Below are 57,671 nucleotides of genomic sequence, written 5' to 3'. Positions count from 1 at the left end.
CTGAACTGATTTTAATGTCCGCTCCAGCATGTTTATCTCAGTACGTTCCAAAAGCAGTATGATGCTAAAGTGAACGTTCTTTTGTAGTACCTCAATCATTTGTCCAATAACCGCTTCTGAGTACTCCTCCTGTTGTCGCCGGAAGAGCTTTCTTCCAGTGTTGTCCCCCGCAACGAAAACAGATCCAACGTAAGGTAGTTCTTCCATTTCTTCCTCTTCTTTTGTGACTACCCCATCTAAAAGCTGGCGTTTAGATGCTTTATTTTTAATTGCTTTTACAAAACCTGCCCAACCGAATTCCTTGAATACCGCGTAAGCTTTCCGAAAGGTCGCCCTGCTCCTGTTTGTATTGAAAAAGGCTTTAAAAACATCTATTATGAAGTTATAAAATTGGTTCATTAATTTCATAAATGAAACCTCCGCCAAGAATCTTCGTGAAACACCCTGTCAGTGTAGCAATTTCTCAAAGCCCAGTGCATACAGACTCACTTTAATCAAGCGGGGGGATTATAGGACGGAGGACGGCTGCGTAACTGTAATTTTATTTGTCTGCAGTCGTATACCCTGCCTGTCGAAAAACCTCCTAAGCGTAGTCCGCCCAGAAACTTAGCCCCGCAAATGGTATGAACAATATCCCCTTGCTCTCCTGAACGATGCGCAACACTGCTTCGATAAAGTCATTTCTATTTTTACCAAAGGACCAAGAGAATCACACAATAAAGCAATCACGCAACAAATCTCGGCAGGCCCGTTACACCAAAAGCTTCAATTTGTAGAGTTTCCGCATGAATTACCACAAGGACTTTCATCAAATCTTTATTGATTGTGACACACAAGTGCAGCAGTTTGCAATACTAATCAGGAGCAGAGCAGTATGCTCATGAGAAGCGGTGTTGCCCTCGAATCATGTTAGTTTTCCGAAAATGCTTCTAGTTACAAAATTACATTTTTTCTTTTAAATACCATAATTTAAAAAAACAATCTTTCATTGGACGCTTAGTAGAAGAAGAGCCCATCCTATGCTAAAATAATACCCGTATCTATTAGCAAAGGAGATAAATACGTGTCGAATCCAGTATACGGGAAAATGGCCGTAGAGTCGAGAATTCGGGAAAAGTTACCTGCGGCGTTATGGTTGTTATTAGTTGGCTTAATTATGTTTTTGGTTTGGGCTCCGTTCCAGGCTGGTGTGTTTAACGGTCTTGTGCTAAATTTTGAGCAGCCGATCTATTGGTCGGTTCTTGTCGGCAGCATCCTGCTGCTGGTGTGGGCTGCGGCTTTCTTCAAAAATATCAAGCTGGAAGACCAACGGGACTGGACAGCCCTGCTTGTACTCTTAATTCCCATAACTTACATTATCGCACTAATTTCGGCGGCAAGCCAGTACTTTGCTTCCAATATGGTGCTGATTCAATCGCTTTATGCCTTTATGTTCATTATGGGGCTTTATTTGCTGCAAAATCACAAGGCCAACCGGATGATTGAGACGACCTTGATTACGGTTGCTTACGTGATTGTGCTGTTCGGCTTATTCAACTGGCTCGGACAGGGAAGAACCGTGTCGGCCATTGTCGGCTGGTTCTCGGGAATTGTCGTTGATGGACAATACACGCAGGCGGTTTGGGTTGACGCAAACGGTCCACGTCTCGCATCTGTTTTCCAATATCCTAATACGTATGCCGCCTTCCTGATGGCCTTCTTCTTCATCGCCGTGTTCGGCATCACCCGCTCTAAAAAGTGGTACGGCCAAGCGATCCACGCATTTATGCTGGTACCGATGGTCCTTTCGATTTTGCTGACGTTATCGCGCGGCGGCCTGGTGTTCTTGCCTGTCGTCTTCGTCGTACTGTTGTTATTCCTGAAGCCGGCCAAACAAATCCTGTGGATTGTTTATTGCGTGCTGGCCGGTGTTGCCACGCTGGTGATCGCTAAACCGGTAACGAACCTCGGGCAGCAATTCCACCTGGGGCAAATCAATGATCCGGCCAAAGGCTGGTTTTATGTACTTGGCGCCTCGCTGGCGCTGGCCGTGATCGCATGGCTGATCCAGCGTTATGCAGCTCCTCGTTTGGAAAGCGGCCTTAGCAGATGGGCGGATAGAAAACTGTCCAGCCTGTGGCTGCCGGTCGTTTCCGTCGTTGTGGTCGGTATCCTGGCTTGGCTGTTCCTGGGCACGAACCTCAAGCATATTTTACCGGGCAACATTGGGGAACGTTTGGAAAATCTTAACCTGCAGCAGCACAGTTTCCTTGAACGGATGACATTCTATAAAGACGCCGTAAAAGTTCTTAAAGATTATCCAATCATCGGTGCAGGCGGCGGCGCATGGGCGTCGATTTTTGAAAAGTATCAAAACAACCCGTACTCCAGCCGTCAAGCGCACAGCTTTGTGATGCAGTATCTGGTCGAGACCGGCCTTTTAGGATTCATTATTTTTGTGGCATTTCTGATCTTTATTTTCTATAAATATATTCGCGGCTACATCAAAGCCGGTGAACAGGAACGTGACTCTTATTTTGCTTATTTCATTCTTGTTTTTTCGATTCTGATTCACAGCTTGATGGATTTCAATATGAGTTTTGTTTTTATCAGCATGCTTGTTTTCCTGGGTCTGGGCGGCATGGCGGCTGTGATGGACAACCGCCCGGTAGCCAAACTCAAGTTGAAGCCAGGCACAATGCGAGGCTTGTATAGCACGGTTATGGTGCTTGCCTCGATCGTGCTGATCTTTGTGTCGATCCGTTATATTGGGGCGAGCCAAGACGTTGTTAAAGCTAAAAACTTGTTCACCACAAGTAATGACTTCCAGGAAATTAAAACACCGCTGGATAAGGCTCTCAGCAAACGTGGAGATCACCCCGATGCGGTATTGTATATGTCCAGCCTTCTTCAAGCCGTGTACAGTCAGACGAAAGATGAGTCTTTTTACAACGAAGAGCTTAATTTACTAACAAATACGCTGAAAAAAGAGCCGTTCGACAAAAATATGTACAAGCAGCTCATGACGCTGTATCAATCCAATAGCGAAAACGATAAGGCATATGCCGTTCTTCGCGATAATGCCGATCGTTACGCCTATGATATGAATTGGTACGAACAGTTGATTGTGCAGTCTTATGAGCTAGGTTACCAAGCGCTTGGTCAACAGGATACTGCCAAGAAGGACGACTACTTCAAAACAGGACTTGCCGCATATCAGCATGTGGTTGCCGGGGTTGAACATTTGAAAACTCTGCCGAAAGGTCAATTGCAAGGAAATCCGTTTGAAATCACGCAACCGATGGTGCTAAACGCCGGTAAAATGCAATATATGCTGAACGATCCGGCAAAAGCTGCGGAGATTTTTAAAGTTGGCATCAAGGATGACTTGAATGATGGTACGAACCGTGAGATCGCCCGCTGGTATTTGGCAGCCTTGCAGAAGAACGGAACCACCGACCAGGCGGTATATGATCGCTTGCTGCAAATGGATCCAAACGAAAAAGGGGAAATTGACAAAATAACTCAGCAAAACTTTTAAAGCATAAAGAAAAACGGTCTCTCACTCAGGAGAGGCCGTTTTTTGATTTGCACTAACGATTTCCGTCATAAAACGAAGTAATTCATCCCGCAATTCCGGATTTTCCAGCGCATAATGGATGGTGGTTTGAATGAAGCCCATCTTCTCGCCCACATCATGCCGGGTTCCTTCGAAGTTATAGGCCAAAATTCGTTCCGTCTCACCGAGGCGCGAGATCGCATCGGTCAACTGGATCTCTCCGTTTACGCCTACTTGTTGTTCTTCAAGAATGCCAAAAATCGCCGGGGTCAAAATGTAACGCCCCATGATCGCCAAATTAGAGGGGGCCTTACCGGTTTCTGGTTTCTCCACCAGTTCATTGGCCAAGTAAACCCGCTCCTGAATCACCGTAGGATTCACAATCCCGTAACGGGACACCTCATTCCAGTCTACCGGCTGCACACCAACTACCGAAGCTTTATGCTCCTCAAACACGTTGATCATTTGTTTTAGGCAAGGTACCTCCGACTCGACGATATCGTCGCCAAGCAGCACGGCAAACGGTTCGTTGCCGATAAATTTCCGTGCGCACCAGATCGCATGTCCCAGGCCTTTTGGTTCCTTTTGCCGGATGTAGTGAATATCCGCCATCTCCGAAGATTTACGTACCTCTTCAAGAAGCTGAAATTTTCCTTTTTCATTTAGATTGTATTCTAGCTCAAATGATGTATCAAAGTGATCTTCGATCGCACGCTTACCCTTCCCCGTTACAATAATAATGTCTTCAATCCCGGAAGCGACCGCTTCCTCCACGATATATTGGATCGTGGGCTTGTCGACGATCGGCAGCATTTCCTTAGGCATGGCCTTGGTCGCCGGCAGAAAACGCGTCCCTAATCCGGCCGCCGGAATAATTGCTTTACGAATTTTCATTAAAATTTCTCCCTAATTGGAAAATAAATTGCAGATGTTGACATTATACCACATACATTGTACAAACATAGATACACGGACCTAGAGACATGCTCCCGATCCGCCCATTTTGTCCATTGTCTCTGATTTAGGTTTTGAATCCCCCCGCTAAAAATTCTCAAATCTAGCTACTCCCTTGAAGAAAAAGGGTTTATTCCGCGGCTCCGGTCCTGCGGAATAAACCCTAGAATAAACCCTTATTTGTGAAATTCGGTTATTTCAACCGGTTACCTGCCCGCCTTTTCCATAATGTTTCTCTCAATTTCATCGGGCGTGGGGTACCGGTCTTCTTTTTTGGAGACGACAATACTGGCCAGCATATTCCCGTATCTCAACGCTTCTTCGAGCGGTTTCTCCTCCAGCACGCTGTAAATGAAGCCGGCATTGAAGCTATCCCCGGCCCCCGTCGTGTCGTAAGCCTTTACAGGAAATCCGGCATGATGCACGGCTCCCGAGCGGGTATAAGCGCTCGCTCCCCGGCTTCCCCGCTTGACAATGATGGTATTGGCGCCTAAAGAAATCAAGTGCTTCGCGGCTTGATCCACCTCGTTCGCCCCGGTTAGATGCAAAATTTCTTCATCGTTGGGCATAAAGTAATCGATGTACGGCAGGAAGGAGATAATCTCCTGCCTGCTCTTTAAACTCCAACCATCGATGGCCGAGTTTGCATCGAAGAAAGTGATTTGACCGGCGGCTTTAGCCCGTTTCAAACAGGTTTGCGCCGCATCGGGACCAAATCCCGGAGCCAGGAAATAACCGTACAACAGCGTCGCACGCGCAAGGTCGAAGTCTTGCTCCCCTTCAACCGAAGCCGCGGTTAAATCGTAGGCGTTCCCTTTATAGGTAACAAAGTAGCGATCCCCGCCCTCTTTGACGATGGATACGGACAGCACCGTCCCTTTTTCGGTCCGGGCAAGCTCATTTTCTATCAATGGCGCTATCTCGTCGTAAATTTTGCTTCCGTAATCGTCTTGGCCCAAAAGGGAGATGACCCGTTGTTTGACGCCGAGCTTGGCCAGCGGGAAAATCGTGTTGGCCAGGCCGCCGGGCCGCAAAATCATCGTGTCGACCATATGTTCTTCGCCAAAGTCCGGCCGCTCTTTCACTTGGGCGAGGATCAGATCTGCGGTGATCACACCTACCAAATTAATCATCGAGGTTATTCCTTCCCTGTAACTTTCGTGATGATTTCAGCTTCCCCAGCGACCAGCCCCCGTTTCGCCGAGAGTTCGATGGCGGCTAACTGGATGACCAGCGAGTAAGGAATGGGGCTCACGTATTCGTGAACGGATGGAATTGCGAACGACATGACGCGTTCATGTCTAAGCTCTTCGTCGGAGACATAAAGCACTTTTGCCCCCAGTTCGGCCATTTCCAGAACATACTTTTTATTAGTTTCGTAAGTTGCTCCTTTAGGATTAAAGAAGATGGCTTGCAAATTCTCTTTAATCAATTCGAATGGACCATGCCGGAATTGCGGAGCCGAAGCGGCCTCGGCAAAAATCCGCGCCGTTTCCTTCAGCGTCAAGGAACCCTGCCGCGCCGTGTAAACCGAAGGCCCCCGGCCCAGCAGAACGAGCGGTTTCTCCGGGCTAATGAAATCGACGATCCGCTTCCGGTACTCCTCTTCTCTATTCAAATGCTCTTCAATGACGTCAGCCGTCCGATAAAGCGAATCCGTCAGATCGTTCCCCGTCATTTTAGAGCCCAATAGCAGCATCAAAGCCGCCGTCGTCGTAAAAGATTTCGAGGAAGCGATAGCTATTTCTTTTCCCGCATGCGTGAGCAGAACCTCCCGGGCCAAACCGGCCAAAGAACCGTCCGGGGAGTTGGTGATGGCCGAGGCCAAGGGGTAGCGCTTGGCCAGTTCCTTGGCCTCGAAGCTCTCCCCGCTCTGCGAAACGATGTAAAGCTGATGCTTGTCCAGGAAAGAATCGGGATAATAGTATAAAAGTTCGGAATTGTCGATAGCCGACGCTTGAATGCCGTGCAGGTTCAAATAAGAGACAAGCAGTTCGGAAGCGGCCAGGGAGCTGCCCATGCCCGTCAACAACAGCGGCTTGTCGCCGGCCGCGCTGACGGAAATATTGTTTCGAATCGTCTCCCGGATCGCCTCCGGTTGTTGTTTAACCTCGTTGAAAAATTGACTCATAATCCTCATCCCTTCTCAGAGCCTTCCGACAGGCCGCTGATGATGTATTTTTGTAAGAACAAAGCCAAAGCAATCGGCGGCAGCGATGCCAGCAATCCGCCGGTAATCTGCATGCCGAAGTCGATCATGCCGCGTTTCGAAAACTCGGAGATCGCCACCGTAATGGTCTTGGCGTCATAAGTCGAAGTGAATATGCTGGCGAACATAAACTCGTCCCAGGCGATCAGCAGCACGAATATTCCGGTGGCCACCAAGCCCGGAAGCGATAGCGGCAGCAAAAACTTGAACAAAATGCCGAGCGGCGATACGCCGTCGATTTGCGCCGATTCTTCCATAGACCTTGGAATCGAACGGAAATACGTCTGCATCATCCAAATGACGTACGGCAGGTTAAAGGCCATATAGATCACGATAAGCGCCGGCTTATGGTTGATCATCCCCATTCGGGCGAAGATCACGTACAGAGGGATCAGCAGCACCACTTCCGGCACCATCCGGAAGCCAAGAATCGAGACCAGCAAGGCGTCCTTGCCGCGAAAACGGAACCTGGCGCAGGCATACGCCGCAAACATCCCGATGAACAGCGTCAGCAGGGTGGAGCTGAGCGCGACGACCACGCTATTTTTCATCGCCGTTAGAAAGGGGGGCAGGCTGCCGTCGCTTGCTTCACCGGAGAACACTCTCGAGTAATTGTCAAAAGTCCATTCCGCAGGCCACAAGTGAAGGGTTTTCGCGTTCAGATCCCCGCTGGAAGAGAAGGTGGCGATCACCAGCAGGAGCAGAGGCAGCGCCGTAAACAGCATGATAAGAGACACGCCGACATATATCCAAAACTTCTGAGCTCTTGTTCTCTCCATAGGTCACTCCGCTTTTTTGTATAGAATTTTGATGTAGATAAAGGCGAATATCAGAATAAAGATCGACATCACAAACGCTATGGACGAGCCGTAACTGAATTTGCCGAACATCATGGAGGACTGATAGGTCAGGAAGGACAGCACTTGCGTTCCCCCGGCCGGGCCGCCCCCGGTCATGATATAAATAATGTCGAATACTTTGAAAGCTTCCATCGTCCGCATGATCAGCGCGACCAATATGGCCGGACTTAAAAGCGGAAGCGTGATGCTGAAAAATCTCCGGAACGCCGAGGCCCCATCGATTTTGCCTGCTTCATAGGCCTCAACCGGGAGGGACTGCATCGCCGCCAATAAAATCAGAGTCACGAAAGCCGTATTTTTCCACACATCGGCGATAACGATGGCATTCATTGCCGAGAAGGAGGAGCCCAAAATATTAAAGTAACCATCCGTAATGCCAAGGGCCGCCAGCAACACGGTGACCGTTCCATGATCCGGGTCATACAGCCATTTCCATAGGACCGCATTGACAATCGTCGGCAAGGCCCAAGGAATCAGCATAAAACCTCTGACAAAACCTCGTCCCGCAAATTTCTCATTCAAAATCAAGGCAAACGCCATGCCAAGAATGAACTCCAAACCTACCGAGGTCACCGTAAAATACATCGTTCGGCCGACGGCCTGCCAAAAGGAAGCGTCGGACAGCACTTTGGCGAAATTCTCAAAACCTACGTAATCCCAAAGTTTCGGATTGTCCAGTTTGTGCACATTTTTGGTCAAGTTAATAAAGCTGATAAAGATCGCGTAGATCAAAGGAAGCAGGGTCACGCCGAGAATAACGAGAAAACTGGGCAGCAAATATCCGAAAGGCCGAAGTTTTTTGATCATTTGATACCTCCACATCCATATGAGACTCCGCAGGTTTGATGGGAAGTCCCGCCGGAGCGGGACCCGTTTAATTGCCGTTGGCCGCAAGCTGTTCCGTCGATGCCGCCAGCTCATCAAGCGCGGTCTTCGCATCCTTTTGACCCGTCAATACCGCCTGGAGAACAATCTGCATGTTTTTGGAGAATTCATTGTAGGAATCCAGCGAAGGGCGGGAAATCACCTGCTCCAGCTGTTTCTCCATATCCTTCAATGCCGTAAAGTTCTGATTGAGATCGGCGTCGCTGTAGAGGTCCTTCCAAATCGGCAGAGAGCCGGCTTCAAGCGATTGCTGCTTTTGAACCTCCTTGCTGCCCAGGTATTCGATGAACTTCCAAGCGGCGTCTTCATGTTCCGATTGCGGAGTAATCGCCAGATACATGGACCCGGTAGCCGCCGTATGCGGGGCTCCCTCGGCCGCCGGAACCATCCCCACCTTCACCTTGCCTTTGACTTTGGAATCGCTGCCGTTCAATTCGCCCCAGTAAAAGGACCATCCGGCAACAAACGCCGTTTTCCCGTTTTTAAAGGCATCCAGCACCTGACGGTCGTTGTAGTTGATCGACGCCTTGTCGATCACTCCGTTTTTCATGGAATCCGCCATGAACGTGAGCGCCTGCACCCCCTTTTCGTCATTGAACGCCGGCTTACCCGCTTCATCCAAGAACTTTCCTCCGAAGGAGCCGAGGAATTCGGCAAAATAAGCAACGAGGCCTTCATTGGCGCTCCATCCCCATGCGCTGGCCGAACCGGGGGTTATTCCTTTCTCCTGCAGAGCTTTCGACATCGCAGTGAACTCGTCCCAAGTCACCGGCGGGTGATCGAAACCGGCCTTCTTTAACAGTTCTTCGTTATAGTAAAAGAACACGACATCGTTAAACATCGGTACGCCATAGATCTCTTCGCCCAGGCTGGCGATTTGCAGGCTCGCCGGCAGGATGCCTTGCTTCATCTCGTCGGTGTAGCGGTCGGTCACCGGAAGAATGAATCCGGCGTTGGCATACTCGGAGGTCCAGATTTCATCGACGTCCACAATGTCGTAAGCCGCGTCGCCGCTGGCGTTAAAGGAGGCCAACTCCTTATCGTGCAACTGATCGTACGCTACATGATCCAGAACGACCTTGATGTCCGGGTTTTTCGCATTGAACTCCTCCACCGCTTTCTCCCGGAAGCCCGCAAAGTCATCGCTCGACAAAACGCGAATCGTTTGAACACCGCCGTCATTGGCGCCGCTTGCCGGTTTTCCGCCGGAACACCCGGCGAGCAGGGACGGAATTAGCACAAGGGACATGATACCGAGTAATGACTTTTTCATGAAATAACCCCCATTGATATGTTAGTTTGTTCTAAGTACAAACAAATTGAAAGCGGCGCGGCTCTTCATTTCAGAGCCTCTTGCTGACTGAACTTGAATTTTTTTAAGACCATAGAAACTACCGCTATATGTGTTCTGGCTTCCTTGAAAGTACGTCGATAAAAGCTTTTTCTTATAGATCCTCCGCATCCTGCAGCTGCTGGAATACGTAAGCGACTGCTCCCAATCCGCCCGCATCCCTGCCCAGGCGGGCCAGCTTAATCTCCGTGCGGATTGGCGTGAGTTCAGACACCTGCTGGCGGATATCCTCAATTACGGCGGACATGGAGCCGGATACGCCCCCGCCGATAATCACTCTCTGCGGATTCAGCAAGCTTGCGATATTCGCGATGGTGATGGACAAATATTGCACAAATTCGTTAATAACGCGAGCCGCCTCAGGCTCTCCCCGGGTGTAGCGAACAAAAAGTTCTTCGGGAGATACCCCGCTTTTCTCCAGAGCGAATGCCGAAATTTGCTGCTCGAACGCTCCCGTCTGTCCGGGACGGTTCCGTCTGTTTTGGGCCAGGTCCTCCCGATCGATAAAACAGTTGATTTCCCCCGCCGAGTAACGATGGCCTTCAATTAATTCGCCGTTGGCGATAATAGCGCCGCCCACCCCGCTTCCAATGGCTATGAAGAACATATTGTCCGTTAACCCCTCGCTGCCCAGCCATCTTTCGCCTAATGCGGCAAAATTGACATCGTTGTTGACATATACCGGAAACGGAAAATAGGTTTTCGCCTTCTCAATCAGATTGATGTTGCCCCAGTTCAAAGCGGGCACGTCGAGGAGAATCCCTTCCCTGCTGTCCACAATCCCCGGAAGCCCGATCCCCATGCCGAGGATACGATCTTTTTCAATCCCGGATTTTTGAATAAACGATTGAACCAGATCCAAAGTCTCTTCTACGGTAGCCGTTGTTTTGCATTCTTCCTTATGCTCGATCTCACCATCAAGGTCGGTCAGTACGATCAGGGTTCGAGTCCGCCCGATATCGACGCCGATGCCGTATCCCGATTTAGGGTTAAAGCCCAGTTCGATTCCCCTGCGGCCCCCATCCTTGGTAGAGTCGCCCAACCCCGTCTCCACAACAAACTTTTTCTTGATCAGCTCATTGACGATGGAGGTGACCGTAGATCGGCTTAAACCTAATTTTTTGGCTATTAAAGCTCTGCTGATTTTTTTCTCGCTGCGGATCATTTCCAGAACCAAATTCCGGTTGATCTTCTTGATCAGATCTAAACTTCCGGTTCGATTGTACAACCTCTCCCCTCCTTCATTCAGTTTCGTCGGAGAACAAACAAACTAAAATTTAAAGTAATTATAACATGTCGAAATTTACTGTCAATAGTGTAAGCGATATCATTTTGAAAATATGTTATGAAAACTGACAATGTTGTTCGAAATGGTATGGAAAAGATCAAAAAAATAGATAAATATAACATATTGTGTGTAACTAAACTAACATCAAATTATGATAACGATTGATCCCTTCATCCCTCTTCGATAACAAAAAACCGCTTCACCGGACAAACGTCCGATCAAGCGGAATCGGGATAACAAGTTCAGGTACAAAACTTCTTCTTTGGCAGCTTCACTTCTTAGTGGAACCACCATTTGCGCCGCGGATGTTGCCGAAGTTCTTCTTCGCTGTAGAGCCGATGGCCGGGTTCGGGAGTATGCAGGAAACGTTCGGTGCCGAATTCGATTTTGCGGTATTCCGACTCTCCGTCGATTTCCAGCCGTCCTTGAATTTGGTGTACGGCGATTTGCATCTCAAGGAATCCTTCAACCATCTTAAGTCACCCTCCTAAATTGATGAGCTTTACTTTGAAAATCATGGCCTTCCGACGTTGTGAGCGATGCTTTGATTTACGCCTTCATTATAGCAAATCAACGATTTTTTTAGCACCGATAAACATTGGTTATCAGGGTCTTCAGCGCCCCAGTTCACAAAACTTCCAAAACTTGTCTTTCCTAGAAAAACGACTGTCTGCACGGGGAGAATTCTGAATTTTTGCGTAAAAAAACGCTCGCCCCTTTAATGGGACGCCCTTGTCCAAGACTTATTCAATGACTTTACAAGCTCAACTTAATAATCAGCGCTTGACAGGGAAGGCCGGTAACCGATCGTGGCAAGAAATATCGGCAGATCAATATCCGCTGTCCGGACGCTTTGCATGATTATCCCCTTTGATCCGGAAGCAGAGAGGAAAATAAGAGAGGAAGATAAATTCAGGAGAAGAAAATAGGTTTGGGAGAAGCAGACATGTTCGAGATCATTAGACAGGTTTGTAAGAAGGAGGTTTATGGAGAAGTGAAGCAGACCTGACGGGACGGGAGGAATGGGGCACGACACCGGAAAAAAAGAGAGGCCCGTGTGATTAGCCCCTCCCCTCCCCCCCCTGAACAAGAGGGATAATCGTGCAAAGCAGCATGCAGGGATACCAGGACACGAAACGCTATAGACAGCCCAGCCGCCTCAGAGCCAAAGTCATAATTTATTTGTCAAGCATTGATCTCGGTTTTGAGCCACTTTACATTGTTTATTTTCGAGTCAGTTAAGCGGGTTATGCTCTAATCAGCAGGTTTTCGATTGGGTTATGGCGTTCATTTCGTGCGGATCCCCAGCTTTTCCTCATAGACCTCGTACAATTCCTGCCAACCGTATTTGAGCGCTTCTTCCCCCACCATCGAGGGCATTTGCTCGCCGGCCAGCGTTCCGGCCAAACCATCCAGGCAAAGATGCCAACCCGCCGCGTAGGAAGGCGCTTGTTTGCGCTCCGCAAACCGATGCCGCAGCACCAGGGTCGTCTTACCTCGGTCAAGGGCGGCCAGTTCCCAGCGCAGAATATCTGCACCCCAGCGGAACACAAGCAGATAGGGAGCGTTAACCTCTAAAACATATCCTTCCATCTCTTCTGCCTCAGGCGTGTTGATATGCTTCAGCCTTACTGGCCCCACCTCGGTCAAATCCTTGTCCGTTGAAAACGGCCCCCACTTCGAGACTTGATCGGCCCGGGTCAGCGCGTCCCAAACTTTTTCCGGCGGATGATTCAATACCCGTTCCAGTACAAGCACCCAGTCCTCCTGCTCTTGCATAAGCTTTGGATTCTCAATCGGCGATCTCATGTTCCGTTTCCTCCTAATCTTTTTTCTGCTGGTCCAAAAAATTCTCCAAGGCATCAACATGCCGATTCCACTTCTTGCGATAGGCTTTCAGCCATTCGTCGATCTCTGCCAGCGGCTCGGCTTCCAGCGAATAGATGTGCTGCTGGGACTTGATCCGGACCTTGACCAGACCGCTTTGGCGCAGCGTCCGCAAATGCTTGGACACCAAGGGCTGCGACAGCCCCAACGCCTGGGCCAGATCCGTTACGTTGGATTCCGACTGGAGCAGCAGGTCCAAAATCCGCCGGCGGGAAGGCTCGGCAATGACGGCAAAGGTATCCGGCAAACTTATCGCCCCCTTCCTTTATCATCAACATAACCCATTAGTTATATAACTTCAAGTTCATATATGGCGAAAAGAAGAATTTTCTGTTGAGAGGAGTATTTTCACGTCAAAAATTGGAATTTTTATATTGATTTTACGTGTCACATAATATATGTTTTATTTGTGTGACACAGAAAGGAGGTGTACAAGCTGAGTCCACGAACAGGTCGGCCAAAAGCGGACAACCCCAAGAATTACATTATTAAGGCGCGGTTCGATGAAGAAACGTACAGAGCCGTGACTGATTATTGTAAAAAACATAATATCACCAGAACCGACGCGATCCGGCTGGGACTGAAACTGCTTTTGTCCGAAGAAAAATAATAGGAAGCGGCGCATCCCTCAAAGAACGACGCCACTTCCCCACAAGGCAACCCCCAAGAAAGGAAAGTTGCATAAATATCCTACCATGTGCAAACTTTCCTTTCAAGGAGGAGGCCTCTTATACCGAAAGGGAGGATAAACATGCCAAGCATTTTGGAAGAGCTTTATGCCGGAAATATTTTACCGGATGAAATGATCGTGCCCAGGAACCCGAAATATCGTCCATTATGCGGACAAACTCTCCGCGGCGATGGAGAAGTGGCGCAAGAAACTGGGCGAAGAGGAATTCCGCAAACTGGAAGCTTTGCTGGATCTTCATGCGGAGGCCAACGCCATGCATAATGAGGCAGCCTTCACGCACGGCTTCAAGCTGGGAGCGGCCATCCTGGCGGAAGTGCTGGCCGGTAAAGAGGAGCTTATCCGCTCAATATAGAAAGTAAGCAATAGCCGATTTTAGGGGCGGTAAGCTTCATGGAATAGCGGCACAAATAGACCGATTCCTTGGCGTGGGCGGTCTATTTGTGCTTATGAAAGGAAAGTATCATGACACATATAAGTTAAGGAGATGATCTCTTATGTCATGATTATTCCTACATGTGCTCAAAGAGAACAATCTTCAATTTTAATGCGGAGAGCCCGGCAAAAAATAATTCAATCCATTGGCCAAGAGGCATATGATAAACGAAGAATAGATGCTGATGAGGAATTTGAACGTATTACTGGTATCAAAGCCCGCTCTTAATGGAGCGGATTTTTTTACGCCCGAAAAATTCAAACAAAAACCACAAATTAATGTTGTTTTATGTTGATTTTCCAACAAATCGTATTTATGATGGAGTCAGATAGCGCAAGACTTGAAAGTTCTATGCACTTATTCAAGTGAACAGTTTCACAAAAAAGGAGGGTTTGGCCATGAGCCAACGTATGATTTTGAACGAAACCTCGTATTTCGGGGCCGGGGCGATTGCCGATATCGTCAATGAAGTGAAGCAGCGCCGTTTTGTTAAGGCATTGGTCGTAACCGACAAGGAGCTTGTGAAGCATAATGTCGTGTCCAAAATAACCGGTCTGCTTGACCTCCACCAGTTGCCTTATTCCGTTTTCGATGAAACGGTAGCGAATCCTACCATTGAAGTCGTGCAACAAGGATTGGCCGCCTTTAAGGCAGCCGGGGCCGATTATATCATCGCGATTGGCGGCGGATCGCCGATGGATACGGCCAAAGCGATCGGCATCATCAGCAACAATCCGGAATACGCCGACGTTCGCAGTTTGGAAGGAGCGGTGGCGACGGCCCACAAATCGGTGCCGATCATCGCCGTTCCGACAACGGCCGGGACAGCGGCGGAGGTCACGATTAACTATGTGATCACGGATACGCAAAACAAACGGAAATTTGTCTGCGTTGATCCCCATGACATTCCCATCGTCGCCATCGTCGACCCGGATATGATGAGCTCCATGCCCAAAGGACTCACCGCCGCCACCGGCATGGACGCTCTAACCCATGCGATCGAAGGATATATTACCAAAGCAGCCTGGGAATTGACCGATGCGCTGCATCTAAAAGCGGTGGAAATCATCGCCCGGTCCCTGCGCGGCGCCGTGAACAATGATCCGCAAGGCCGCGAAGGAATGGCACTGGGGCAGTATATCGCCGGCATGGGCTTTTCTAATGTGGGCCTGGGGTTGGTGCACGGGATGGCTCATCCGTTGGGAGCTTTTTACGATACGCCTCATGGAGTGGCTAATGCTATTTTGCTGCCGTCCATTATGGCATACAACGCCGATTACACCGGGGAAAAATACCGCGACATCGCCAAAGCGATGGGCGTGCCGGGAATCGAACAAATGAGCATCCAGGAAGCTCGCAAAGCTGCGGTTGCCGCAGTTCGCCAGCTGTCGGAGGACGTCGGCATTCCGTCCCGTCTCCGTGAAGCCGGTGTGCGGGAAGAGGACATCCCCGCCCTCGCCCGCTCCGCGTTCGAAGATGTATGTACGGGTGGCAATCCGCGGGAGACAACGGTGGCCGAGATTGAGGAGTTGTATCGGGCGATTTTTTAGGTCGCTAGATCTCACAGGTTAATAAGCAAGGGGAGCTCATAGCCATGGAACGGCTGCAGGATCCCCCTAAAAAATCTTCGTGATCGTGTAAATTTCAGTTTAGTTGTGATACAATAAAAGTACTTTTAAAAGTATTTAAAAGCCTTTATTATTAAGGAGCCGTGCTTGCAGGGCACAGCCCCGGGCAATAGCCGCTTTTAAGGGCGGCAGGCTGTAAGAATGGGCACAAATAGACCGATTCCTTGGCATGGGGCGGTCTATTTGCGTTTATGGAAGGAAAGTATCAGGACAATTAAAGTCGCAAATGAGATCATTAGCGTTAACGCTTGATAAACTTCCACCTGGCATCCCTCCCTTCTATAGAGAGGTAGCCCGACCGCCCTTGCAAGCCTATTCTATTGCTTACTTGGATTATACCATAATTTTGTAAATAGTCAGGCCTCGAAGATCGAAATAATCGGACGATCGTGAGAACTGTGCAATAACAAGGAAACGGAAGTTACAAGAGCAAATCTCTTCTAAATGCCCCTCGTCTGCAGCGAGGTTTTAATGAAAAAAGGGAGCCTAGGGCGGTAAAACCGCAGCAAGCTCCCTTTCATATTTTATTTCACCAGTTGTCCGCGCGTGACGCCTAGCTGGTTGGTAGCTTTTAGCGTTTTCCAGACTTGGGTACCGCTGATTTCACCGCGCAGGGCGCGGTTGTACAGGTCGATGACCTTGTGCACCTGATCCGGGGTTTCCTCTAGGAATTCAACCCGGTAGCGCGGTACGCCAAGCTCAAGGAAATGGTTCAAATACTCCGCGCCGGACTGTTCGATCGCGTTGTACACCGTGTTGCGGCAGCCTTCATCGACCCGGACCGGGTGGGACATGCCAATGCGGTCCTGCAGCGATGCCCGGTGCTGCTCGCACGGACGGCCGCAGTTGGTGTAGTCGGTGCCTTCGCTTAGGAAGGTGCAGTACACGCAATGCTCTGTGTGGAACATCGGCAAATGCTGATGGATGACGACTTCCATGTCGGCCGCCCTACTGACCTGCAGCAGGTCGACCATCTGCTGGATGTTCAAATCATAGGACGGCGTGACGATGTCGCAGCCGGCCTCCAGGAACAGCTCTACCGTTTTGTGATTGGCGATGTTCAGCGAAAAATCGCCGATCAGCCGCGGGTGCACGGCCGACGGATTCTCCATGCGGTGGCGCAGGTAATAGTAAAGCGCCCCGGTGTTGCGCACCAGCACCGCGTCGGGCTGAAGGCGCAGGATGTTGTTGTGGTAGCCGTTTTCGCCCGGCATATGGATGCGCGGCGTGGCCAGCGCAATTTGCTTGCCGGCGGCATGAACGGCTTCGACCGCTGCCGTGAACTGCTTGATAAACTCGAAGTCGGCGTAGACAAAGGAAACGCCGGCTTCGAGCGCAGCCTGCACCTGCGGCAGGCTGCGGCACAGCGCGGTGAGCTGCGCTTCACCGTGCGTATGCGGCGCGCGGCGCGGGCCGGCACCGGCCAGGCCGGCCGCGGCAGGCGGGGCGTCCCCCGCCGCCGCCCGCGTCCACACGGGCGGCTTCGGCCGCTCGGCGGCGAGCAGCTCCACCGCGCGCCGGCGGATGCCGTTCAGCTCTCGAATCGGCAGGATGACGTCGCCATGCAGCTCCGCATCCAGCTGCTCGAGCTGAAACACCGTGCCGCCGAGACGCCCGAACTGCTCTTCGAGCAGCGCTGCGTCCATCGGCCGTTTTTGCGCCACCTCGAGCTCCAGCTCCGAGTCGACGCGCACCATCGTGCCCTTCTGCACATCCGTCCAGAAGGTGGTGAGCAGCCCGCCGGGGCGCCCGACGGCCCGCACATGCACCGGAAACACGCGGTACGGTTTGTCCGTCTCGAACGTTTGGCGCAGCCGTTTGTCGAGCGCCGGATCGCTCGTTTTCCAAATGCGGTCGCCGACATGCACCCGGCGCAAATCCACGTCGTTACGCCCCGGCACAATGTCCACGATCCAGCCCTCGCCGGCCTCGCCCTCCTGCTTCACGCCTTTGCGGCGCAGGTCGTAAACGCGTCCGCCTTCTTCTTTTTTCGTCGGATCTCCGGCATCAAACACGATCCCGTCGCCGCGCTTCAGCGGCGCTTCCAGCTTGCAGACAACGCCGTCGCGCAGCACCTTTTCGACCCGGCCCAGGTATACGCCCCGGCTTTTCGGGAACGTCCCGTCAACCAGCTTTTTATTGTTCGTCCCTTCCAGGAACCCGTGCGTAAAGCCGCGCGAAAAACTCTGCTGCAGCTCGCGGATCTCCTCCTTGGAAGGCTTCGTATCATCCCCGTCAAAATAGCGGTCGATCGCCTTGCGGTATTTGCTTACTACGTTCGCCACGTACTCCGGACTTTTCAGCCGCCCTTCGATTTTAAACGAAGTCACGCCCGCCTCGATCAGCTCCGGCATGATGTCGATCGCCGCCAAATCCTTCGGCGACAGCAGATAGGCCACATCGCCCATCGGTTTCTTTTCCCCGTCGACCATGAGGTCGTACGGCAGCCGGCACGCCTGCGCGCACTCGCCGCGGTTGGCCGAACGCCCGCCCCACATTTCCGACGTCAGGCACTGACCGGAATACGACACGCACAGCGCCCCGTGCACAAACACCTCCATCGGCAGCTTGGCCTGCTCCCCGATCACCTTGATCTGCTTCAGGTTGTTTTCCCGTCCCAAAACGACCCGCTCCATGTTCCACGGCTTGACGAACTCCACCGCCTCCGGCGAAGTAATCGTCATCTGCGTCGATCCGTGAATCGGAAAATCCGGCGATATTTCGCGGATCAGCTTCACCAGCCCGAGGTCCTGCACGATCACCGCGTCCACGCCGCTTTCGATGCACGCCTCCACCAGTTCCCGCGCCTCTTTCAGCTCATCCTCGAACACGAGAATGTTGAACGTCAGAAACCCTTTGACCCCATAGCTGTGCAAAAACGCCATGATCTCCGGCAGTTCGTCCATACGAAAATTGTTCGCCCGCGCCCGGGCATTAAACTTCTCCACGCCAAAAAAAATCGCGTCCGCCCCGTTCGCCACCGCCGCCCGCATGCAGTCCCAGTCACCCGCCGGCGCCAGCAGCTCCACATCCTGCCTCGTCAATCCTGCCTTGCTCATGTATATCCTCCTAAAACCGGCTTAAGCCGGCACAAAGTCTTAAATCTATATCCATACCTGATAAAAGTTCAAAATTTAATCATCCGTCAACCTATATATTCTAGCAGACATTGCCGGCGTACTCTAGCTTTTCCATCCATTCACAAGGAAAAAAGCACTTATTTGATTTCGGGGACCTTCAGGCGTTTTGAAATTAATTTCACCGTCCTGCTGAAGCTGACGCTTAATCAGAGCGGAAAGCTTTTTCCTGGCTTTGGCAGCGCTTCGCGAATCAATTCCGGCAGTTGTTGCAAAATGTACAGTTAGTTATCCGGAAAGGCTGCCACAGCGCTTGATGAAGTGCAAATCCTGCAATTACCTCGTTTTCTTTTTAAGGAAAGGTAATGAAACGGGAATGTAAGTGCATGAAATGCAATTGAAACGAATGTTAGGGCATTTTGATATAAAATTAAGTGTATGATTTGCAATATCGTTATAGTAAAGCCAATCACATATTCAGTTATAATCCCCATTATCCTCCACCCTCGAAAAAAGGCCTCGCCCCTCAGCCAAAAAACCCCCGCTCCCGATAATAACGGGATTACGGAGGTTTTACCATGCTATTTGTTTCGCCGCGCCCGCGACGCTTGAATGATCTCCGCCGCCTGGCGGATGATCTCGTCCAGCGAGGCCTCATCCGTGGCATCGTATTCGTCGATATTCAGCCGCAGCACCGGGCACGCGTCAAACTCCTCGATCCATTTGGCATAGCGCTTATACATCTGCTCCCAATAGGATACGTCGGTTTGGATTTCCATTTCCCGGCCCCGCAGCCGGATCCGCTTCAAAATCGAAGACAGCTCGCCTTCCAAATAGATCAGCACATCCGGATGCGGAAAATACGGCGTCATCACCATCGCCTCAAACAGGCTGCTGTATGTTTCGTAATCGGTTTTGGACATTGTGCCCTGGTCGGCATGCATTTTGGCAAAAATACCGGTGTCCTCGTAAATCGAACGGTCCTGCACAAATCCGCCGCCCGCTTCGAAAATCGCTTTTTGCTCCTTAAAACGTTCGGCCAAAAAATAAATTTGCAGATGAAAGCTCCATCTTTCAAAATCGTGGTAAAACTTCTCCAGATAGGGGTTCTGATCGACCTTCTCCATCGAAGTGCGGAAGCCGAGCCGGGCCGCCAGGGCTGAAGTCAGCGTGGATTTGCCTACGCCTACGGTGCCCGCGACCGTGATCAAAGCGTCTTGGGGAATATGAAAATCATGGCTCATCGTTTACATACGCTCCTTTATCTCGGCAACGATTTGTTCAAAATGCTCCGGATGCTCGACAAAATCCATCGCATTGCCGTCCACCGCGATGACAACCGTTTCAGGTTCATTCGCTTTAATGCGGGCCATCGCCTCATCGTAATCCTCGATTAACCGCTCCAGATAACCGGGATCGATGTCCTGCTCAAAGCTCCGGCCGCGTTTTTTGATTCTTTGCTGCAGGGTCGCCAGATCCGCCCGGATATACACGATCAGGTTAGGCTTCGGCAAATCGTCGGTCAGCAGATGATAAATTTGCCGGTATTTGTCAAGCTGGCCCCCTTTCAGCGTGCGCTGGGCAAAAATCAAATTTTTATAAATATGATAATCGGACACGACCGGCCGGCGGCGGGACACAAACTTCAGCGCCGTATCCTCCAGTTGCTTGTACCGGTTGCACAAAAAGAACATCTCCAGTTGAAAGCTCCAATCCCCGCTGTTCTGGTAAAACTTGTCCAGGAACGGATTTTCCTCCACAATCTCCTTCAGGAGCGGAAAATCAAACCGCTCAGCGAGCATCGCCGCCAGCGTTGTTTTGCCGGCCCCAATCGCGCCTTCCACTGCAATAAACGGACTTGGTTTCATAACTCTAGGGTCCTCCCGCATCTCACTTGCTCGTTAATAGACTAGAACATTGTAGCATAGAACTAGCAAATCCGTGAGCAAAAAAGAACTCCTTCCCCAAAAAACGGAGAAGGAGTCTTCCCAAACTTTCTTAATGCGTAACCATGGAACGAAAATCGCCCCGGCTCGATTGGTCCGCGTGATAGAACACGACGTCCCCGTCCAGCAGCGCAAAGGTCCGTCCGTACGGATCGTCCGCGCTGCGCCTAAACCCTTCCAGCCCGAACCACTGGTTCATTAACGGGGCGTCGATATACTGAAGATGGGGCTTGTCCGTGTTCCCATCCCGCACCGTCTCGATGTTGAAGTTCACGACAATGTATCCATCCTTCAAAAATATCGGCGACTTATCCGTTAGCCCGCCGTGCGTCCGCCCGTATTCGGCCACATTCGTCCCCGCCGCCACCGCGTACAGGTCGGCCGGCAGGCTGTACTCGCCATACCATTTTTGCACCGCGGCATTGGCCCGGGCCGGATCGACGCTGGGCGGCAGATCGGTTTTGGGTCCGATCAGCGTCCGCACGCCTTCCGGCAGCCGCAGCAGGCTGAAACTGCCCACGGCCGTCCGCTGCTTCGTCGTTTTGCGAATAAAGTTCTGCACGAACTGGCTTCGCCCGATCCCGGCCACCTGATTAAACGTATAGTCGTGATCGTATTTGTATAGCGCCGTATCGGTCAACTCCTCGGCCGGCACATTCCGCAGCCGCTCGTTCAAAACGACATAACGCTGCACCTTGTCGGAAGGCGAGCCGATTTTGACGTAGCTTTTGCTGCCGGTATGGTAGTACAAATCAACGGGCGTCCGTGTGCCTTTTTTCGCATCGATAAAATAAAACGCCGGCGTAATTGCAATCTGATCCTGCGCCCCAAACATATTCCCTTTCGTTTTGAGGTCAAACTTGAAATGGTAGCCCGTCTTGATCACAGCGTTATTGTACAGCGGATGGCTGCCCGGGCGGATCGGCAGCGTGAACCTGCTCGTGTTGCCGCGCGCCGCCCCGTCAATCCCGTTCAAGCCTACCCAATAAGACGCACCGGTCGGCGTTCGCCCGCCTTTTTCGGTCCGGAACACACTTTCCCAGTTATAATCGGCAATATCCGTCACTCGAAAATCGTACACGCGCCCGATCGCATCCACCGGCACGGTATCATAGGCGATATGATGCTTAAGATCCAGATTGGCATTGGTTTGATCCGTGGCCCCGGACGGCGCATTATGCGCGATCGTGCGAAACTCGACATCGTAAAAGCCTTCATCCACCCACACCGGTAAGAAAAACGCAAACGACTCCTTGCTTTTGTCCACTTCGATCCAGGTATTTTTCGAGTAAAAAGCCGATTTCGTTCCATCGTACACGTCAAACGGGAAACGCACCTGCTTGCTGCCTATGTATTTGAGGTAGTTCCGGTTCCCATAACCGAGATAATTCGCATGCTGTCCGCTGTTTGGCATTTCCACGGTAAAAGGCCGGTCAAGAATAATCGCGGAACGCCCCTCGGCTGGATTCGTTTTTTGATTGTGGGCCCGATCATCCGAAACGCTGGGATAGATGACAACCGGCGTATGTACCGTTACCGAATTGATCCCGTAGATTGGAAAGTCTTTATTGGCGTCCGCATCGGTACTCCCGTTCATGATTTCGTAGTAAATCCTCCCGCTGCTCGCTTGGTCCGCCTTGTTCGTTTTGCTAGTTGGTATAATATGGTCTGGGCTATATAGTACGTTGTCATTAATGATTCTCGCTTCCGGAATTTCACCCGGCATTTCAGTTTGTCCTTCTACCCAGCCGTCATTCATAATTGTTTGACCTGCAAATTCCAGTAAATCATTTCGGACATACAGCTTGGGCGCACGTTTACTGCCTTCTGCTTCCATTTCCCCCCGCTCGCGTGTATCGTTTTCAATATCCGGCCTTTTAGTTCCGCCATCGATATCCTTATCCCTCAGTACAATGGTTTTAATCTGTGGCGGGGGTTGGATATGGGTAGAGTAAGCCGCTAATACAAAATCGGGCGGATCATATCCCGCTGGCAAAATCGAGATTCCACCACCCTCAAAGGCATAGTTCAAAAGCGTCGCCCTGACTATCTCATACAACTGAAATTCAGCTACTGCCCAGTAAGCATAGGGCTTCGTAACCTTAACGTCATAAGTCAACGTTACATTTTCAGACCTGTGCTTATAGCCGACACCAAATACGTATTCTACCCAACGCAGATTAAAATCTCTTGTTACAGGCACAGTAAAGGTGCAAGTCCCTGCCATTTTATTGTATTTGTAGTTATACAAATATTCTTTCGCTGTGACATTACCATACAAACTTTCCGAGGTCGGTATGCCATCCGCTACATTGAATCGTTCACTTCCCCGGCTGTCTGCTTTAATGACTGCGCTCGCGTTAGGATTAAAATCCTCGCCGGCCATAGATCGCTCAGGTGATGGTTTCGTACATTTTACGCCTGGCGGCCCATCCGGGTCTTCGGGACCCTCGGGGTCCCCGCCAGTTCCGACCGTAATTGCGGCCGCTCCATACAGCCAGTACGGTCCTTTTTTCCACTGGGCGGTGATCGTGGCCGTTCCTTTGGACTTGGCGGTCACTTTCCCTGAAGCATCTACAGCAGCCACCGCACTATTGTCAGACGTCCATACCGTTTCGGAAGCCGTTGTGACATCATACCAATTGTCGTTCCAATCCGACATATTATATTCGAGTGTCGCTACCTGAGCTTTCATCTCCTTGGTCTGACCCACCGCCAGCGTGGCGTTGTCCAGCACGCGCATTTTCTTTTTCTCGACCACGTACCCTTTGTAATTGACAAGCATCGGGATGTAGTATTCGGCCATAAATTTGTCCGCTCCGTCGTAGCGGGTGGAGTATTTATATCTTAAACTGTAGTCCAATGGATACCCCGTTGAAACTTTAATGGTTGCTTTAGTACTTCCCTCTTGAAATAATGGTTTAGAACCGACAGGTTCAAAGCTAGGTTCATTAGTCCAAGTCATATCTTCAATCATTAGTTCTTTAACATAAGTCTTGGAGAATGAATTTTTCTGCATGTCTGTCATAGAAGACGGGGCATAATTTGTCATATCCAACTCAAAATCTGTACGTTTTTTCAAAGGTACGGCATTGGCCCCACTACTATAGGTGCCTGTTTCTACACGAGTTCCATTATCAAATGTAGCGACCCAAATATCCGTATCACTTTGAACCCAAACTACTTTCGGTAATGCATCGGCCTGCCCTCTCACTTCCACTTTTACAGTTTGCATCTGCGCTGGCCCCCCTGGAGTTACTTCTATCCCTTTTGTTGGGTAACCATTTGAAAATGCAGCGAAAGAGTGGTTTGAAAATAGGGCTATAAATAGAATCGATAACAAGAAAACAGCATATCTATTTTTCAATCGCACCAATTCCTATTATTTGTTATTAATAGATGCAAATGAACCATCGTCTGTTGTGATTTGAGATCCCATTGTTTCAGAATCCAAAAATCGCTGAACCCATACGGTAATCCCATTGCCGTTGTTATTTCCTTTAAAAAATTCCTTTGCATTCATATGTGGGAGAGTAAAGTAACCATACTTCTGCATAAGATTTTGATTTAGAATCCTACTCCCCCTGACTACACCATCTCCCACGCCGGTCATATAGTGATCGAGGTCAAACTCTTTTGTTTTCGGATAAATCGTAATCTGAATATACGCTCTATATACCCCCGGTTTATCCAACCGACTAATATAATCCGTCTCATCCACAAACAACGGCGCATAGATGCTCTTAATATTTTTGAAATCTTCGGTATCGACCACGATATAATTGTGCAGCTTTAGGCTGCCGGCGTTATTTCGGAATGTGAGTGTTTTTTCCGCCACATCGTTTAAAGAGGTGTTGCCGGTTGTAAACGGGCTGATCGTCTCCAGATTGGTCCGTTCCGTGCCGACCTGGCGCAGTTCCTTGAGGCCAAGGAAGTCGTCGGCCTTTTGGCCGCTTACTCGTTCCAGATTCAGCAGGATCGTGGAAGCTTCCGCCCGGGTTGCGTTTTTGTCCAGGCCGAAGGAGCCGTCCGGGTAACCGCTCATTAATTTCGTTCCTAAAGCTACGGCGATGTAAGAGGACTTAATTTGCGGTATGCCGGGATTAAAATATTCCTTTACCGGGATCACGGTGGTCTTCGTATCCTCCAATGCTTGTTTGTAATCCTCAGCGGCCGCCGCCAGCCCCGAGGTCATCCATTTTGACATTTCAAACCGGGTAATCGGCGTATTGGGCTTAAATCCGTTCGGATAGTCGCCGGGCTGAATATATCCGAGGGACACGGCGCGTTCCACCTCGGCTTCGCTCCAATGACCTGTCAGATCGGAAAACTCATGGCCGGAAGAAGCCGTTTCAGCGGCATCCCCTTTCGCCGCACGCGCCAAAAGCGCGGCAAATTCGGCCCGGGTCACGGTCGCGTTCGGCTTGAAGGTTCCATCGGCGTAGCCTTTGAAGTAACCTTTGGCGACCGCCGAATCAATCGCCTTTTTCGCCCAGTGGTCGTATTTCACGTCCTTAAAAGTGATTGCTGCAGCATTCACCGTGCCGACGGCCGTATGGGACCCGAACGGAATAAAAGCGCTTATCAAAGTCCCGGCCAACAGAAATGACAGCCATTTTTTCATGGAATTGCCTCACCCTTCCTTCTATTGTTTTACACTAATCACATAAAATGCCTTATTTCTAATTATTCGCTCCTTTTCTATCATCACCTCCCGTAACATCCCTATTTTGTGAAAATAACCCATTTTAGGCAATAAAAAAACACACCTCGATTATCGACGAGCGATATCAAGGTGTGCTTCACCTGTTTCCATTATATTACACTTTGCGGATTCGTAAAGACTTTGCGCTAAAAAAATTCAAAGGCACCTCATCCCGCCCGGATTAAGATGCCCAACCATTTCACTGCATGAAGGGTTATGTACCGGAAGCTTAACCGAACCAGCCTTTGATCATAATGGCGTCGGACACCAAAAACACGAGCAGGCTGATAATGCCGAAGGCGATGGCGAACAGATTTTTCTTCGGACGTTCTTTGAACAAGCGGACCACGCCGATCAAAATGATCACGGTGAACAAAATCATAAAAATATCGAATCCGTTAAACGTCGTTGTCGTTTCTCCCGCTGCGGCGAGCAACATCGCGAAACCTCCTCTTGAAATCCACGAAATTACATATCTCCTTCTATGTTATCTTCCCGCCCCGCCGGATGCAAGAGGAAAGACAAAAAATCGTCAAAAAAATAACTCCAAAGGATGGTTTTTTATCTCTTTTCGCTCAATTGTTCATTGACATCCTCATTATTACCAGAACTTTGTTTTTCCATAAGGAAGTCTTATGTCCAAAAGCCCTTCTGTCGGTTTACGCTCCTTCATAACTATGGTACCATTATGTTACTTATATCATAGTTATTCTGTCGGAATTATAGATTTGATCATACAAGGAGGGGTTACGCATGGCATACGAGCCGATTTGGACAAAAGAACCGGAGAAATTAAACAAATTCGAATTCGTCAAGCTGGAAAAAGACGGCCTGGACGTCATCCGCACCATTATCGAGGAATACGCGGTCAAAGGGTATGACTCCATCCCGGCGGACGATATGGACCGTTTCAAATGGGCCGGCGTATATCAGCAAAAACCGAAGGACGGCCATTTCATGATGCGCGTGCGGATCAACACCGGGATCATGAACACCAAGCAAGCCCGGGCGTTAGCTGAAATTTCCAAATTGTACGGACGCGGGCTCGTGGACGTCACGACCCGTCAGGCGATTCAATTCCACTGGCTGCGTGTGGAGAATTTGCCGGATATTTTTCGGCGGCTGGAAGAAGTCGGCCTTTATTCGTTTGAAGCCTGCGGCGACTGCCCGCGTACGATCGTCGGCAACCCGCTTGCCGGCATCGATAAGGATGAGCTGATCGACACGGCGGACATCGTGGAAGAAGTGAACACCTTTTTCCTGCTGAACCGCGATTTTTCGAATTTGCCGCGCAAATACAAGATGTCCATCTCTGCCAACATTTATAACAACGCGCAGGCGGAGATCAACGACCTGGCCTTCGTTCCGGCCGTCAAAACGATCGGCGGCGAAGAGGTGATCGGTTTTCACGCGCTGGTTGGCGGCGGTCTTTCGGCCAAGCCCCATCTGGCGAAGCCCTTGGACATTTTCGTGAGACCGGAGGAAGTGCTGAAGGTGGCGGTCGGCGTGACGACGATTTTCCGGGATTACGGATACCGCGAGAAACGCCATCAAGCCCGCCTGAAATTTCTGGTTGCCGATTGGGGCCCGGAAAAATTCAAAGACAAGCTGATCGAATTGATCGGTGACCTGCCTTCGCGCGGCGAAGACAAAACGGCAGGCTGGCAAGCCGCCTATTTCGACGGCGTCCATCCGCAAAAACAAAAGGGCTTAAACTACATCGGCCTAAACGTTCCCGTCGGCCGTTTCAATGCGGATGAACTCGTACAGCTGGCCGATGTGGCCGATCAATACGGGGAAGGAAAAATCCGCACCACGATGTCCCAGAACATTTTGCTGAGCGGCATTCCGGACGACAAGGTGGAGGAAGCGCTGAAAGCTCCCGTCCTGCAGCGGCTGACGCCGTTTCCGAAGCATTTTATGAGCCGCACCGTCTCCTGCACGGGCAATGAGTTCTGCAATCTCGCGATCGTGGAAACGAAACGCCGCGCCGCCGAGGTTGCCGAATATTTGGATCAGCACGTCGAATTGGACGAAAAAGTACGCATCCATTTCATCGGCTGCCCGAACGCCTGCGGACAAAAGCATATCGCCGACATCGGTCTGCAAGGCTCTTTGGTGAAAACGCCGGAAGGCATGGTCGACGCGTTCGACATCGCCGTCGGTGGCACTCTCGGCGGCGGGCCTAACGGACCCCAGGCGCAGTTTAACCAGGCTTTGAAAGGCCGCGTCAAAGGCGATCAGGTGGCCCAGGTGCTGGAGCAGCTCCTGCTGTTCTACAAAGAGCAGCGCACCGCCGGGGAATCGTTCCACAGCTTTGTGCTCCGGGTTGGCGCTCCCGCCTTCCAGGAGAAGCTTAGCGGCATTTTAGAGGCCGGGGTTGCTTCGTAAAAGAACGTGAGGCAGCCAGATATTGCATCGCAAAGGGCTGGTGATTGGTGCCAGCCCCTTGCTCATTTACTAGGCCCGTAGCGTATAAGTGCAAAACTTACAATTACTTTCGGAAATTTGGCTGAATCCTTTGTTTTAATTGCATAACCTGCATTTAAAACGGAACTTAGCTTCGGCCAACCTCTATACCCTATATTTAATCGCACTTTTTACAACTGTTGCTCTCATCCGACTCAAACATGCCATCCCAAATGTAGGAAATGCAATTAATTTCGTCCTAACACTATATTTGTCGCCGCACAAACTCCATCTTCCTCTTGCCAAAAAGTCCACACCCCCCGTCATATGGAACACTACTTTAATCGGACAAAAAAACAGCCTGCCCGCAATCACAAGGGACCGCCGCAGACTGTCTTAAACACTTTTTCTACAACTTCTTCTACAACTTCTTCTACAACTTCTTCTATACTTCTTCTATACTTCTTCCTGCAATTCTTTACGCATTATTCTGCATTACTGCATTACGCCCTGCGGATAGTTTTAACCCACTTCCCGGCTCTCCACTTCCAGGTTTTCAAGCTCTTTGGTGCGTTTCGCGTCGCGTTCGAGAATCGGAGCCAGGTAGCGGCCGGTGTAAGAGTTTTCCACCTTTACGACCTCTTCCGGCGTGCCTGTGGCGATGACCGTCCCGCCGCCGCTGCCTCCTTCCGGACCAAGGTCAATAAGGTAATCGGCCGTTTTGATGACGTCCAGGTTATGCTCGATGACCAGCACCGTGTCCCCGGAATCGACCAAACGATGCAGCACCTTGAGCAGCCGGTCGATATCGTGGACATGCAGACCAGTGGTCGGTTCGTCCAGGATGTAGATCGTCTTGCCGGTACTGCGGCGGTACAGCTCCGAAGCCAGCTTCACGCGCTGGGCCTCCCCGCCGGACAACGTCGTCGCCGGCTGCCCCAGGTTGATGTAGCCCAGCCCGACGTCAAGCAGCGTTTGCAGCTTGCGGTGAATTTTCGGGATGTTTTGGAAAAATTCCGTGGCATCCTCCACCGTCATCTCCAGCACATCGGCAATGCTTTTGTTTTTGTATTTGACTTCCAGCGTCTCGCGGTTGTAGCGCTTGCCTTTGCACACTTCGCAAGGCACATACACGTCCGGCAGGAAGTGCATCTCGATCTTGATAATGCCGTCGCCGCGGCAGGCTTCGCAGCGGCCGCCTTTGATGTTGAAGCTGAAGCGCCCTTTCTTGTAGCCGCGCACCTTCGCTTCGTTCGTCTGCGAGTACAGGTCGCGGATGTCGTCGAACACGCCGGTGTACGTGGCCGGGTTTGAACGCGGTGTCCGCCCGATCGGCGACTGGTCGATGTCCACGACTTTATCGACGTGCTCCAGCCCTTTGATCTCCTTGTATTGGCCGGGCCGGACTCTCGCTCTGTTCAAGTCGCGGGCCAGCGTTTTTTTCAAGATTTCGTTCACCAGCGTCGATTTGCCCGAACCGGATACCCCGGTCACGGCCGTAAACACGCCGATCGGGAATTTGACGTTGATGTTCTTCAGGTTGTTCTCCTTCGCTCCCTTGATCTCCAGCCAGCGTCCGTCCGGTTTGCGCCGCTGCAAAGGCACCGGAATGAATTTTTTGCCGCTTAAATATTGGCCGGTCAGGGAACGCGGGTCGTTCATCACTTCCTGCGGCGTCCCTTGCGAAATTACCTGGCCGCCGTGAATGCCCGCCCCCGGTCCGATATCGATAATATAATCGGCCGCCAGCATGGTGTCTTCGTCATGCTCGACGACGATCAGCGTGTTGCCGATGTCGCGCATATGCGCCAGCGTGGAGATCAACCGGTCGTTATCCCGCTGGTGCAGGCCGATGCTCGGTTCGTCCAGAATATACAGCACGCCCATCAGGCTTGAGCCGATTTGCGTTGCCAGCCGAATCCGCTGCGCTTCCCCGCCGGACAACGTCCCTGCCGCCCGGCTGAGCGTCAAGTAATCGAGCCCGACGTTTACGAGGAAACCGAGCCGGTTATTGATTTCCTTCAGGATTAGGTGAGCGATTTGTTTTTCTTTTTCGCTGAGCTCCAGCCCGCCGAAAAACTCCATCGCCTCTCCGATCGAAAGCGAAGTCGCATAAGCCATATTTTGCCCGTTGACCGTAACCGCGAGGCTTTCTTTTTTCAGACGATGGCCTTTGCAGGTGCCGCACGGTTTCGTGCCCATAAACTCTTCAATGAACTCGCGGATGCCTTCCGAAGCGGTTTCCCGGTATCGGCGCTCCAGGTTCGGGATGATCCCTTCGAACGTTACCAAAGCTTCTTTGCTCATGCCGAAATCGTTTTGGTAGCGGAAACGGATTTTCGCATCGCCCGTTCCGTACAGCAGCTTGTCCATTTGCTCCTTCGTCAGCTCGGACACCGGCACGTCTTGGGGAATGCCGAAATGCTCGCAAACGGATTTCAAAAACTGCGGATAGTAATTCGAAGTGCCTCCGGCCCACGCTTCAAACGCGCCGTCCTCAATCGTCTTCGACGGATCGGGAATAAGCAGATCGGGGTCGATGATCATTTTGACGCCAAGCCCGTCGCATTCCGGACAAGCGCCAAACGGGCTGTTGAACGAAAACATCCGCGGCGACAGCTCTTCGATGCTGAATCCGCAGATCGGGCAGGCAAAATTGGAGCTGAACCGAAGCTCTTCCTGGCCGATGATGTCGACCAAAATTTGCCCGCCGGACATTTTCAGCGCCGTTTCGATCGAGTCGGCCAACCGGCTGCGGGCGTCATCCTTAACCACGATCCGGTCGACGATGACTTCGATGGAGTGCTTTTTATTTTTCTCCAGTTCGATGTTCTCCGACAAATCCCGTTGCTCGCCGTCAACCCGCACCCGAACAAAGCCTTGTTTGGCGATTTCGCTGAACAAGCTTTTATGCTCGCCTTTCTTCCCGGAAATGACGGGGGCTAAAATTTGCAATCTTGTACGTTCAGGATATTGCATAATGCGGTCGACCATCTGCTCAACCGTCTGGGACGTAATCTCGATGCCGTGTTCCGGGCAGTGCGGATGCCCGACCCGGGCGAACAGCAGGCGGAGATAGTCATAGATTTCCGTCACCGTTCCGACGGTGGAACGGGGGTTGCGGCTCGTCGTCTTCTGGTCGATGGAAATCGCCGGAGACAAGCCCTCGATCGAATCCACGTCCGGCTTCTCCATCTGTCCCAAAAACTGCCGGGCATACGCGGACAGCGACTCGACGTAACGGCGCTGCCCCTCAGCGTAAATCGTATCGAAGGCGAGCGAGGATTTGCCCGAACCGCTTAAGCCCGTCAACACCACAAATTTGTCGCGCGGGATCGTGATGCTGATATTTTTCAAATTGTGCGCTCTGGCGCCTTTGATGATTATATTCTCACTAGCCAACGGTTTCATCTCCCTTTATCAAGGTAGTTTAAAAATCAGCTTTTGATCACGAAGCAAGAACAGGGAAGCGGATTCGGCGTCGAATCTTGAATTCAGACGGGCTTTCCGTTGCTCACGTAGGATCTTCCTACGCTCCGCTACTCCATCCCTAGCTTCATCCAACCTTCTCGGTGCTGAAAACCTGATTTTTAAACATCCATTTAACTGAGATAGTTTAAAAATCAGCTTTTGATCACGAAGCAAGAACAGCGAAGCGGATTCGGCGTCGAATCTTGAATTCAGCCGGGCTTTCCGTTGCTCACGTAGGATCTTCCTACGCTCCGCTACTCCATCCCTAGCTTCATCCAACCTTCTCGGTGCTGAAAAGCCGACTTTTGAACCTTTATTTAACTAAGGCAGTTTAAAAATCGTCTTTTGGTCACGATGCTAATTCTAAGAAGATAATTCGGCGTCGAATCTTGAATTCAGCCGGACCAAACATGTGTTTCCGAGGCTGCTTTCCAAAAATAGCGGCACATTGTGCTCTTATTTTCCGGATTTGAACTTGTTCATCCCCATTAGCGGCATTTTGTCCTTATTGTTCAATGCCGGAACGAAAAGCAGGCCATTTCCCTGCGGCTGGAGAAAATAGCGGCATTAAATGCCTTTATTTCACTCAACATGAGAGATATCGGCGAAATAGCGGCGTTTATTGTCCTTATATTTTCGCCTGAGCATAAACGCGGATCGCCAAAACATACACTTCGGTGCCGAAAAGCCGATTTTAAACAACATCTATATTAAAACTGAGGCAGTTCAAAAATCCCGAATAACAGATTTTTGAACTGTTGACTCAAGCTGCTTTTAGCTTTAACTCCAATCCGCCAACGCTTACTCCGCCTTGAGTTCCATGATTGCGTCACGCAGCTCCGCGGCCCGCTCGAACTGAAGGTTTTTGGCCGCTTCCTTCATTTCGGCCTCCAAGCGGCGGATCATCGCTTCGCGGTCGCGCTTGGACATCTTAACCTTGGCGGCGTCGGCCAGATACTCGCTCTTGCTCTCCGCCACCTTGGTCGCTTCGATAACGTCGCGAACTTTCTTGCGGATCGTCTGCGGCGTAATGCCGTGCTTCTCGTTGTAAGCGATCTGGATGCTGCGCCGCCGTTCGGTTTCCTTAATCGCCTTGTCCATCGATTCCGTGATGCTGTCAGCGTACATCAGCACCCGGCCGTCCGCGTTCCGGGCCGCCCGCCCGATCGTCTGGATCAGGGAGCGCTCCGACCGCAGGAAGCCTTCCTTGTCGGCGTCCAGAATGGCCACCAGCGACACTTCCGGCAAATCCAACCCTTCGCGCAGCAGGTTGATGCCGATCAGCACATGGAACGTGCCCAGCCGCAAGTCGCGCAAAATGCTCATCCGCTCCAGCGTTTTGATATCGGAATGAAGGTACCTTACTTTGATGCCGATCTCTTTTAAATAGTCGGTCAAATCCTCGGCCATTTTCTTCGTTAAGGTCGTCACGAGCACACGCTCATCCTTGTCGATACGGCTCTGAATTTCGCCGATCAGGTCGTCGATCTGCCCCTTCGTCGGCCGCACCTCGATCACCGGATCCAAAAGGCCCGTCGGCCGGATGATCTGCTGCACCATCGTATTACAATGCTCCAGCTCGTAAGGTCCCGGCGTCGCGGATACGTAAATCAACTGCTTCGCCTTGGCTTCGAACTCCTCGAACCTCAGCGGCCGGTTGTCCAGCGCCGAAGGCAGGCGGAAGCCGTGCTCCACCAGCACCGTTTTGCGCGCCTGGTCGCCGTTGTACATCGCCCGGATTTGCGGCAGCGTCTGGTGGGATTCGTCGATCACAATCAGGAAGTCGTCGGGAAAATAATCCAGCAGCGTATACGGGGTAGCCCCCCGCTCGCGGAACGTCAGCGGCCCGGAATAGTTTTCGATCCCGGAGCAAAAGCCGACTTCCTTCATCATCTCAATGTCGTAGCGCGTCCGCTGCTCCAGCCGCTGGGCCTCCAGCAGCTTTCCTTTGGAACGAAGCTCTTCCAGCCGCTCCTCCAGCTCACGCTCGATGTTGGCGAGCGCGATCCGCATCGTCTCCTCCTGCGTAACGAAGTGGGATGCCGGGAAAATCGCCACATGCTCGCGCTCGCCGACCAATTCGCCGGTCAGCACGTCGATTTCCGTGATCCGTTCGATTTCATCGCCGAAAAATTCCACCCGTACGGCGTGCTCCCCTTTGGAAGCCGGAAAAATCTCCAGCACGTCCCCGCGCACCCGAAACGTACCGCGCACGAAGTTGATGTCGTTCCGCTGGTACTGGATATCCACCAGCCGGCTCAAAATCTGGTTGCGCGGCTTCTCCATGCCAACCCGCAGCGACAGCACCAGGTTGCGGTATTCCATCGGCGAACCGAGGCCGTAGATGCACGACACGCTCGCCACAATGATGACGTCCCGCCGCTCAAACAGCGAGCTTGTCGCGGAGTGGCGCAACTTATCGATCTCTTCGTTGATGCTGGAGTCTTTCTCGATGTAGGTATCGGAGGAAGGGATGTAGGCTTCCGGTTGATAATAGTCGTAATAGCTGACGAAATAGTCTACCGAGTTGTTGGGGAAAAATTCTTTAAATTCACTGGCCAGCTGCGCCGCCAGCGTCTTGTTATGGGCGATGATCAGCGTCGGCTTGCCTATCTGGGCAATCGTATTGGCGATCGTAAACGTCTTGCCCGTTCCGGTCGCGCCAAGCAGCGTCTGGTGTCTTTTCCCGGCGCGAATGCCCTCGACGAGCTGCCTTACGGCCTCCGGCTGATCCCCTTGCGGAGTGAACTCGGAGACAAGCTCGAATTTATTATCGCTAAATACAATTTCACTCATTGTCCAACATCACCCTATCGTCTAAAATGAAATACTAGAGGAGGATCCGACAAGTTACCCCATAATTCTACCTAGTCTTACTTATATATAAATGAGACCTTTTGCCTAATCGTGCCCTTTTGTTAAACAGGATCGGTCATGATTCCGATGAATAAACTATACACCTTCCTTAATTTACAAAATAGGAATGCGTGTTCCCATGTATTATACCTTTTTCATCTTATAGATGCAAACGGTAAGTCGAAGAATAGGAGTTGTACACACTCGATGGATATCGCAACGTTACTTGGCATCATTATCGGTTTGGCCGCCCTGATCGGCGGTTTCTTGTGGGAAGGCGGCGAGATTGGGGGACTCATGCAGCTCACTTCCGCCCTTATCGTGTTTGGAGGCACGATCGCCGCGGTGCTGATTAGCTTTCCGGTCTCCAAGCTGCGCACGGTGCCGAAGGCGCTGGCCCTCGCGTTTTCTTCCCGGCAACAGGATTCGGGCGAGCTGATCGAAGACATCGTCGGCATGGCCACGGTGGCCCGGCGCGAAGGCGTGCTTGCCCTGGAAAAAAAAGCGGCGGACTACCCGAATCCTTTTTTGCGCGAAGGGATTCAACTGGTCGTGGACGGAACCGAACGCACCATGGTCCAGCAAATCATGAGCCTCGAAATCGACGCTTTGGAAAAAAAATATGAAAGCTACGCCAAAGTTTTCGAATCGGCCGGCGGCTACGCGCCGACGATGGGCATCATCGGCACGGTCATGGGCCTTATTCACGTGCTCGGCAGCCTGAGCGAACCGACGGCGCTGGGGCCGTCGATTGCGCTTGCTTTTACCGCCACGCTATATGGGGTGGCCAGCGCAAACCTGATTTTCCTCCCGATTGCCTCCAAAATCAAAGCGCGCAGCGAAGAGGAAGTGGACCGGATGGAGATGATGATCGAAGGGATTTTGTCGATTCAAAACGGGGATCATCCGCTGCTGGTGCGCCGCAAGCTGGAATCGTACGCAGCCGACAACCGGACTCCAGGTCAGTTAACGGACGCAGGACTCAGCCCGAATACGCGGTTCAACATCGACTCCCGGGAGAATGAAATATGAGTCGTCCGGGATCGCCAAGCGGCAATTACAAACCCGAGGTTCCGGGTCATGGGAGGCAGCGGCGGCAGCGGCGCGCGGTACAACAGGATGCCAAGGACCGCTGGATGATTACATATGCGGATTTGATTACGCTGCTGCTTATTTTTTTCGTGATCATGTATGCCATGAGCCGGCTCGATGCGGAAAAATACGAAGTCGTCACCCAGTCCCTGCAAATGACGTTCAGCAACGGGAACTCCATTCTCGATAAAGGCGCCGGCATCACCGGTTCGTTAAGCAGCTACAACGCCAAAACTCCTTCCTCCACCGCTCAGAACGGCAAAGGAACCGGCAGTGCGGGCCAGGACGGCAGCAGCGGGAACGGCGGCCAGCAAGCGTCCGCCCAAGCGGGCTCCGGCCAGGCTCCGCTTACCGAACGCGAGCTGGCGTTCCGCAAGCAGGAGCAAGAACTGAGCAACCTGATGCAGCTGATCGAGGCGTACATTAAGGAAAACAGCCTCGAGGATCAAATTCATGTGGCCGATCTGCCGAAAGGCATCTCGATCACGCTTAGCGACCGCTTCCTGTTCGATACCGGCAAAGCGGACTTGAAAAGCGGTTCGGCCAAAACGCTGTCCAAGCTGGCCAGCCTGTTCGGGCAGCTCGACACCGTGATCAGCATCGAAGGCCATACGGACAGCCAGCCGATCGGCCGGTCGTCCAAATTCAAGGATAACTGGGAGCTGTCGGGCGCGCGCGCGTTGTCGGTGCTTCGCTTCTTTGTCGACAAGGAGGCGCTCGATCCGCAGCATTTCCAATACGCCGGATATGCCGACACCCGCCCGGCCGCCGGCAACGACACCGCCGCAGGCCGCCAAAAAAACCGCCGCGTTGAAATCACCGTACTGCGGCAGCTGCAGCAATGACGGAGGGGTTCCGGCACAATGTCGTTTCCGTCTATGAATGGAGTCATATGAAAGACCGCCGAAGAAATTCGCTCCGGCGGTCTTCTGATGCGCCAATCAAATCTCTGCCGGAAATAGGGCCAATTTATGTCCTTATTTGGGGATTTCCCCCCATCCTGCGCAAAATAGCGGAAAAAATTTCCGCAATTTTGGGACTAGGCTTGGAAAGGCCCCCGTTTGCCCCCCATGTTCCTAAAATAGAGGTAAAAATTCCCCCTATTTTTTGTGAACACCCTTTCTTACGAAAATAAGGCCCTTTTTTACCGTTATTCCCATGACCTCCACAAATACGCAGGTTGTGTGCCCCTCCACACCCTAAAATTTTATAAATCAACTTTAGCAACATGAAATTGGCAAGTAAGCGTTGATGTGACTAGGCGAAGCGGCTATCCAGACCTGGGATTGACATTGGATCAAAGGAGAAAGCTTTTCCCGGTTTTCGAGGCGATTTCGTGGTTCAGATCCAGGAGTTGTAGCAAGGTGATCCCCACCTGAGCGTACCTGCTTCCTACTTCAGCTTTCTTGGTCCTTTGTTGAATGGAATAGTTGCAAAATGTACAGTTACTTATCCGGAAATGCTGCCACAGCGCTTGATTAAGTGTAAAACCTGCAATTACTACGCTATCTTTCGAAGAAAAGGCAAAGAGGCGAGGGAAAGCCTGCATGAAATGCAATTAAACGAATGATTGGGTAAATGGATATAAAGTTAGTTGTATGATTTGCAATTAACGGTCAGAGTGGGGCCGATCGAGCACTATTTTGCCCGCTATCCGACAGACGAAATAAACGAGCAGTGGTGTCTGGCTGTTTTTGTCAAGGCTAAAATTTTTTTCGCACTCCGTCTGTGCAGCATTAGCGGTTAAGCCGATTTTAGCTCTGGTCGCACCAAAAGTTGAGTATTAAATAATAATCTAAAAAACACACGCCGTTCCGATTTCATCTCCTCTGTTCCCGGGGCCTGTTATCGAAACGGCGTGTTCGCTGTTTATTCTAAGTTACGTTCAAAAATCAAGCCAGTTTAATAGTGAGTACGGGATCTATACCCACGGCCGCTTCTCCTTCATGTGCATGAACTTCAAGCACGGCGTCGATGCCCGCGGGAACGATCAGCGGCGTTATGACCGGCAGGCCGGCTTCAACAATCCGGGCGATATCAAACTCCATCAGCAATTGCCCCGCCTTTACCCGGTCACCGGTCTCCACCCGGGGCGTGAAGCCTTCTCCTTTTAGCGACACGGTATCAACGCCGACGTGAATCAGGAGCTGAGCCCCGGATTCATGTTCAAGGATCACGGCGTGTTTGGATTTGATCAGTTGCGCGACAACTCCATCAAACGGCGCATACACTTTTCCTTCGGCCGGCTCGATCGCAACTCCTTCCCCCATCATCCGTTCGGCAAATGCCGGGTCGGGCACACGCTCAAGAGGCACAGCCAGTCCGTTCACCGGCGTGGTTATTACCAAATCGCCGGCTTGTTTTTTGCTTTTTCTACTCCATGGCAACATAGTCCCATCCTCCGTTTTCATAAAATTCAAAATAAAAAAGCCCAAAACGAAATAAAGAGGATCGCTCTTTATCACTCGTTTTGGGCATTGCCTGCTCACAGTAACAAACCCCGATATGTTAGAGCTTGTTCAAAAATTCATTTTTGCTGAACACCTGACTTTTTGAACTCGCACTTTTATTGGCAAACTTATCTTACTTGAATGAGTTTTTCTTGTCAAACCGCAAGATTCCGAAAAAAGCAACCCGCATAGCCATCAGGCATCCGCCGCGCAACGGAATCCAAGGTTTCCGGACGAGCTGTCCGGCGTGTTTCTGCTTCGTGCCGCAACCCTGTACCGGTTGCAATAAGAGTGATGACACAGGTAGGAGCCGCCGCGCATCGATTTCAGATTGCCCTTCTCCGGTCCTTTGGGATTCACATTGCCTTGGAACCGGTGGTAACGCACATCGAACCAGTCCGCGCACCATTCCCAGACATTCCCCGCCATATTGTATAGACCATAGCCGTTAGGCTCGAACGCATTTACCGGAGCGGTCCCTGCGTATCCGTCCAACGCCTCGTTCTGAACGGGAAATTTCCCCTGCCAGATATTGCACATATGCTTACCTTCGGGGGTGAGTTCATCTCCCCATGGATATTTTTTCTGCACCAGCCCGCCGCGCGCGGCATATTCCCATTCGGCTTCCGTCGGCAGCCGTTTGCCGGCCCAACGGCAGTATGCCTCCGCATCATACCAAGAGACATGGACCACGGGGTGATCCATCCTTCCTTGCAGCCCGGAGGCAGGCCCTTCGGGATGCCGCCAGTCAGCCCCCTCGATCAGCCGCCACCACGGCGTTTGCATGACAACATTCGTCGTATCGGCCAGCACATCCGGCGGCAGAAACAGATGAAATACAAACGAGTTGCCGAATTTCTCGGCATCGGTACGGTAGCCCGTAGCCCGGACAAATTCAGAAAACTGCCGGTTGGTCACCGCGTAGGAATCTATATAAAACGGGGACACCGTGACTTCCCTTACCGGCCCTTCGCCATCCGAAGGAAAACCTTCCTTGTCGTCCGTGCCCATCAAAAACGTCCCGCCTTCCAAGCGTACCATGTTGCTTTGCACTCCCGCCGTCTTCGCTCCCGCCGCTTTAGGACGACCGCCGTTCGCCGCAAATGCTGCGGCTCCACTGCCCAACCGGACAACACCCGGTTTTGAACGTTTTGGGGAACAGCAAGAAGGTGTGGCCTTGTTATGATCTTGATCCACGTCCTACCTCTCCTTTCTGAGCTGATAATGCTAATCTGCGCTGGTAAAGCTAATGTTATTATATCAGCTTAAATCCATTTTGAAAGAAACTTAAAATAAATTAATTCTGGCAACCGGGTTGATTTTTGGGGAAATCCGAGATTATAGTATACCTAATTCCGTTTTCGGAGGCATGAACTGACTGTTCTCCGGGAATATTAGCTTTAATTGACGCCCGGATATGGTTGTTTATACCAAAACGAACTAAAGACTAGGAGCAAGATTCATGAAAATCAGCCGTGTTCTGAACAATAACGCCGTTGTTGTAAAAGAAGGCGACAGCGAGAAAATAATTATGGGGGCGGGAATCGCGTTTCAGAAAGGAAAAAACGATGTCATCGATCAGAGCAAGATCGAGAAGGTCTTCGTTTTGAAGGAGGAGGGCCACAAGTTCCAGGAGCTTCTCAGCACCGTTCCCGAGGCTCATATTGCCGTGGGGGAGGATATTATCTCCTATGCGGAACGGCAGCTTGGCATGAAATTGAGCGACCACATTCATATTTCCTTAACCGATCACCTGACCTTTGCCATCGAGCGTTTAAACCAGGGCATCGAAGTCCGGAACAAGCTGATGAACGAAATCCGCATTCTTTACCACGAAGAATTTAAGATCGGGCAGTGGGCGCTCCGCCATGTGCAGGAGAAGCTGGGGATCGCGTTTCCCGAGGATGAAGCGGCTTTTATCGCCCTGCATATCCATACCGCCAAAATGGGAGACGCCCATATCGAAGACTCCATCAAAAAAGCGCTGATTCTGCAGGAGGCCAGTGATTTTATGCTTAAGGATCTGGGCGTAAGCATCAGCAGCGACAGCATTTCCTATCATCGTCTGCTGACGCATCTGGAATACGCCATCCACCGCTTTTACGAGAATAAACCGTTTCATACGCTGGACGACGACATGCTGAAAGTCATCAAGAAAAAATATAAAAAGGGCTACAAAACCGCGCAAAGTGCCGCAGCTTTTCTCCAGCAAAAGTACGGCGTTGCTTTTCCGGAATCGGAAATGGCGTATATTGCCCTGCATTTGCAGCGCATCCTAGAAAATATTTAAGGCTTGACGAAAAAATGTTAACCGTCTACAATGTAACCGTATCCAATGAATTTCATATCGGGGATTGTTACTGGAAAGCAGGCAAGACCTAAAATGTTTAAGAGCGCTTAAAGCCTTTTTGCTCTTGAACGTTTTAGGTCTTTTTGTTTTCCCGGAATCACTCACAACTTAGAAAAGAGGGGATCATGATGCTTAAAAGCTTGTTCAGCAAATTCCAGGTCTTCGGCAAAGCGATCATGCTGCCGATCGCCGTACTCCCTGCCGCCGGGCTGCTGCTGGGGATCGGGGGAGCCTTCACCAACCCCAACACGATAGGCAACTATCCGTTTCTCGACCAGCCGTGGCTGCAGGCGATCTTCACCATTATGAGCTTTGCGGGGCAAATTATTTTCAGCAACCTGCCGATTATTTTCGCCATCGGAATCGCCGTCGGATTGGCGAAGTCGGACAAAGGCGTAGCCGGGCTCGCCGCGCTGCTGGCTTATCTGGTGATGAATGCGTCGATTAACGCGCTTCTGGTCGTTACCGGGAAGCTGGCCAAAGAAAAGCTGGCCGACGTAGGCCAAGGGATGATTCTGGGCATTCAAACGCTGCAAACGGGCGTGTTCGGCGGCGTCATCGTCGGCCTGTTGACCTACTATCTGCATAAAAAGTTCGGCAAAGTCAAACTGCCGCAATGGCTCGGATTTTTCAGCGGCTCCCGGTTTATTCCGATCATTTGTTCCTTCTCGGCCGTACTGCTGGGGATGGTCATGTTTGTCGTCTGGCCGCCGGTGCAATCCGGGATTGCCAGCATGGGCGGCATCGTCGACCGCACGGGTTATTTCGGCTCCTTTATGTTCGGATTCATTGTAAAATTGCTGGGACCGCTAGGACTTCACCATATTTTCTATCTCCCGTTCTGGCAAACGGCGCTCGGCGGAAGCATGGTCGTGAACGGGATTGAGGTGCAGGGGGCGCAAAATATATTTTTCGCCCAGCTTGCGGATCACAATACCCAGCAGTACTTTGTCGGCGTCTCCCGCTTTATGAGCGGAAAATATTTTCCGATGATGTTCGGTCTGCTTGGAGCCGCACTGGCCATGTATCATACCGCCAAGCCGGAAAACAAGAAAAAAGTGCTTGGCCTGCTGCTTACCGGAGCGATCACTTCCTTTCTGACGGGAATCACCGAGCCGCTGGAATTCGCCTTTTTGTTCGTGGCGCCCTTGCTTTTTGTGATCCACGCCGCGCTATGGGGAGTCGCCTATATGCTGGCTCACATCCTTAACATCACGGTCGGCATGACGTTCTCCGCCGGGTTGATCGACTTTACGCTGTTCGGCATCCTGCAGGGCAACGACAAAACGAATTGGATGCTGGTGCCGCTGGTGGGAATTGGCTTTTTCATCGTTTATTATTTCACGTTCCGTATTTTGATCACGAAGCTCAATCTGAAAACCCCGGGCAGAGAAGATGAAGACACTTCCGACACGGCGTCCGCCGCAGACGGTGGTTCCGGAAATGCCGATCAACAGACCGCGGCGATCCTGTCGGCGCTGGGGGGCAAAGCCAATATTGAAGATTTGGACTGCTGCGCAACACGGCTTCGCGTTACGGTTCGGGATGAAACCCAAGTATCCAAAGAAGAGCTGCAAAAGACCGGTTCCAAAGGCGTCATTGTAAAAGGCAAAGGGGTGCAGATTATTTACGGCCCGCATGTCGCCCTGATTAAAACGGAGCTGGAGGAAATGATCCAATGATAAAGGAGCTGTCACCGCAATGAACCAACCAAACATTATCTTCATGATCTCGCACGACACGGGACGATACCTTAGCTGTTACGGCCATCAAGTGCCGACCCCGGAGCTTGACGAGTTGGCCGAAAAGGGGATTCGCTTCGATCAGTATTACTGTCCGGCCCCCCAATGCAGCCCCAGCCGGGGCAGCATCTTAACCGGCAAATATCCGCACAATAACGGTTTGATCGGGCTGGCCCACTTAAATTTTCATATCAATGAGGACGAGTCTACTATACCAATGGAATTGAAAAAAGCCGGTTATGAAACCGCGCTGATCGGCTTCAGCCACGAAACGATCGGCGAAACCGCAAAGGGGACCTACAGTTCAACCTACAAGCTGGGGTATGACAGGTATATGGGAGTCGAAGGCTCCAGAGCCCCCGGCGTGGCCGACGCGGCGATCGAATATTTACGGGAAAAGGCCGCAGCGGTCGAGGAAGGCCGGCCGTTCTTCGCCAACATCGGCTTTTGGGAGACGCACCGCTCTTTCGATGAATACGACGATATCAAAGACGACGTAGACAACGTGCAGGTACCTGCTTATTTGCCGGACACCGAAAATATCCGTTTGGACTTTGCCCAATTTCACGGTTCCGTTAAAGTGCTTGACGAAGCCGTAGGCCGGATTAAGGCCGCGCTGAAGGAGACGGGGCTGTTAGAGAATACGCTGATTATTTACACCACGGATCATGGCATCGCTTTTCCGCGGGCGAAAGGAACGATGAAGGACGCCGGACTGGAAACGGCCCTGATTATGTACGGGCCCAAGTGGATTCAAGGAAACGGCCGGGTTATCGATGGACTTCTGTGCAATATCGACATGCTGCCGACGCTGCTCGAGCTGGCGGGAGCGCCAATTCCCGAAGATATCGACGGCATCAGTTTCGCCTCCCCGCTGCGAGGCGATGATGCGCCGGTCCGCGAGGAATTTTTCTGCGAGCTGACCTGGCATGACAAGTATCACCCGATGCGCGGCATCCGTACGGCCCGGTACAAATACGTCAAAAATTTTATTGACGGTCCGAAAATTTACATGCCTGTGGACATCCATCGCAGTATTTCCGGTCCGGACGTGCGGGAGCAGTTTTATGTCGCCAACGAACCGGAGGAGCTTTACGATCTGGAAAAGGACCCGCTGGAATATACGAATCTGATCCATGATCCCGGCTACGCGGAGGTTGCCGAAGAACTGCGCCGCAAAGTGGAAAATTGGATGACGTCCACGGACGATCCGATTTTAAAAGGCCCGGTAGCGGGAACCGAATCGGCCAAATGGGCCGAGGAAGCCCTTCACGGCAGAGTTTATGTGCCCAAAAACGGCGGGAAGCAATAAACGTTTATAGATGTACGCAAACAAGGAGTGATCGGGAAATTAACCCCTTCACTCTTTGTTTAGGTTCGGCGTTTAGGTTCGGCGCGGCAGCCACGATCAACCCCGCGTTTCTCTACACGCTTAATTCTTTTTTTAATAAAGAATAATGGTATTGATCGCAAACAGAACCGTCGCTAAACCAGTAATGCTCTCTGTAAGCGCCCTCGAATTTGAAGTTGAAACGCTCCAATAGCTTGATCGAAGGTTTATTGTTAGCTGCAGTCGTGGCATAGACTTTATGTAAATTTAAATGTTGATCATGGAACACTTCTTCCAGGAATAGCTGAATCAAACGGCCTCCTACTCCCTTCCCCCGATGCAAAGGCGGAACATAATAACCAAATTCCCCACTGCGATTCCTCGGATTATAGTCAAAAAGACTTATTTTCCCGACAACCTCATTCTCCTCTACATCGATCAACACGTATTGGCAATGTCCATGGGTTAGACCGGCAGTCACCTTCTTTCTAAAAGCCTCGTAACTATCCATTTCTTGAATCGGACGGCAAGTGTGGTACTCTTTTTCGGTTTCGTCCGCAGCCCACTGAAAAATCACAGGCAGATAGTCAGAAACGTTGGTCTCGGTTAACTTAAATAGTTTTGATGTCATTTTGCTGGCACGTCCTCGATAGAATTAAACTATAGCCCACCATTAGTATTATACATTTGTTTCCAAAACCCTTTGGTACAAAGCCACGTGGTTCGTTAGAATTCAATTTTAGCGGATTACCTCCACCTGTTGCCTATACATGAAAATAACATTACCTGGCATATATGCCAGACACAGCAAAAAGAGGCATTGATATCCAAGGATACGGCCCCCATGCAAGGGATCTCGATGTAAGACGCTTTAAGGACTTATGCTGGCGCCATAGCCCGTTGGCACTTGATGGCTGGATTTTTTTCGATTGCGTAAATTGTCGATTATGAACGAACCCAAGCATGCCAGCAGTTGGTACTCTCGTTTATCGGAAAATTTGTTGCTGTCGACGTGCAATCGGACCTAACCTGGTTGGAGGCGGAAGCGGTTCGTTTCTCCCGCCGTTTGCTGCGGCCCTTCACGCCCAACGAGTTGTCGGAACATCTGCGAATACCGGTTCGTCAAGCCAGACGCATTTTGTTGGAACTGGCCGAGAATGACTTTGGCTCTGAGGCGGCTGTATTTAGCGTTCGTGGCTTGGTATCCCTGCAGGCTGCTTTGCACGATTATCCCTCTTGTTCAGGGGGTGGAGGGTAGAGGCTACTCCGGTCCGTTCATTTTTCCCGGTGTCTTGCCCCGTTGCTCCCGTTAAGTCTGCTTCACTTCTCCTAAACCGCCTTCCCACAAACCTGTCTAACGATCTCGAACATGTCTGCTTCTCCCAAACCTATTTTCTTCTCCTGAATTTATCTTCCTCTCTGCTTCCGGATCAAATGGGATAATCGTGCAAAGCGTCCGGACAGCGGATATTGATCTGCCGATATTTCTTGCCACGACCGGTTACCGGCCCTCCTTATCGAGCGCTGATTATTAGGTTGAGCCTATATAGTTGTACAAATCCCGCAAAGTTAGACCTTATTGGGCGCCAAATACGTGATTTTACATTAGTTTGAGTGAAGTAAGTGCAACTGAGTCCGTTAGCGCATCCCAAAAAACCTCCTGGAGGAACGTTATCCAGGAGTTTTTTTTATGAAGCGTGCAGAGAATAGCGCGTGTTAGGAAAAAAGCACGCTGTATCTGCAGCAACGGCAATGCCGCGAGTGCGATACCTCGGGGAACGGGGCGGCCGGGGCGGCCCGAGCGTGCTGTCGAGCAGCCCCGTGCTGTGCCGCCCGCTAAGCCGGCCCTGCGGCTCCCGCGCCGGACACGCCTGCTCCCGCCGGGCACGCGCCTTCTGCGGCGGCGCCTCCGCCGCCGCTCGCGCGAGCGCCCCGCACCGCGCCGGGCGCTACACCTCGGCGGCCGGGCCGTCCGCCGCCGAGCCGCCCTGCCGCTGCGCCGCCCGCGAAGCCGGCGCAGCGGCTCCCGCGCCGGGCCCGCCCGCTCCTGCGGGGCCCGTGCCTCCCGCGGCGGCGCCACCGCCGCCGCTCGCGCGAGCGCCCTGCACCGCACGGGCGCTCCGCCGCGGGCGCACAAGCTGCAGCAGCGACAACGGCTGCAGCCGTACCGCCGCCGGCGCCAGCTCGTCCGGCGCCAAAATCGCGCCGAGCTGGTGATGATCGCCGGCGTAAATCGCCCGCTGGAGGAACTTGCTCTCGCCCGCGAGATTCCGCACCTCCAGCTTGCAATAAGCCGGGTTGATCCGCAGCGCCGCATGCAGATCTTCCTTGGTCGGCACCGGCACGCCGTTCACTTTGACGATTGTCTCGCCGGCCCGGATGCCAAGCTCGTCCGCCGGGCTCCCCGGCAGCACCGCAAGCACCCTCACCCCGCCCAGCGGGTTCACGTACAGCGGGCTGCGCCGCTGCTCCTCGTAGCGGCTGTACCAGACCAGCCCTTCGTGCAGCAGAAACGCCGCCAGCGCCGCCAACAGCAGCAGCGGACTCCACCACGCCGCGGCCAGCGCCAGCACCAGTACCGCCGCACCATACGCCAGCAAGCGCCCGGACGACACGCGCGCCTTGTCCTTCGGCAAAAAGCCCATGGTCATTTCCGAAAACCCGATGATAATCGGCAGCCCGATCATGCCGAAACCACCCTGCCAGGCGTCACCGCCAAAAAACGGCGTCCACGGCAGCACATTTCCCGCCGTCTCCATCGGGACCAGCAAAAACAGCGGCACCGCCCATAGGCTTTGCATTTGGTAGCCGCCGACCAGCTTGCCCCGCTTGCCTTCATAAAACAGCGGACCGGCAAACGATGCCCCCTGCCAGCGGACAAGCAGCCCTTCCGCAATATGCAGCAGCCCGACCAGGCACAGCAGCGCCGGCATATCAAGCTCTCTTACAATGCGCACGATTTCGCCGCCCCATCCCGTCCCTGCAAAGCCCGGAAACAGGTTCAGGCCAAACTGTGCGACCCCCAGCAGTCCGACCGAGTAGGCCAGGCATAAATACCGGACGCGAAACAGCAGCAGCACAATCGTGACGGCCCAAATGCAGACGATGCCTTCCAGCGTCAGATCCATTCCGAGGAAGGCAAATAGGACGGATACCGTAACCCCCGCCAGCAGGCCGGCGATCACGGTACGCCACGTTTGGGCGCCCCAGCTATGCAGGCGTGCATGAAACAGCTTGCGCTCCAGCAGCACCTGCCGGCGATAAAGCAGCGCGATCATGATGATAGAAATATAATAAAAAGGCTGCAAAAACAACTGCGCTGCCGCTTCCGCCAAACTCCACAATCCTTCAAGAATGAGATCCAAGGGATGTTCACGCTCCTTTTCGCAACAAGCGGACAACTTCGGACCGTTTCCCGAAGCGTCTTTTCTAGGTGTATTTGTTTCTGCTTTCAACATGCAAACAAAGAAAAAAGAAGGCCAAGTTTCAGCCTTCTTATGGATTCGACGCTTACGAAGCGATTTCCTTCCGGATTTCCTCGACCGCCCGTTTTAACTGCAGGTCGTTTTTCGGATCGCGGATTTGCTTGATGACGCTGCTCTCCAGCGCTTCCGCCGTCTTGGCGTCCAGGACGCCGGTCGGCTCCATCTTTTGGCCCGTTTGGAATTCCTTCAAGGCGTTCTCCGTCTGCTTGTCGAAGTATCCGTCCTTGCGTCCGGGGTCCAGCCCCAAGCCGTCCAGCATCGTTTGCGCGCTCTTGATGTCGTCGCCCAGCATATCGTATTTGAACGTTTTTTCTTTATTGATCGGCGCTACCGAAAAATAATCCGGCTGCGGCACGGCGACGTCCGGCTGGATGCCTTTTTTGTGAATCCACTCGCCGTCCGGCGTCAGCCACTTGGCGATTGTGATCTTAAGCATGCTGCCGTCGCCCATTTCCTGCGTGTAGCTCGATTGAACCGTGCCTTTGCCGTACGTCGCTTCGCCGACCAGCTTCGCTCCGGCCGATTCCTGCAGCGCCCCGGCCAAAATTTCCGAAGCGCTGGCGCTGCCCTTGTTCGTGACGACCACGATCGGATATTTTTTGCCGCTGCCGTCCGATAAGGTTTGCTGGCGGCGCTTGTTTTTATCTTCAACCTGCACAATAACCTTGCCTTTCGGCACGAATTGTTCGGACATATCCTCGACGACGGTCAGCACGCCTCCCGGGTTGTTGCGTACGTCGATGACCAGCCCTTTCATCCCCTTCTTCTCCAGAGAAGCCAACTCCTCCTTGAAGCGTTCCGCCGTGTTCATCGAAAACTCGGTGACCTCGATTACACCCACGCCGCCGTCCTCCATGCGGGAATATACCGTTTCCAGGGCGATATCGTCGCGGACGATCGTAAACTCCAGCGTCGTGTCCGAGCCGGCCCGCTTCACTTTGATTTTGGCCTCCGTCCCTTTCGGGCCGCGGATTTTGGCGACCGCTTCATTCAGGCTGAGCCCCTCGAACGATTCGCCATTAACCGACAGCAAAATATCCTTCGGCTGGATCCCGGCTTTTTCGGCCGGAGAGCCTTTGATCGGAGAAACGACCACGACGTTTCCGTTTTCCATCGACACTTCCGCCCCGATGCCGGTAAAAGAGCCTTCGATTTGCTCCGAGAACTGCTGCGCCGTGTCCGGCGCCATATAGGACGAGAATGGGTCCCCCAACGCGCCCATCATACCGTCGATCGCTCCGTCCACCAGCTTCTTCTGGTCGACGTCTTCGACATAATTTTTTTCCACCAAGGCCAGCGCCTTTTCGATTTTCTCGATGCCGGCTTTGCTGCTCTGCCCGCTGCTGTCGGCAAACAGCCCGCTGCGCAGCGGCGCCGAACCGGCGAAACTCCATTCGCCCGTCAAAGTCAACGTCAGCAAGCAGCTGACCAGCATAGACACCACGACCAGCAATGTAACGGTACGTCCTTTAAACATAAATAAATTCACCGCCTCCGATTGATCGGCCATACGACAAGGTAAGGCCCAGCAAGTCCAAAAATGGAACGTCCCATAGTATATGTTCTGTCCATAATAAATATTTACCAATCCCGCATGAACAACGGAAAAACGGATAATCCGTCCCGAGCGGGCGGTATCCGTTTTTTCTATCGCATCATAACGCTATTTTATTACAAATACGGCATAGGGTCTACAGGTGTTCCGTTAATCCGCACCTCAAAGTGGCAGTGAGGCCCCGTCGAATTGCCGGTGCTGCCGACTTCGGCGATTTTTTCGCCTTTTTTGACCTGCTGCCCTTTTTCAACCATGATGCCGCCATTGCGAATATGTCCATATAGCGTCCACACGTTGTCGCCATGGTCGATGATCACCGCGTTCCCGTAACCGCTCCACCACTCGGCAACGATGACAACGCCGCCTTCGGCGGCATGGATATCCGTCCCTTGCGGAGCCGCAAAATCCACCCCGGTATGTTTCTTCCTCACCCCGGTAATCGGATGGATTCGCGTTCCGTACCCCGAAGAAATCCGGGCCCCGTTCACCGGAAGCCCAAACGCGCCGCCGTTCCCTTTAAAACCGCCGGACCCCGAGGAGCTTCTTCTATAAGTGTAGACCTGGGCCGCCTTCAGCTTGTTTTTCTCCTTTTCGAGCGCAGACCGCTTGGTCGCAAGTTCAACCAGCAGCTGTTCCTGCTCTTCGCTGATATCGTCGGATTCTTCGATTTCCGCGCTGTATTTGGCGATCAATTGCTGCTTCTCTTCTTCTTTGGTCTTGAGTTGGCTTTTGCGGTCTTCGGCTTCGGCATACAGCTTTTTGACCTTTGCATAATCCTTCTCAAGCTGGGCCTTCTGCTCCGTAATCAGTTCCTTGTCCCGTTTATGCTCTTCCAGCAGAACATGATCCTGATTGATGATCGCCTGCAGCGAATCGGCGCGTTCCAAAAAATCGGTAAAGCTCGTCGAGGACAGCAAAACATCCAAATAGGAAACGGCTCCATCGGTATACATCAGCCGGACCCGGGTATCGAGCAAATGCGAACGCTCTTTGATCCGCGCTTCGGTTGTCTCCAGCTTCTGAGCGGTCTCATGCAAGTTTTCCTCGGTTTGATCAATTTCGACGGCGATTTTCGTCAACTGGTTGCTGACCGACTCAATTTGCGCCAGCAGCTGTTTGAGGTAATTCCTGTTTTTGTTAACGTAATGCTTCGCTTCCTGCTTTTGCCCGGCGGCTTTTTCCTGCATTTTTTTGGCTTCGGCGGCCTGCCGCTGCAGCTGTTTCAGTTCTTTGTCGATCTGGCTGATCGTTTTGGCAGAGCCTTCAGCAGGCTGGAAGATCAAAGCGGCTAAGGACACTACGGCGATCGTGGCTACCCATTTCTTCAACTTCGTTTCCCCATCCTTCTTATAGATGTTGTCAAAAATTCAACTTTTGATCGCGAAGTAACTCTGGGAGTGAGACCGACATCGAATCTTGAATTCAGCCGGTCGCTCCGTTGCTCACGTAGGCTACCCTACGCTCCGCTACTCACTCCCGGCTTCATCCAACCTTCTCGGCGCTGAAAAGTCGAATTTTTAACTCGGATTATAATTCAACTTCAACTTCTTAATCGCAAAGTTTTCCCGCACTACACCTTCAAAAACTTGCGGATCGACATCGTGCTGCCCCAAATGCCGATCAGCAGGCCCAGGCCGACAAGCAGTCCCCCGAGCTCCAGACCGATTTCACTGACCGGCACCAGCCGGAACGCCAGTGTAATGTCCGCTTTCACGGACTGAACCAGTTGATCGTAACTGATGTAAAGAATCGCTACCGTAATGAGCGAGCCGATCAGGCCAATCAGCGCGCCCTCCACGAAAAACGGCCAGCGGATAAACCGGTTCGTCGCGCCGACCAGCTTCATGATGCCAATCTCGCGGCGGCGGGCCAAAATGGTCACGCGAATCGTGTTCGAGATGAGAAACATCGCCATCAAGCCGAGGCCCGCTACAAACGCAAAGCCGATGTTGCGTATTAAACGCGTGATTTTGAACAATTTTTCGACCGTGCCCTGTCCGTAATTGACCTTATAGACCGGGTCTCCGTCATATTTGTCGTTAAGCGCCTGAATCTTGCTCGCCACATAGGGGATCGTCGTCGGTTCGACAACTTCCACCTGGAACGTATCGGGAATCGGGTTCGTCTTTTCGTCGTAGCCCTCCAGCAATTCCTTGCCTTGTTCCCCCAGCTTTTCCTTGAAATCCTTCAACCCTTGCGCTTTGGGGATCAGCGTAACCCGGCTGACTTCGGCCATCGAACCGATCTCGTTGGAAAGCTGATTGCGCACGGCTTCGGTGACGTTGGAATTCAGATAAGCCTTGATCTGCACCTGGCTGTCCGCTTCGTCGGCAAACGAGTTGACATTAAGCACTAGCAGAATAAACACGCCGAGAATCAGCAGCGAAACGATGATTGAAGTGATCGACGCCACCGACATCCAGCCGTTGCGGAACACGTTTTTCGCGCCTTCCCGCAAATGCCGGAAGAAGGTGCTAATAGTCATAACCGTATTCCCCTCTCAGCTGGTCTCGCACGATGTTGCCGTGTTCGATGGCAATCACGCGCTTGCGCATGGTGTTAACGATTTCTTTGTTATGGGTGGCCATGACGATCGTCGTGCCGCGGAAATTGATCTCATCAAGCAGTTGCATGATCCCCCATGACGTCTCGGGATCCAGGTTGCCGGTAGGCTCGTCCGCAATGATGACGGACGGACTGTTGACGATCGCTCTCGCGATGGCGACGCGCTGTTGTTCACCGCCGGAGAGCTGGGATGGATCGCGGTTTGCTTTATTTTTCAGCCCGACCAGTTCGAGCACTTCCATCACACGCTTCTTGATTACTTTTTTGGGAGCTTCGATAACCTCCAGAGCAAACGCGACGTTTTCATATGCCGTGAGCTTTGGCAGCAGGCGAAAATCTTGGAAAATGACGCCGATATTTCGGCGGACATACGGAATTTTGCGGGGCTTGAGCTTGCCGATGTTAAATCCATTGACGGAAATTTGCCCTTTGGTGGGCACCTCTTCCCGGTATATAAGCTTCATAAAGGTCGATTTCCCTGCACCCGAGGGCCCGACCAGATAAACGAATTCATTGCGGTCTATTTTGACCGATACCCCTTTCAGGGCATGGGTTCCGTTCGGATACGTCTTCCAGACATCCTGCATCTCTATCACTTCATCACGTCCTAAACCTTGATTCCAAAACTTGATTTCTATATCTTAGACAGCCCTATTTTACATTCGACATGTTCTTGCCAAATCCTTTAAAACCCGAGTAATTTCATTTTAGTCCGATTTATATTGTAACAAAGATGTTACTTTTTGAGTACCCGAAAGTTTCCTGCTTTCCATCATATATATGGTTGTACAAGGATTTTTCCAGGCGCAAAAAAAGATCAACCATTGAAGGAGCAGATTATGAGAAAAATTCGTTTGGCAATGATCTCCATCGGAGTGGTTATATTTACCGGCCTGCTGTTGCTCGGCGGACTGTATTTATATGCGGTGCAGGGCTCGATTCCCCGGGGAACGATCGTCGCCGGTCTACCGCTGGGCGGCCGCCAAAGCGCTGATGCGCTCAGGCTGCTGGATGAAGAGATTGCCCAGGTATTGAAGAAAAAAGTAATTTTGTCGGCGGGCGAAAGCGAAAAAACGCTGGCCTGGCGGGAAACCGGAATCTCCTTCGAGACCCACTCCTTTCATGCCGCGGTCCGGCAGCTGGAGACCGGGACGCTATGGGAACGGGTGCAAGCCCGGAGGAATTTCCCGAAGCAGTGGGATCTAAAAATCGCTTTAGATGAAAAAAAGCTGCAGTCGGTCTTTCCGCCTTCATGGGAAAAAGCGCAATTCGGCGATCCGGTGGACGCGGTCCGAACGATTACGCCTGACGATCAAATCCGCTACCTGCCGGAAAAAACGGTGCTGCGTGTCGATTGGGAGCGGCTAGCGCCCCAGGTCGTAAAAGCAGCCGAAGCGGAATGGAACCGGCGGCTCGTTGAACGGGGGGAGCCAAAGTCCGGAGATGGGACCGGTCCGGAAGACGGGAATGTCCCCGGTGAGAAAGGCCATGGCGAGTATGCCCCCGGCAAAAATAACCCGACCGGGCGATCTCCCGGCGCTTATGCTCCAATCCGCCTCAGCGTCCCGCTGCGTACGGTTCAGCCGAAGGTTACGGTCGAAATCTTGAAAAAAGAAGGCATCCGCCGCAAAATCGTGCAATTTTCCACCGGGCTGCTGACCAGCGGCGCGGGAAGAATCCATAATGTGGATGTGGCCGCGCGAAGCATTGACGGCAAGGTGCTGGCGCCGGGCGAAATTTTCGATTATGGCAAAGCGGTGGAATACGCCGAGAAAACGTACGGTTTCCGCGAAGCGCCGGTCATTTTTGCGGGCAAGCTTGTGCCGGGGGTGGGAGGCGGCATCTGCCAGGTATCCAGTACGCTTTACAATGCGGCGGTGCGCGCCGGGCTCGATATCGTGGAGCGCCGCAACCATTCCGTGCCGGTCAGCTATTTGCCCAAAGGGCAGGATGCAACATTTGCCCAAGGCCACATCAATTTCCGCTTCAAAAATACGTCTGGCCGCCACCTTCTCATCCGCGCGAAGATCGAAAATAAGCGGCTGACCGTCAAGCTGTTTGGCGATATCCCCGAAAACGTCACCTACGCCGTTGAATCCCGCACAACGGAAGAGATTCCCGCGCCGAAAAAACACGTTGTCAACAGTGCGCTCCCTGCGGGAAGCAAGCAACTGGTCTTGCCAGGAAAGCAGGGTTATGTCGTCGAAACGTACCGGATTAAAAAAGTCGACGGCCGCGCGGTAGAGCGGATTCGTATCTCCGAAGACATTTACCCGGCGCAGCCGGCGGTGATTGCCGTCGGTGGAACCGATAACTCGTCCGGAAGCAAAGGCGGGGCGGGTAATTCCGACAAATCCGCACCCAAGCAAATTCTGGAGGACGGCGTGCAAGGACCGAATTTCCGATAGATACCTGCTTGTCGGCCGCGCCGTCTCCCTCTTTCCGGCCAATCACGACATTCCCGTAAAATAGCGGAATTTTATGGCGTTATTTGAAAAATTCATCCCCTGGAGCAAAAATAGCGGAAATAAATGGCGTTATTTTGCTACTCCCTGCATAAAAAGGCATCTGCATAGCCCGTTTCCATAAAATAGAGACATTTTATACCGTTATTTCCCCGGAAATTGTCTCCTTCGGTCAAATAGGGACATAAAAGGGCGCTATTTATCAGTGGAACCAGCCAACTGCTTGTCCCACTCCGCCTTTTCCCCTTTGCTTGTCCCACTCCACTCCACTCGTCCCTCGCCACCAGCCCCTCTTCCCATCTCAGCCACATCGCACACCTGACACACCTGGCACACCTGGCACACCTGACTAGATCACAAATCGCTTCCCCTCCATGCTAAGCTGATAGGACCGAATCCGCTCGCTGCCTCTGGCTGGCTCAAGCCAATTTTTGTCCGCCATTTGGCGGAGCCACTTTCTTGCCGTTTTGTTTTCCACCCTCATATGCCGGCAAATATCCCCTGGGGTGAGCGGGCGTCCCGTCCGCAGAAACAAGCGGATGATTTCCTTTTCGACATAGTCGATCTCCTGAACTAGCTTCCCTTCGCCAAGCCACCTCCCCATAAACTGCTGCAGCGTTTGTTGGCAGTAACGCGGACTCTCCTTCACATCGTCATAGGTAAAACGCAGCACCATCCAGCCGTCCAAGATCAGGTCGTTCTGCCGGCGGCAGTGATCCGAAAACTGCAGCCGGCTGATGTTGCGCAAGTGCGGTCCATACCCGTCAATCTCCACAGCCAGCAGCAGACCGGAACGAATATAAGCAAAGTCGAGATAACGATACCCGTCCTTAAAATCGTTGACTTCATATTCCGGGTGCAGATGATCCAAACTCCAGAATGACGGCCACCATACTTTTTCCACAAACAGACTTTCCGCATGTCCATGCCCCTCCTCAAGCCTTCTTGCCCGCTCGCCTTGACGCGACGCCAAGTGTCTTGCGATCCATTCCGAGTACTGCTCCTCAAATGCCATTGATCACACCTCCATAAAAAAATAAAACGCCTTTCGTCTACGACAATGTTCGTAAACAAAAGGCGTGCGCTTCACGGCCTAGCTTGCTGCCGGCTGGTCCCTGATCCGGGTTAGATAATAGCAACAATTGGATATTTAACTTGATTAGTATTTTACCATATTACGGAAAAAGCGCAACAGTAGATTACCGAAAACGCGGGATCGCCAGTTTTTTTTACGGTTCAACCCGGAAATCGGCGCTTGACAGTCGGCTACAGAAACGATGAAGCGAACCTCCGGCCTTCTAAAATAGCAGCACTTTATGTACTTATTATCCGGGGCCCCAGCGTGTTCATCCCATTAGTGACATTTTTTGTCCCTATTTTCTTGTGAATGCACCAGAACATGGGCATTTCCTGGCGACGAGGGGAAATAGCGACATAATTTGCCTCTATTTCTCTCAAATGGGCGGACATCACCGGAATAACGGCATTTTTGGCCCTTATGTTGTTCGCTGGAGCTTTAAGGCGGGCCATTAATTTAAAGTTTATCATGGTGTGTTAATTTTAGTATACTGGAGTAAGCGTGTCTATGTGACAAAAACCGCATCAAAGGTACGGCATAGAATCCAAACTACAATTAGCGGCTTAAATGACTTCATGATTCGTTTTTCTTCCAAGGAGGGTACAACATCAATGCACAAAACAACGACCGTTTCCGGGGGGCAAACTGCTGGGGGCCGCGCTGCGGGAGGCCAGAGCGTCGGAGGACAAGCCGCTGGGGGCCAGACCGCCGGAGGCACAACTGCCGGAAACACAAGCACCGGAGACATAAGCGCCGAAGGGCAAGCCGCCGGCGCGCGCAGCGCCTCGGCCGGGCTGCTTGTCGCCGCCGTGCTGCTAACCGCCGCCACGCTGCGTTCGCCGATCACCGGGGTCGGCGCCATGATCGGCCAAATCGAGGCTGCCACCGGCTTGTCCCATGCGCTGTCGGGGATGCTGACGACGCTGCCGCTGATCGCTTTCGCCGTTTTTGCGCTTGCCGCCCCCAAATTGTCCGTTTGGTGGGGCATGGAGAGAACGCTTTTTTATAGTATGATGCTCATGACTGCCGGCGTGATCATCCGCTCGCTGCCCTCTGTTGCCGCGCTGTTTGCGGGAACCGCGCTGATCGGGGTGGGGATCGCCGTGTGCAACGTGCTGCTTCCGGCGCTGATCAAGCGGAGTTTTCAGCAGCGCGTAGGGCTGATGACCAGCCTGTACACCTCGTCCCTCAATCTCTGGGCGGCGATCTCCTCCGGCATTAGCGTTCCGCTCGCCGCTACCGCTCTGGGATGGCGGGGAGCGCTTGGCATCTGGGCCTTGCTGGCGGCGGTGTCGGCTTTGGTGTGGGTTCCGCTGCTTCGCCGCCGTCCCGTTGCCTCTGGCGAGGCCAAGGCACAGCTTTCCCCGGCGGCGGCAAGCGCTCCCGCACGGCGAGGCGGAATTTGGCGTTCCAAAACAGCCTGGCTCGTCACCATTTTTATGGGCTCACAGTCGATTATGTTTTATGTGAGCGTTTCATGGCTGCCGGATATTTTGCAGGTAAAAGGGATGAGTCCCGAAAAAGCCGGCTGGATGCTTTCGCTGATGCAGATCGTCAGCATGGGCGGCTCCTTCCTGATGCCGCTCATCGCCGCGCGGACGGATAACCAAAAGTTGTTAACCGCAGCTTCGTCGGCCCTGTTTTTCATCGGATTCGGGGGAATCTGGCTTGGTCCGGCGGCGCTCGCCCCGCTGTTCATTGTGTTGCTCGGTATCGCCAGCGGTACCACGTTCAGCCTGGTGATCGTCTTTTTTTCGCTGCGGTCGCGTACGGCGGAGCAAGCCGGACAACTGTCCGGCATGGCCCAATCGGTCGGATATCTGGTAGCGGCGTTTGGGCCGGCATTGTTCGGTTATATTCATGACGTCAGCGGAGGGTGGAACGCGCCGCTGGCCGCGATCATCGCGTTTTCGGTGCTGACTGCCCTGTTCGGGTATGCCGCCGGACGCAAGGGTTTTGTCGATACGCGCTGAACAAACAAGCGTTCGGGATCGTTCGTCAGACTGCGCGCGTTTCGGTTAATTCATGTACTAAAAAACTGTCCCCAGATCCAGGATCTGATCAGGACAGTTTTTTGTTGTGCTGCCACGAGCGGCTTATTCCTTGTCGGCTGCCGGCCGGGGTTCCCGTCCGGAGCTGGGGGCGGCTCCACGGGCGCGGGAGTGGCTTAGCATTTTGGCGTTCCCCATAAACAGCACCGCGATCAGCGCAAGCGCCGCGGGAACGATCGTCCATCGGAACATATCGGTGATCGAGGCAGACAAATCGTTGACGATCCGCTCCAGCACCGGGGCGGAGATCGCTTTTCGCGCCTTCGAGGCCAGCAAGGTCCGGGGATCGTCCAGCGAAGGCAGCCCAGCCGCGCCTTCTGTCCCGGCCAGCGATTCCGCTAAGCGGCTGGCGAAAAAGTTGCGCTGCAAAATGCCGAATACGGGTGATCCCGATCGTCCGCGTTGCTGCTGGCAAACAGCCGTTTCCGGAACATGCCGAAGGAAATGATCGGCTCCCCCGCCCTGCGCTCCGCCAGCAAAAACACGATAAACAGCAGCGCAAACGCCGCGAACAAACCGAGGATCACTACGGAGTCCCAGGCATACAGCTGGCCGCCGAGCTCCAGCGCGAACATCAGCGCAACGATGGCTCCAATCAAGGTTAAAGCACCCCACCAGTCGATTTTTTGCTTGGCATGAACCGGGAGACTCCCGATAAAAAACGACGATAAACAACAGCGCAAGCACACCCAGGGGCAAATTAATGTAAAAATTCCAGCGCCAATTCAAGTGGTCGGTAATAAACGCGCCGAGCAGGGGGCCAGCCAAGCTGGAGATGCCGAACACAGCGCCAAACAAACCGCCCATCGCCCCGCGTTTTTCAATCGGAAACACGTCGAACATGAGGGCAAAAGCGATCGGCATCAGCGCTCCGCCGCCGATCCCCTGGATTGCGCGGTATATGCTGAGCTGCACGATATTGTCCGTCAGGCCGCACAGCACCGAACCGAGCAAAAAGATCGCGATGCCAAACACGAAAAACCGTTTGCGCCCATACATGTCGGACAGCTTGCCGAAAATCGGCATCGCCGCCATTTCCGCAACCACATAGGCCGAGGTGACCCAAACGTACTATCCAACCCGCCCAGTTCGGCTACAATGGTGGCCATGGCGGTGGATACGATCGTGTTGACCATCGCCGCCATCAGGATGCCGAGCAGCAAACCCGCCACCACGAACCCAAGCCGGCTATTTCCATCACACATGATCGTTGCCTCCGCCTTTCAGGCATTCTTTAACCTCTGAGTCCGGATCCTGATGATACTGTTTCGTATATTCCACGAGCCCGATCCGGCAGCCGGGACCAATCGTTACATCGCC

43 protein-coding genes and 4 pseudogenes (2 of these 47 running past the window's edge) are annotated in these 57,671 nt (G+C 52.2%); 14 read left to right on the top strand and 33 right to left on the bottom strand.

The annotated features are described in order from the left end of the window. Positions 1-408, bottom strand: the beginning of a protein-coding gene (locus DYE26_RS27125) for a glycosyltransferase (protein ID WP_036619429.1). 2,625 nt of this gene lie to the left of the window's left edge; only the first 408 of its 3,033 coding nucleotides appear in the window; the start codon lies at positions 406-408; its stop codon lies off the left edge, out of view. Between the two features lie 655 nt (positions 409-1,063). Here DYE26_RS27125 and DYE26_RS27120 point away from each other — a divergent pair. After that, complete coding sequence (locus tag DYE26_RS27120; RefSeq protein WP_036619428.1) at positions 1,064-3,520, top strand: O-antigen ligase family protein; 2,457 nt, start codon at positions 1,064-1,066, stop codon at positions 3,518-3,520. A gap of 21 nt (positions 3,521-3,541) precedes the next feature. Here DYE26_RS27120 and galU read toward each other — a convergent pair whose 3' ends face one another. The 10 genes from galU to DYE26_RS27070 all read right to left on the bottom strand — a co-directional run bounded on the left by galU (position 3,542) and on the right by DYE26_RS27070 (position 13,219). Beyond that, entirely contained in the window at positions 3,542-4,432 is an 891-nt protein-coding gene (gene galU, locus DYE26_RS27115; protein WP_036619427.1) for a UTP--glucose-1-phosphate uridylyltransferase GalU, read from the bottom strand. A gap of 266 nt (positions 4,433-4,698) precedes the next feature. Then, on the bottom strand, positions 4,699-5,625 hold the full coding sequence (locus tag DYE26_RS27110; protein ID WP_036619426.1) for a carbohydrate kinase family protein: 927 nt from the start codon (positions 5,623-5,625) through the stop codon (positions 4,699-4,701). A 5-nt stretch (positions 5,626-5,630) separates the two neighbouring features. Then, the gene (locus tag DYE26_RS27105; RefSeq protein WP_036619425.1) at positions 5,631-6,623 is read right to left on the bottom strand and encodes an SIS domain-containing protein; all 993 of its coding nucleotides are present in this window, start codon (positions 6,621-6,623) and stop codon (positions 5,631-5,633) included. Positions 6,624-6,628: 5 nt separating this feature from the next. After that, entirely contained in the window at positions 6,629-7,480 is an 852-nt protein-coding gene (locus DYE26_RS27100; protein WP_036619424.1) for a carbohydrate ABC transporter permease, read from the bottom strand. Between the two features lie 3 nt (positions 7,481-7,483). After that, positions 7,484-8,368 (bottom strand): carbohydrate ABC transporter permease, encoded by an 885-nt coding sequence (locus tag DYE26_RS27095; protein ID WP_051985233.1) that lies wholly within the window; start codon positions 8,366-8,368, stop codon positions 7,484-7,486. Between the two features lie 67 nt (positions 8,369-8,435). Then, positions 8,436-9,719: an extracellular solute-binding protein gene (locus tag DYE26_RS27090; protein ID WP_036619423.1), complete on the bottom strand. Its 1,284-nt coding sequence runs from the start codon at positions 9,717-9,719 to the stop codon at positions 8,436-8,438. A 172-nt stretch (positions 9,720-9,891) separates the two neighbouring features. Next, the gene (locus DYE26_RS27085) at positions 9,892-11,025 is read right to left on the bottom strand and encodes an ROK family transcriptional regulator (protein ID WP_036619422.1); all 1,134 of its coding nucleotides are present in this window, start codon (positions 11,023-11,025) and stop codon (positions 9,892-9,894) included. 338 nt (positions 11,026-11,363) lie between these two features. Beyond that, positions 11,364-11,558: a hypothetical protein gene (locus DYE26_RS27080; protein ID WP_036619421.1), complete on the bottom strand. Its 195-nt coding sequence runs from the start codon at positions 11,556-11,558 to the stop codon at positions 11,364-11,366. 814 nt (positions 11,559-12,372) lie between these two features. Further along, positions 12,373-12,894, bottom strand: coding sequence for an SRPBCC family protein (locus DYE26_RS27075; protein ID WP_051985232.1), 522 nt, complete (start codon positions 12,892-12,894; stop codon positions 12,373-12,375). Positions 12,895-12,907: 13 nt separating this feature from the next. Continuing rightward, positions 12,908-13,219, bottom strand: a complete 312-nt coding sequence (locus DYE26_RS27070) for an ArsR/SmtB family transcription factor (RefSeq protein WP_036619420.1) — start codon at positions 13,217-13,219, stop codon at positions 12,908-12,910. Between the two features lie 504 nt (positions 13,220-13,723). Between DYE26_RS27070 and DYE26_RS34980 the strand changes: the two are divergent. The 4 genes and pseudogenes from DYE26_RS34980 to fucO form a co-directional block, all read left to right on the top strand. Further along, positions 13,724-13,780: pseudogene (locus DYE26_RS34980) on the top strand (hypothetical protein); the annotation flags it as partial. Positions 13,781-13,832: 52 nt separating this feature from the next. Next, positions 13,833-14,015 (top strand): DUF6809 family protein, encoded by a 183-nt coding sequence (locus tag DYE26_RS34735; RefSeq protein WP_307719345.1) that lies wholly within the window; start codon positions 13,833-13,835, stop codon positions 14,013-14,015. 147 nt (positions 14,016-14,162) lie between these two features. Beyond that, positions 14,163-14,324 (top strand): hypothetical protein, encoded by a 162-nt coding sequence (locus tag DYE26_RS33650; protein ID WP_164815303.1) that lies wholly within the window; start codon positions 14,163-14,165, stop codon positions 14,322-14,324. 170 nt (positions 14,325-14,494) lie between these two features. After that, positions 14,495-15,646 carry a lactaldehyde reductase gene (fucO, locus tag DYE26_RS27055; RefSeq protein ID WP_036619419.1) on the top strand — a complete coding sequence of 384 codons (1,152 nt, stop codon included), beginning with the start codon at positions 14,495-14,497 and terminating at the stop codon, positions 15,644-15,646. Between the two features lie 257 nt (positions 15,647-15,903). On the opposite strand, the gene DYE26_RS34975 is transcribed toward fucO, so the two are convergent. From DYE26_RS34975 to DYE26_RS27025, 7 genes are all read right to left on the bottom strand, one after another. Then, the gene (locus tag DYE26_RS34975) at positions 15,904-15,987 is read right to left on the bottom strand and encodes a putative holin-like toxin (RefSeq protein WP_221928479.1); all 84 of its coding nucleotides are present in this window, start codon (positions 15,985-15,987) and stop codon (positions 15,904-15,906) included. A 261-nt stretch (positions 15,988-16,248) separates the two neighbouring features. Next, complete coding sequence (locus tag DYE26_RS27050; protein ID WP_036619418.1) at positions 16,249-18,783, bottom strand: U32 family peptidase; 2,535 nt, start codon at positions 18,781-18,783, stop codon at positions 16,249-16,251. A 599-nt stretch (positions 18,784-19,382) separates the two neighbouring features. Further along, positions 19,383-20,045 carry a deoxynucleoside kinase gene (locus DYE26_RS27045; protein ID WP_036619417.1) on the bottom strand — a complete coding sequence of 221 codons (663 nt, stop codon included), beginning with the start codon at positions 20,043-20,045 and terminating at the stop codon, positions 19,383-19,385. A 3-nt stretch (positions 20,046-20,048) separates the two neighbouring features. Continuing rightward, a complete protein-coding gene (locus tag DYE26_RS27040; RefSeq protein WP_036619416.1) occupies positions 20,049-20,669 on the bottom strand; it encodes a deoxynucleoside kinase in 621 nt (206 codons plus the stop codon). A gap of 130 nt (positions 20,670-20,799) precedes the next feature. Beyond that, complete coding sequence (locus DYE26_RS27035) at positions 20,800-23,610, bottom strand: DUF5704 domain-containing protein (RefSeq protein ID WP_240534093.1); 2,811 nt, start codon at positions 23,608-23,610, stop codon at positions 20,800-20,802. Positions 23,611-24,129: 519 nt separating this feature from the next. Beyond that, positions 24,130-25,371 (bottom strand): S-layer homology domain-containing protein, encoded by a 1,242-nt coding sequence (locus tag DYE26_RS27030; protein ID WP_036619415.1) that lies wholly within the window; start codon positions 25,369-25,371, stop codon positions 24,130-24,132. Positions 25,372-25,681: 310 nt separating this feature from the next. After that, the gene (locus DYE26_RS27025; protein ID WP_036619413.1) at positions 25,682-25,891 is read right to left on the bottom strand and encodes a hypothetical protein; all 210 of its coding nucleotides are present in this window, start codon (positions 25,889-25,891) and stop codon (positions 25,682-25,684) included. Positions 25,892-26,205: 314 nt separating this feature from the next. On the opposite strand from DYE26_RS27025, the gene DYE26_RS27020 reads away from it, so the two are divergent. After that, complete coding sequence (locus DYE26_RS27020) at positions 26,206-27,843, top strand: nitrite/sulfite reductase (protein WP_036619411.1); 1,638 nt, start codon at positions 26,206-26,208, stop codon at positions 27,841-27,843. A 540-nt stretch (positions 27,844-28,383) separates the two neighbouring features. Here DYE26_RS27020 and uvrA read toward each other — a convergent pair. After that, positions 28,384-31,263: an excinuclease ABC subunit UvrA gene (uvrA, locus tag DYE26_RS27015; RefSeq protein WP_036619409.1), complete on the bottom strand. Its 2,880-nt coding sequence runs from the start codon at positions 31,261-31,263 to the stop codon at positions 28,384-28,386. A gap of 870 nt (positions 31,264-32,133) precedes the next feature. Then, a complete protein-coding gene (gene uvrB, locus DYE26_RS27005; protein WP_036619405.1) occupies positions 32,134-34,128 on the bottom strand; it encodes an excinuclease ABC subunit UvrB in 1,995 nt (664 codons plus the stop codon). Positions 34,129-34,395: 267 nt separating this feature from the next. Between uvrB and DYE26_RS27000 the strand changes: the two genes are divergently transcribed. Then, positions 34,396-35,220, top strand: a complete 825-nt coding sequence (locus DYE26_RS27000) for a flagellar motor protein (protein ID WP_036619403.1) — start codon at positions 34,396-34,398, stop codon at positions 35,218-35,220. After that, positions 35,217-36,125: a flagellar motor protein MotB gene (locus DYE26_RS26995; RefSeq protein WP_036619401.1), complete on the top strand. Its 909-nt coding sequence runs from the start codon at positions 35,217-35,219 to the stop codon at positions 36,123-36,125. The genes DYE26_RS27000 and DYE26_RS26995 overlap by 4 nt, the downstream gene beginning before the upstream one ends. A gap of 375 nt (positions 36,126-36,500) precedes the next feature. Here DYE26_RS26995 and DYE26_RS34970 read toward each other — a convergent pair. The 3 genes and pseudogenes from DYE26_RS34970 to DYE26_RS26985 form a co-directional block, all read right to left on the bottom strand. Then, positions 36,501-36,649 (bottom strand): annotated as a pseudogene (locus DYE26_RS34970) (IS4 family transposase); the annotation flags it as partial. A gap of 523 nt (positions 36,650-37,172) precedes the next feature. Further along, the gene (locus tag DYE26_RS26990) at positions 37,173-37,670 is read right to left on the bottom strand and encodes a PTS sugar transporter subunit IIA (RefSeq protein ID WP_036619399.1); all 498 of its coding nucleotides are present in this window, start codon (positions 37,668-37,670) and stop codon (positions 37,173-37,175) included. 255 nt (positions 37,671-37,925) lie between these two features. Continuing rightward, entirely contained in the window at positions 37,926-38,927 is a 1,002-nt protein-coding gene (locus tag DYE26_RS26985) for a formylglycine-generating enzyme family protein (protein WP_036619396.1), read from the bottom strand. Positions 38,928-39,192: 265 nt separating this feature from the next. Between DYE26_RS26985 and DYE26_RS26980 the strand changes: the two genes are divergently transcribed. From DYE26_RS26980 to DYE26_RS26970, 3 genes are all read left to right on the top strand, one after another. Continuing rightward, positions 39,193-40,020: a PRD domain-containing protein gene (locus DYE26_RS26980; protein WP_036619394.1), complete on the top strand. Its 828-nt coding sequence runs from the start codon at positions 39,193-39,195 to the stop codon at positions 40,018-40,020. Between the two features lie 188 nt (positions 40,021-40,208). Beyond that, positions 40,209-41,762: a PTS transporter subunit EIIC gene (locus DYE26_RS26975; protein ID WP_036619392.1), complete on the top strand. Its 1,554-nt coding sequence runs from the start codon at positions 40,209-40,211 to the stop codon at positions 41,760-41,762. A 19-nt stretch (positions 41,763-41,781) separates the two neighbouring features. Beyond that, positions 41,782-43,134 carry a sulfatase family protein gene (locus tag DYE26_RS26970; protein WP_036619390.1) on the top strand — a complete coding sequence of 451 codons (1,353 nt, stop codon included), beginning with the start codon at positions 41,782-41,784 and terminating at the stop codon, positions 43,132-43,134. A 112-nt stretch (positions 43,135-43,246) separates the two neighbouring features. On the opposite strand, the gene DYE26_RS26965 is transcribed toward DYE26_RS26970, so the two are convergent. Continuing rightward, on the bottom strand, positions 43,247-43,783 hold the full coding sequence (locus tag DYE26_RS26965; RefSeq protein WP_051985231.1) for a GNAT family N-acetyltransferase: 537 nt from the start codon (positions 43,781-43,783) through the stop codon (positions 43,247-43,249). Positions 43,784-43,938: 155 nt separating this feature from the next. Between DYE26_RS26965 and DYE26_RS34410 the strand changes: the two are divergent. Further along, a pseudogene (locus tag DYE26_RS34410) lies at positions 43,939-44,410 on the top strand (hypothetical protein); the annotation flags it as partial. Positions 44,411-45,101: 691 nt separating this feature from the next. Here DYE26_RS34410 and DYE26_RS26955 read toward each other — a convergent pair. The 5 genes from DYE26_RS26955 to ftsE form a co-directional block, all read right to left on the bottom strand. After that, positions 45,102-46,517, bottom strand: coding sequence for a PDZ domain-containing protein (locus DYE26_RS26955; protein ID WP_244927447.1), 1,416 nt, complete (start codon positions 46,515-46,517; stop codon positions 45,102-45,104). 145 nt (positions 46,518-46,662) lie between these two features. Further along, positions 46,663-48,114, bottom strand: coding sequence for a S41 family peptidase (locus DYE26_RS26950; protein ID WP_036619385.1), 1,452 nt, complete (start codon positions 48,112-48,114; stop codon positions 46,663-46,665). Positions 48,115-48,308: 194 nt separating this feature from the next. Next, entirely contained in the window at positions 48,309-49,520 is a 1,212-nt protein-coding gene (locus tag DYE26_RS26945; RefSeq protein WP_036619383.1) for a murein hydrolase activator EnvC family protein, read from the bottom strand. 242 nt (positions 49,521-49,762) lie between these two features. Beyond that, on the bottom strand, positions 49,763-50,677 hold the full coding sequence (gene ftsX, locus DYE26_RS26940; RefSeq protein ID WP_036619381.1) for a permease-like cell division protein FtsX: 915 nt from the start codon (positions 50,675-50,677) through the stop codon (positions 49,763-49,765). Further along, the gene (gene ftsE / locus DYE26_RS26935) at positions 50,667-51,353 is read right to left on the bottom strand and encodes a cell division ATP-binding protein FtsE (protein WP_036619379.1); all 687 of its coding nucleotides are present in this window, start codon (positions 51,351-51,353) and stop codon (positions 50,667-50,669) included. The genes ftsX and ftsE overlap by 11 nt, the downstream gene beginning before the upstream one ends. A gap of 243 nt (positions 51,354-51,596) precedes the next feature. Between ftsE and DYE26_RS26930 the strand changes: the two genes are divergently transcribed. Continuing rightward, positions 51,597-53,165, top strand: coding sequence for a VanW family protein (locus tag DYE26_RS26930; RefSeq protein WP_036619377.1), 1,569 nt, complete (start codon positions 51,597-51,599; stop codon positions 53,163-53,165). A gap of 406 nt (positions 53,166-53,571) precedes the next feature. Here the strand turns inward: DYE26_RS26930 and DYE26_RS26925 are convergent, their stop codons facing one another. Next, on the bottom strand, positions 53,572-54,237 hold the full coding sequence (locus DYE26_RS26925) for a hypothetical protein (RefSeq protein WP_036619374.1): 666 nt from the start codon (positions 54,235-54,237) through the stop codon (positions 53,572-53,574). Positions 54,238-54,911: 674 nt separating this feature from the next. On the opposite strand from DYE26_RS26925, the gene DYE26_RS26920 reads away from it, so the two are divergent. Further along, entirely contained in the window at positions 54,912-56,273 is a 1,362-nt protein-coding gene (locus DYE26_RS26920) for a CynX/NimT family MFS transporter (RefSeq protein WP_082207645.1), read from the top strand. A gap of 123 nt (positions 56,274-56,396) precedes the next feature. Here DYE26_RS26920 and DYE26_RS34965 read toward each other — a convergent pair whose 3' ends face one another. From DYE26_RS34965 to DYE26_RS26910, 3 genes and pseudogenes are all read right to left on the bottom strand, one after another. Then, positions 56,397-56,720, bottom strand: a complete 324-nt coding sequence (locus DYE26_RS34965; RefSeq protein ID WP_051985230.1) for a hypothetical protein — start codon at positions 56,718-56,720, stop codon at positions 56,397-56,399. Positions 56,721-56,755: 35 nt separating this feature from the next. Then, a pseudogene (locus DYE26_RS26915) lies at positions 56,756-57,556 on the bottom strand (MFS transporter); the annotation flags it as partial. Continuing rightward, positions 57,549-57,671 carry the final stretch of a hypothetical protein gene (locus tag DYE26_RS26910; protein ID WP_051985227.1) on the bottom strand. It continues 228 nt past the right edge of the window, so only the last 123 of its 351 coding nucleotides appear in the window; its start codon lies off the right edge, out of view; it ends in the stop codon at positions 57,549-57,551. The pseudogene DYE26_RS26915 and the gene DYE26_RS26910, both read right to left, overlap by 8 nt.

Source organism: Paenibacillus macerans, from assembly GCF_900454495.1.
Taxonomy (GTDB): domain Bacteria; phylum Bacillota; class Bacilli; order Paenibacillales; family Paenibacillaceae; genus Fontibacillus; species Fontibacillus macerans.
This window is presented reverse-complemented; position numbering and strand designations above follow the sequence as displayed.

Excerpts from the sequence above, each read along its gene's own strand:
- DYE26_RS27095 (WP_051985233.1), bottom strand. The coding sequence starts at position 8,368 with ATGATCAAAAAACTTCGGCCTTTCGGATATTTGCTGCCCAGTTTTCTC.
- DYE26_RS26980 (WP_036619394.1), top strand. The coding sequence starts at position 39,193 with ATGAAAATCAGCCGTGTTCTGAACAATAACGCCGTTGTTGTAAAAGAA.
- DYE26_RS34735 (WP_307719345.1), top strand. The coding sequence starts at position 13,833 with ATGGAGAAGTGGCGCAAGAAACTGGGCGAAGAGGAATTCCGCAAACTG.
- DYE26_RS27020 (WP_036619411.1), top strand. The coding sequence starts at position 26,206 with ATGGCATACGAGCCGATTTGGACAAAAGAACCGGAGAAATTAAACAAA.
- DYE26_RS26930 (WP_036619377.1), top strand. The coding sequence starts at position 51,597 with ATGAGAAAAATTCGTTTGGCAATGATCTCCATCGGAGTGGTTATATTT.
- DYE26_RS27040 (WP_036619416.1), bottom strand. The coding sequence starts at position 20,669 with ATGAAACCAAGTCCGTTTATTGCAGTGGAAGGCGCGATTGGGGCCGGC.
- DYE26_RS27050 (WP_036619418.1), bottom strand. The coding sequence starts at position 18,783 with ATGAGCAAGGCAGGATTGACGAGGCAGGATGTGGAGCTGCTGGCGCCG.
- DYE26_RS27030 (WP_036619415.1), bottom strand. The coding sequence starts at position 25,371 with ATGAAAAAATGGCTGTCATTTCTGTTGGCCGGGACTTTGATAAGCGCT.
- DYE26_RS26970 (WP_036619390.1), top strand. The coding sequence starts at position 41,782 with ATGAACCAACCAAACATTATCTTCATGATCTCGCACGACACGGGACGA.
- DYE26_RS26925 (WP_036619374.1), bottom strand. The coding sequence starts at position 54,237 with ATGGCATTTGAGGAGCAGTACTCGGAATGGATCGCAAGACACTTGGCG.
- DYE26_RS27105 (WP_036619425.1), bottom strand. The coding sequence starts at position 6,623 with ATGAGTCAATTTTTCAACGAGGTTAAACAACAACCGGAGGCGATCCGG.
- DYE26_RS26950 (WP_036619385.1), bottom strand. The coding sequence starts at position 48,114 with ATGTTTAAAGGACGTACCGTTACATTGCTGGTCGTGGTGTCTATGCTG.
- DYE26_RS27080 (WP_036619421.1), bottom strand. The coding sequence starts at position 11,558 with ATGGTTGAAGGATTCCTTGAGATGCAAATCGCCGTACACCAAATTCAA.
- DYE26_RS33650 (WP_164815303.1), top strand. The coding sequence starts at position 14,163 with ATGATTATTCCTACATGTGCTCAAAGAGAACAATCTTCAATTTTAATG.
- DYE26_RS26965 (WP_051985231.1), bottom strand. The coding sequence starts at position 43,783 with ATGACATCAAAACTATTTAAGTTAACCGAGACCAACGTTTCTGACTAT.
- DYE26_RS26990 (WP_036619399.1), bottom strand. The coding sequence starts at position 37,670 with ATGTTGCCATGGAGTAGAAAAAGCAAAAAACAAGCCGGCGATTTGGTA.
- DYE26_RS27100 (WP_036619424.1), bottom strand. The coding sequence starts at position 7,480 with ATGGAGAGAACAAGAGCTCAGAAGTTTTGGATATATGTCGGCGTGTCT.
- ftsX (WP_036619381.1), bottom strand. The coding sequence starts at position 50,677 with ATGACTATTAGCACCTTCTTCCGGCATTTGCGGGAAGGCGCGAAAAAC.
- DYE26_RS27110 (WP_036619426.1), bottom strand. The coding sequence starts at position 5,625 with ATGATTAATTTGGTAGGTGTGATCACCGCAGATCTGATCCTCGCCCAA.
- DYE26_RS27025 (WP_036619413.1), bottom strand. The coding sequence starts at position 25,891 with ATGTTGCTCGCCGCAGCGGGAGAAACGACAACGACGTTTAACGGATTC.
- DYE26_RS26920 (WP_082207645.1), top strand. The coding sequence starts at position 54,912 with ATGCACAAAACAACGACCGTTTCCGGGGGGCAAACTGCTGGGGGCCGC.
- DYE26_RS26995 (WP_036619401.1), top strand. The coding sequence starts at position 35,217 with ATGAGTCGTCCGGGATCGCCAAGCGGCAATTACAAACCCGAGGTTCCG.
- DYE26_RS26975 (WP_036619392.1), top strand. The coding sequence starts at position 40,209 with ATGCTTAAAAGCTTGTTCAGCAAATTCCAGGTCTTCGGCAAAGCGATC.
- uvrB (WP_036619405.1), bottom strand. The coding sequence starts at position 34,128 with ATGAGTGAAATTGTATTTAGCGATAATAAATTCGAGCTTGTCTCCGAG.
- DYE26_RS27090 (WP_036619423.1), bottom strand. The coding sequence starts at position 9,719 with ATGAAAAAGTCATTACTCGGTATCATGTCCCTTGTGCTAATTCCGTCC.
- galU (WP_036619427.1), bottom strand. The coding sequence starts at position 4,432 with ATGAAAATTCGTAAAGCAATTATTCCGGCGGCCGGATTAGGGACGCGT.
- DYE26_RS27075 (WP_051985232.1), bottom strand. The coding sequence starts at position 12,894 with ATGAGATCGCCGATTGAGAATCCAAAGCTTATGCAAGAGCAGGAGGAC.
- DYE26_RS27045 (WP_036619417.1), bottom strand. The coding sequence starts at position 20,045 with ATGAGCCATGATTTTCATATTCCCCAAGACGCTTTGATCACGGTCGCG.
- fucO (WP_036619419.1), top strand. The coding sequence starts at position 14,495 with ATGAGCCAACGTATGATTTTGAACGAAACCTCGTATTTCGGGGCCGGG.
- DYE26_RS27000 (WP_036619403.1), top strand. The coding sequence starts at position 34,396 with ATGGATATCGCAACGTTACTTGGCATCATTATCGGTTTGGCCGCCCTG.